This is a genomic window from Streptomyces sp. NPDC102283, assembly GCF_044766265.1.
Lineage (GTDB): Bacteria > Actinomycetota > Actinomycetes > Streptomycetales > Streptomycetaceae > Streptomyces.
Map to the genome: position 1 here is coordinate 172,841 of NZ_JBIWLQ010000013.1, position 56,422 is coordinate 229,262.

Below are 56,422 nucleotides of genomic sequence, written 5' to 3' on the forward strand. Positions count from 1 at the left end.
GTCGCCGAGGGCGAAGCCCTCGACTCCGTCACCGAGGGCGGCGACCGTGCCGACGCCCTCGTGCCCCAGGGTGAGGGGCAGCGGGAAGGGGATCTGGTCGGCGGGCCAGCTCATCACGGCGATGTCGGAGTGGCAGACGCCGGCGGCGGTGACCTTCAGCAGGACCTGGCCGGGGCCGGGCTCGGGGTCCGGGACGGTGACCACCTCGGGGGCGGCGCCGACGGCTCGGTACTGAACGGCTTTCATGGGGTCTCCTCGCTTCTTCCTTGTTTCGCTCTGTCGCCCCGTGCTTCTTTTGTCGCCCCCGTGTCCCCCGCGCGCCACTCGGGCTCCGTCACGGGGCGGAGTAGCCGCCGTCCACCAGGTGGTAGCTGCCGTGGATGAAGGAGGCCTTGTCGGAGAGCAGGAAGGCGGCGAGTTCGGCGACCTCCTCGGCGGTGCCGAGCCGTCCGGCCGGGTGCAGGGAGATCAGGTGCTCGCGGGCCGCCGGGTCGGTGTTCCGCAGGAGCGGGGTGTCGATGAAACCGGGGCCGACCGCGTTGATCCGGACGTTCTGCCCGGCGTATTCGAGCGCGGCGGTCTTGGTGAGGCCGACGACGCCGTGCTTGGCCGCGACGTAGGCGGGCGACCCCGCGAAGCCGTTGGTGCCGAGGATGGAGGACATGTTGACGATCGCGCCGCCGCCGGCCGCCACGATGGCGGGCAGTTCGTAGCGCATCGAGTGGAAGACGCCGCTGAGGTTGGTGGCGACGACGCGGTTCCAGTCCTCGACCGGGTACTCGCCGGTCGGGCTGCTGGCGCCCGCGATGCCGGCGTTGTTGACGGCAAGGTGGAGTGCGCCGAAGGTGTCCACCGCGAACCGCACCCCCGCTTCGACGGAGGCGGGGTCGGTGACGTCCACCGCGACGGCGGCGGCCCTGGCTCCGGCGCTCTCCAGCTCGGCCGCGGCCTCGCGTGCGCTCTCCTCGTCGTAGTCGGCGACGACGACCGCCGCACCGGCGGCGGCGAGCCGCCGGGCCAGGGCGAGGCCGATGCCGGAGGCGCCGCCGGTGACGAGGGCGGTGCGGCCGGAGAACTCCGTCCGGGCTTCGGCCTTCGCCTCGGCCGCGGGGGTGGAACCGTGTTCGGTGCTCATGAGATTGCCTCGGATTCTTCTGCTTCTTCTGCGGTGCTGTCGGTGCTGTGGGTGTTGTCAGTGCTGTCGGTGTTGTCGGTGCCGAAAGCGCCGGTACCAGCAGCGCCGGTGGAGACGCGGCGCTGTCGCGGAGCGCCACCGTGCTGTGCCGGAGCGGAACGCGGCTCTCCGAGCAGGTCGGCGGAGAGCGCGTCGAACGCCTCGGCGACGAGTGCGGGCAGGGCGTCCGGCCGGCCCCCGCGCACCCAGGCGGCCTGGGCGGCGAGCAGCGCGCCCGCTCCCGCGGCGACGGTCACGGCGGGCCGGATGTCCTGCCGCGGATCGACGCCGAGCCGGTCCGCGACGATGGCGACCGAGTCCTCCTGGGCGTCCACCCGGATGTGATGGAAGACGGCGTAGAGGGTCGGCTCCTCCTCGGCGACGACCAGCAGGTCGAAGATCCGGGGGCGGCGGTGCCAGGGCTCCGCCGCGGGATCGGCGAGCCAGTCGAGGACTGCACGCCGGTAGGCGAGGAGCGGGGGTTCCGGGGCCGGGCGGGCGCGCAGGGCCGCGTTGATGCGGTCGCCGTCGCCCCGCAGGGAGTCGAGGGCGGCGGCTTCCTTGCTCGTGAAGTACCGGCTGAACGTACGGCGGTCGACGTCCGCGGCTTCCGCGATCTCCTCGACCGTCACGTTCCGCAGCCCGCGGTCGAGCACCAGCTCGAACGCGGCCTGCGCCAGGGTGTCACGGGTGCGGCGCGCCTTGCGGCCGCGCCGTTCCGGGGTCTTCCGTTCCGGAGTCATACATGCACCGTACACCTGCAAATGTCCCCACGCGACATTTGTCTCGTGGGGACACTCGTGGGGACACTGGTGAGGACGTCAGAGGACATCAGGGGTGCTTTGCGCGGGCTCGCGGCGCGTGCTCAGACCGCCGCGATGCGCCACTCGCTCTCGCCCGCGTCGGCGGCAGCGGGAACACCGGGAGCGGGAACACCGGGAAGCACAGCGCCGGAAGCCGTAGCGCCGGAAGCGGCATCGCCGGGGGCCGCGACACCTGCGACCGCGGGCCGCCGCGTGACGTCGGCGGTGGTGCGCAGCAGTGCGAGCGCGGCGATGTCGTCGCGCCGGACGCCTCCGGAGAAGTCCTCCAGATCGACGTGGAGCGCGTCGAGCAGTTCGCGCGGCCCGTGCCCGGCCCAGGCTCCGATCCGCTCGTCCAGCGGGTAGAAGCCGCCGGCGGCGTCGCGGGCCTCGGTCACCCCGTCGGTGACGACGAGGAGCGTCGCGCCCGGCGGGAGGTCGAAGGACTCGGCCGTACGGGTCTCCCGGCTGAGGCCGGCGAGGCCGAGGGGGACGTAGGTCCGGTGGAGTGTGACGGCCGAGGACCGACCGTCGTGCAGCAGGCGCGGCAGCAGGTGCCCGCAGTTCACGGCCTCCACCCGGCCGCCCTCGTCGAACCCGAGGACGAGCGCGGTCACGAAGCGTTCGGCCTCACCGGTCTGGGCGGAGAACACGTTGTGCCGGACGACGGCGGCCTCCAGCGCGTCCACCACTCCCGTGAGCGTGGATTCGCGGATGGCCGCCTCACGGAACGCGGCGATGGCCGCGAATCCGGCGCCGATGGCCGCGAGCCCCTTGCCCTGGACATCCCCGATGATCACCCGGGTCCCGTAGGGCGACTCGACGACCTCGTAGATGTCTCCGCCGACGAAGCGGTCCTCCTCGATCGGCTCGTAGAGCCCGTGCGCGACGACGTGGTCGGTACCGACCGGCAGCGGCCGCAGGATCTGGCGCTGCAGGGTGACGGCGGCGGACCGCAGCCGCGCCATCTCGGTGGCGTGCCGGATACGTGCCGCGCAGGCGGCGACCCCGAGCGCACAGGCCAGTACGGCGAATCCGATGCCGAAGACGAAGTCCCAGAAGGTGCCGTCCGCCCCGACCCGGAACCCGACGACGACGGTGGTGATCCACACCGCGATCCAGATGGTCTGGCGAAGGCTGCAATAAACGGAGGCCAGTGCGGGAACGACCACGAGCAGCGGCACGACCCGCAGGTCGTTGCCCGTGCTGACGTCGAGGATCACGACGAGCACGGTCAGCAGCGCGAGGCCGCCGACCAGTGCCCAGTTGCCGATCCGGCTCTGGGACACCGCCGCGACAGCGCCGTCCGCACCGGGGGCGGCGCCATCCCGGTCCCGTACCCCGTTCTGCTTCTGTGCCATGTCCAGCAACCTCATGGGCACGGCCTGTCCTCCCGCTGATCTCTCGGCGCCGCCCGCAGTTTCGGCCGGTCCCTTCCAGTGGACCGGGTGGCGGGCGTCCGCGCAGGAGGGCTTAGGGCCCCGAGCGACTGCCGAAGGTCCCGCCCGGGACTTCCGGCCCGGGGCCCTGGTCCCGTACCGGGAGTGCCGCTGGTCCCGGGCCGACGCGGGTACCGGCGGCGGGTACCGGTGGCGGGTACCGGGTCCGCGTACGGGTCCGGCCGCCGAACCGGATGCCCGGCGGCGCCTCGTTCCGGCGGCCCGGTCAGCGGAGCGAGGGCCTTCGGGTCCCGTCCGACGCCGCGAGCGTGGCGGGGACGAGGGCGGAGAGGAATTCCGTACGCCGGCGAAGCCGGAAGCCGAGGGACTCGTAGAGCCGGACGGCCCCGGTGTTCGAGGCGGACGCGTGCAGGAACGGCGTCTCGCCGCGCTCTCGGATCCCGTGCGCGACCGCCAGGACCAGTCGGCTCGCCAGCCCCTGCCCCCGTACGGACTCATCCGTGCAGACGCCGCTGATCTCGGTCCAGCCGGGCGGGTGCAACCGCTCCCCCGCCATCGCCACCAGTGCGCCGCCCCGACGGATGCCCAGATACGTGCCCAGCTCGACCGTGCGCGGCAGGAAGGGGCCGGGGCGGGTGCGCGCCACCAGGTCCAGCATCTCCGGCACGTCCCGGGGGCCGAGCAGGACCGCCTCCGGATCGGGCGCGGCGTCCACCGACGCGTCGACCAGCTGGACGCCCTCGGCCCGGAAGACGATCTCCCAGTCCCGCGGCGGCGGCTCCTGGAACGCGGCCAGGGTGACGGAGCCGCCCGGTCCGGCGAGCGCCGCGACATCGGCCCAGTCCTGGACGTCCGGGGTGTCGGGGAGCGCGATCCACGGAGTGACGTCGGCGGGATAGCGCAGGATGCGCCCGCGGCTCTCGGCGAAGTGGGCGTGCGGACCGGTGAGCGAGGCCCTGGCGGGGTTGTCCAGCGGGTGGAGCCGGGAGGGGACACCGGTCAGGGAGCGGGTGTGGTTCTGGGTCATGGTCTTCCTCGTTCTCGTTCCGTCCATCGCACGGTTCTCGGCAGCGGGTGCTCCGGGCGGGGAGCGGCGCACCTGCCTGGCAGGAGAAGCCGGTGGCTACGGCAGGTATTCCGTGAGGCGCAGCTGTTCATGGTGTTGCAATCATCGGGCCGCCGGCCGTCCGGCCCCGCATCCCCTGGGACGCCCCCCGTGGCGGCCCGGCGCACCGGCGTACGCCCGGATCGGCGAGCGGCGAAATCGACTCATCCGTAGGCCAATACGCGCCGGTCCGGTCCCAACGACCGCCCGGCTGTGGCACTCTGGTGACGACCGCCCCACCGGGCTCCCCCGTACCGGTGGGGCGGTTGTTTGCGCATTCATTGCTCGCGCCCTCCACGCGCCTCCTCCACACGCGCCCTTCCTTTCGCGCCTCCCGCCTCGCGCCCCGAACCTCTTGAATCGCGCCTCTCGGATGACGGCGCCTCAGGGCCGAACTGGGCCCATTTCCGGCCAACTCACTCCAACTGGCCGGATCAACTCCCCCTTTTCACGCATGAGAGCCGTACCCCTGGGAAGGCGAACAGACCTCAGGGCCTACGAAACCAGGGAGCGTGAAGCGACATGACCGCGCAGACCGTACGGACCGCACGGACCGCGCAGACAGCCGGTACGGAGCAGGCGGGCACCAGCGAGGAACTTCCGTGGATCGAGGATGCCGGGAAGATCGCCCCGATGGACGCGCGCCGGCTTTCACGCCTCTTCTTCGACCGCCTCCAGGTCCTGGAGGAGGGCACGCCCGAGTATCAGTACGCCCGCAACACCCTCATCGAGATGAACCTGTCCCTCGTGCGCTTCGCCGCCAACCGCTTCCGCAACCGGGGCAGCGGCGACATGGAGGACATCATCCAGGTCGGCACCATTGGGCTGATCAAGGCGATCGACCGCTTCGACCTCTCGCGGGAGGTCGAGTTCACCTCGTTCGCGGTGCCGTACATCGTCGGGGAGATCAAGCGGTTCTTCCGTGACACGAGCTGGGCGGTGCATGTGCCGCGGCGCCTCCAGGAGCTGCGGGTCGACCTCGCCAAGGCGAAGGAGTCCCTGGCGGGCGACCTCGACCGGGACCCCACGGTGCAGGAGTTGGCAAAGGACCTGGGAATCGAGGAGTCCGAGGTCACGGAGGGCATCGTCGCCTCCAACGGCTACACGGCGGGTTCCCTGGACATGCCGACCGACACCGCGGAGTCCGGGCCGCGCCAGTCCGCCGGGCGGACCTTCGCCGATGTGCTGGGCGAGCCGGACCCCGCCATGGAGACCGTGGAGAATCTCCACGCCCTCGCGCCCCTGCTCGGCGAACTGGACGAGCGGGAGCGTCGGATCATCGACATGCGCTTCGGCCAGGAGATGACCCAGGCGCAGATCGGCACGGAGCTCGGGATATCGCAGATGCACGTGTCCCGGCTGCTGAGCCGGATGCTGGGCAAGCTGCGGAGCGGGATGCTTGTCCAGGAGTGAACAGTCCGAGCCCGCCCGTCGGGCGGGTGGACAGCGGGTGGGAAGGCGTTGCGGTTCTGACTGATGCATCAGTCAGAACCGCAACGCCTTTTTCTTTCGGGGGTTGAGCCTGCTGATGTTGAGGTTTTCTCAACACATGACTACGGTGGCTGACCATGCAGCAGGACGAGGTGGCCGTACGGGTCCGGCAGGTGATCGATGCCACGGGTGTCAGCGCGCGCGAGTTCGCGCGGCGGATCGTGATCGATCCGTCGAAGCTGTCCCGTTCCCTGAACGGCACACGGCGCTTCACCGCCGCCGAACTGGCCCGGATCGCGGACATCGGCGGCGTGGACGTCGGCCGGCTGATCGGGACGACGGCCGGTACCGCCGATGACGCGACGCCCGGTGCGGCGGGTGGCCCGGCGGGCGGCGCGGCGTCGATGCCGCCGACCGTGCGCGCCCCGTCGCCCCCTCGCCCGCCGTCGCCCCCGCCGGAGGGCGGCAGGCCCTTGCAGATCGTGCGGGAGACGGTACGGCTCATCGCCGAACGCGGATTCCACGCCGTCCGGGTCGCGGACATCGCCGCGGCCTGCCACACCAGCACGGCGGCGATCCACTACCACTTCCCCGGCCGCGACGAACTGCTCGAAGCGGCGGTCCGCTGGTGCATGGATGAGGACACCCGTCGCCGTGCCGAGGCCACGGCCGGCACCCGTCACGCCGGGGAAGAACTACGCCTGCTGATCGAACTCCAGACGCCCCGCACCGAACAGCAACGGCGGCAGTGGTGCGTCTGGCTCGACCTGTGGGCCGAGGCCGCCCGGTCCACCACGGTCGGACGGCTCCACGTGGAGTACTACCGCCAGTGGCGGGGAACGGTCGCCGACGTGATCCGTCGCGGCGTCGAACAAGGCGTGTTCCGTCCGGTCGACGCGGACGGCACCGCGCTCGCCCTCACCGCGCTGATCGACGGACTGGCCTCCCAGGTCCTGGCCACCGAGCCCGGCCTCCCGGGCACCGGAGCACAGGCCATGCACGACGCGCTCGTCTCCCACGTGGACGCCTGCCTGACAGCGCCCGTGGCCGACTGACGCCCGCCCCGTACAACCCCCGTACCCCCAACTCCCGAACCTGAACTCCCCGAACTCCCCGAACTCCCCGAGAGGAGACGTTCCCGCATGCCCGTGAACCAGGACGTCATCATCACCTGCGCCCTCACCGGGGCCGGCGACACCGTCGGCCGCAGCCCTCACGTCCCGGTGACGCCCGAGCAGATCGCGGCCTCCGCCGTCGAGGCCGCAGGTGCCGGTGCCGCCGTCGTCCACATCCATGTCCGCGAACCGGAGACCGGCGCGCCCTCCCGCGATCCGCGGCTCTACCGGGAGGTCGTCGAGCGGATCCGGGAGACCGGCGCCGATGTGGTCATCAACCTGACCGCCGGAATGGGCGGGGACCTCGTCATCGACCCTGAGGCGCCGCTCCGACCGTTGCCGGGCACCGATCTGGTCAGCGGTCTCGAACGGCTGCCGCACGTGGAGGAACTGCTGCCGGACATCTGCACCCTCGACTGCGGTTCGCTCAACTTCGGCGACGGCAGCAACCTCTACGTCTCGACCCCCGACATGCTGCGCACCGGCGCGAAGCGTATCCAGGAGCTCGGGGTCCGGCCCGAGCTGGAGATCTTCGACACCGGGCAGCTGTGGTTCGCCAAACAACTCCTCGCCGAGGGGTTGCTCGACGACCCCACGGTCTTCCAGCTCTGCATGGGCATTCCGTGGGGCGCGCCCGCCGACCCGGGCGTCCTCCAGGCGATGGTCAACATGCTTCCGCAGGGCGCCCAGTGGGCGAGCTTCGCACTCGGCCGGATGCAGATGCCCTGGGCCGCCCAGTCGATCCTGCTCGGCGGACACGTCCGGGTCGGCCTGGAGGACAACCTCTATCTGGGCAAGGGAGTCAAGGCCACCAACGGCCAGTTGGTGGAGCGCGCCGTGCGGATCACCGAGTCCCTGGGCTCCCGGGTCGCCACGCCCGACGAGGCGCGCGCGAAGCTCGGCCTGCGCCCGCGCGCCTGACCACGCACGCCTCCCTCTCCCCTCCCCCACCGTCTTTCTGGAGTGTCGCCCGTGACTGTCACCCCTTCCGCCGCCGCCACCGAAGGCCCCGCCGCCCCCTGCGCCCCGGAGGACGTACGCCGTGTCGCGTGCGTCGGGGCCGGAGTGATCGGCGGTGGCTGGGCGGCCCACTTCCTCGCCCGCGGGTACGACGTCACCGCCTGGGACCCGGCCCCCGACGCGGCCGTCCGGCTGCGCCGGCTCATCGCCGCCGCCTGGCCCGCGCTCGAGCAGCTCGGCCTGGCTCCCGGAGCGTCGCAGGACCGGCTCACCGTCACCGCGACCCTCGAAGAGGCGGTGGCCGACGCCCAGTTCGTCCAGGAGAGCGCCCCCGAGAAGCTGGAGCTGAAGCGCGATCTGCTGGCCCGGCTGGACGCCGCCACGCCCGCCGGCACGGTGATCGCCTCGTCGACCTCCGGCTATCCGATGACGGACATGCAGACGGAGGCCGCCGACCCCGGGCGGCTCGTCGTCGGGCACCCCTTCAACCCGCCCTACCTCATTCCCCTGGTCGAGGTCGTCGGCGGTGAACGGACCGAGCCCGCCGCGGTCGACTGGGCCTCGCGCTTCTACGGTGTCGCGGGCAAGTCCGTGATCACCATGGAGCGCGAGGTGCCCGGCTTCATAGCCAACAGGCTCCAGGAGGCCCTGTGGCGCGAAGCCCTGCACATGGTCGCCAACGGCGAGGCCACGGTGGCGGAGATCGACGCGTCGATCACCGAGGGCCCGGGGCTGCGCTGGGCCGTCATGGGCCCGATGCTGACCTTCGCGCTCGCGGGCGGTGAGGGCGGTATGGCCCATATGCTCGACCACTTCGGCCCGTCGCTCAAGTCGCCCTGGACCCGGCTCGAAGCACCGGAACTGGACCGGACGCTGTACGAGGCGGTGGTGGCCGGCTGCGAGGAAGCGGCGGACGGCCGGAGCATCGCCGATCTGGTCGCCGAACGGGACCGGGGCGTCATCGACGTCCTGCGGGCGACGGGCCGCCTGCCCCGGACCGCAGAGGATGTCGCCCGATGAGCGAGCACCCGGCCCCCGAGGAGACGACCGTGACCGACGATGGCACGGAACTCCCCCTGTTCCACCGGACGGTACGGCCCGAGTGGATCGACTACAACGGCCATATGAGCGAGGCGTTCTACGTCCTGGTCTTCGGCTACGCCACCGACGCGATGATGATCGAGACCGGTCTGCACGCCGGGTACCGGGAGAGCACCGGCTGCTCGCTCTACACCGTCGAGTCGCATCTGCGCTATCTCCGCGACGTGGCCGAGGGCGCCCATCTCGCGGTCCGCACGGGCCTGTTGGGAGTGGACGCGAAGAAGGCGCGCTTCAGCCACGAGCTGTACGTGGTCGGCGCGCCGGGCGGCGTACCGGAGCCGGAGGCCGCCCCGGTGGCGACGAGCGAGCTGCTGGCGCTCCATGTCGACCAACGGGCGGGCCGCACCGTCCCGTTCCCGGATCCCGTACGGGAGCGGCTGGCCGCGCTCGTCGAGCCGGCGCCCGCCTGGGCGGGTCGCTCGATCGCCGAGGTCCCGGCCATCCGCTGAGCCCTCTCCGCCCTCCACCCGCCGTCGCCGCCCACCGTCACCTCCAGGGCCGGGGCGGTGACGGCGGGCGGCGGCTCCGGAGCGGCCGGGTATGGCTTCTCCGTTGCCGCAGTGTTGCCGGGCATGACGCGCCGTTACGGGTTCGTGGCCGGGCGGGCGACACGCTTCCGGGGGTGCGCGGTGCGGCCTACGGTCCGTATTCAGCCGTCACCGCCCCGTGCGAGGAACCACATGAGCCAGCCCCTCGACTCCGTCACCGCAGGCCACACCCCCGAGGACCAGCACCGTCAGGAGCCGGGCGCCGCCTGGTCGTTCGAGACCAAGCAGATCCACTCCGGCGCCGCCCCCGACCCGACGACCGGCGCCCGCGCGGTGCCGATCTACCAGTCGACGTCCTTCGTCTTCCGCGACACGCAGCACGCGGCCGACGTGTTCTCACTGGCCGAGCCGGGCAACATCTACACCCGCATCCACAACCCCACCCAGGACGTCCTGGAGCAGCGCATCGCCGCTCTGGAGGGCGGGGTAGCCGCCGTCGCGCTGGCTTCGGGGCAGGCCGCCGAGACGCTGGCGATCCTGACGCTGGCCGGGGCCGGGAGCCACATCGTCTCCTCCCCGTCGCTGTACGGCGGCACCTACAACCTCTTCCGTCACACGCTTCCCCGGTTCGGCATCGAGGTGACGTTCGTCGAGGACCCGGAGGACCTGGAGGCCTGGCGGGCCGCGGTCCGGCCCAACACGAAGGCGTTCTTCGCCGAGACCCTCGGCAATCCGCGCGGCGACGTGCTGGACGTCCGGGGCGTCGCGGACACCGCGCACGCGGCCGGGGTGCCGCTCATCGTCGACAACACCGTTCCCACCCCCTTCCTGCTGCGGCCGATCGAGCACGGCGCGGACATCGTGGTCCACTCGGCGACCAAGTTCCTCGGCGGGCACGGCACGACGATCGGCGGCGTGGTCGTGGACGCCGGCACGTTCGACTTCGGGGCCCACGCGACACGCTTCCCCGACTTCCACGATCCCGACCCGAGCTATCACGGGCTGCGCTACTGGCCCGACCTGGGCCCGAGCGCGTTCGCGGTCAAGCTCCGGGTGCAGTTGCTGCGCGACCTGGGTCCCGCTCTCTCGCCGCACTCGGCGTTCCTGCTGCTCCAGGGCGTCGAGACGCTCAGCCTGCGACTGGAGCGGCACACCTCCAACGCGCTGGAGCTGGCCCGCTGGCTGGAGCGGCGCGACGAGGTGGAGACCGTGCACTACGCGGGCCTGGAGTCGAACCGCTGGTACGAGGCCGGGCAGCGCTACCTTCCGCGCGGGGCCGGGGCCGTGCTGGCGTTCGAACTCAAGGATGGAGCCGAGGCGGGCCGCCGGTTCGTGGACGCCGTCGAGCTGTTCAGCCACCTCGCCAACATCGGTGACGTACGGAGCCTGATCATCCATCCGGCCTCCACCACGCACAGTCAGCTCACCGAGGAGCAACTGCTCGCCACCGGTGCCACTCCCGGCCTGGTGCGGCTGTCGGTGGGGCTGGAGAACGTGGACGACCTCAAGGCCGACCTGGAGGCGGGTTTCCGGGCGGCGAAGGCGGCATCCTGAACGACAAGGACCCGCACCGCGCGCTTCCCCTCCCGCCCGCGTCCGGCGGTCGGCGGGAGGGGGATCCGCCCGGTCGTCGCCGCTGGGCGGCGATCGAGGACCCGCTGCCCCTGGAGTCCGGCGTCCGGCTGCCGGGGGTGCGCCTGGCGTACGAGACCTGGGGGCAGCGGGCGGCGGACGGGTCCAACGCCGTGCTGGTGCTGCACGCGCTGACGGGCGACAGCCATGTGGCCGGGCCCGCCGGCCCGGGGCATCCGACGCCCGGCTGGTGGGACGCGCTGGTCGGTCCGGGCCGCGCGGTCGACACCGACCGCTGGTTCGTCGTCGCCCCCAACGTCCTGGGCGGCTGCCAGGGCAGCACCGGACCGTCCTCCCCCGGGCCCGACGGCACACCGTGGGGGCCACTGTTCCCGTATCTGAGCGTCCGGGACCAGGTGGCGGCCGAGGCGGCGCTCTCCGATGTGCTGGGCATCGACCGGTGGGCGGCCGTCGTCGGCGGGTCGATGGGCGGCATGCGGGCCCTGGAGTGGGCGGTGAGCAGGCCGGGCCGCACCGGTTCGCTGCTCGTGCTCGCCGCCCCGGCGGCCGCGTCCGCCGAGCAGATCGCCTGGGGCTCGGTGCAGATCGGCGCGATCCGCTCCGACCCGGGGTGGCGGGGCGGCGACTACCACCGGGCACCCCCGGGCGGCGGCCCCCACCGGGGCCTCGGGCAGGCGCGCCGCATCGCCCACATCACGTACCGCGGCGAACCCGAGCTGAACTCCCGCTTCGGCGGGGAGGCGCAGCCCGGGGAGCAGCCGGGGCACGGGGGCCGCTACCGGGTGGAGTCCTACCTGGACCACCACGCGGACAAGCTGGTGCGCCGGTTCGACGCGGGCAGCTATGTGACGCTCACCGAGGCGATGAACGGCCACGACGTCGGCCGGGGCCGGGGAGGGCTCGCCCGCGCGTTGCGCCGGGCGGACATGCCCGCCCTGGTCGCGGGGGTCGACTCGGACCGGCTGTACCCCTTGGCGCAGCAGGAGCGCCTGGCCGCACTGCTGCCGGGGGCGGACGCCCCGCGCACCATCTCCTCGCCCTGCGGGCACGACGGTTTCCTCATCGAGACGGAGCAGGTGGGCCTGCTCGTACGGGAGTTGCTCGCGGGCCTGCCGCAACCGCACGCACGCCCCGCCCCCGCGCCTTCCCTCTCCCCTTCGGCCTCCACCTCGACTCACCTTCCCACCTGACCTGCGAGGAGCTTCCATGAGCCGGGTTCTGACCGAGGACGTCTACGACCGGATACGGATGCGGCAGTGGGCCGGGGGCCGGGCACGCTCCGCCGGCATCGACCGCCGCGACCTCCTGAAGCTGGTCGCGGCGGCCTCGGCCGCCGTGCCGCTCGCCTCGGTCCCCGTGCCCGCGCGGGCGGCCGGCGGGCTGCCCGGGGTGGTCAAGCCGCTGCCTCCGGAGCTGTTCACGCTGCGCGGCACCAACGCGGAGACGAATTTCGCCGCGCTGCGGGACACCGGGCTGCTCACGCCCTCCGACCGCTTCTTCGTCCGCAATCACACCGCCACCCCGCGCATCGACCGGACCGACTGGAAACTGACGGTCCGGGGCGACGGGCTGAGGGGCGGCCCGGTGGACTTCGCCTTCGCGGATCTGCTGGACCTGCCGTCGGTGACGCGCACCGCGTTCGTGGAGTGCGCGGGCAACGGCCGCAGCTTCTTCACCTCGCAGCAGGGCCAGACGGTCAGCGGCACCGCGTGGACGCTCGGGGCGATCGGGACGGCACGCTGGCGCGGGGTGCGGCTGGCGGACGTGCTGCGCCGGGCGGGAATCGGGCGGCACGCGGTCGACGTCCTGCCGCGCGGCCTGGACGCGGAGGTCGTCACCGACGGGGTGAACCTGGGGCGGGTACGCCGTCCGCTGCCGGTGGCGAAGGCCCTGGACGACGTCCTGCTCGCGTACGAGATGAACGGCGAGCCGCTGCCGCCCGACCACGGCTTCCCGGTCCGGCTGGTCGTGCCGTCGTGGGTGGGCATCGCCAACATCAAGTGGGTCGGTGACATCGAGGTGAGCGCCGAGCCGCTGCTCACCCCGTGGAACACCGGCCTCTACCGGCTGTTCGGTCCCGGGCATCCGCCCGGGGGAAGCGCGCCGCTGACCCGGCAGACGCTGAAGAGCGCCTTCGAGCTGGCCCCGGGCGTGTCGTTCCCCGCCCATCGGCGCACGCTGCTGACCGGGCGCTCCTGGTCGGGCGGGGCCCCCGTGCGGGCCGTGGAGGTCAGCACCGACGGCGGGGCGCACTGGCGGACGGCCCGGCTGCGGGACGAGCCGCGGGCCGGAAGCTGGGTGCGCTGGACGGCCGACTGGGTGCCGGAGGAGCCGGGGCCGGCCGTGCTGCTGGCGCGGGCGACGGACCGTTCGGGGCGTACGCAACCGGCGGCCACCGCGCACAACACGCAGGGCTACCTGTTCGACGCGGTGGTGCGGCACCCGGTGACCGTGGTCTGAGCCGGACCGGGCCCCGTCACGGCGCCGTGCGGGCTCCCGCGAGTACGGCGGTGTGCACGGCGCGGGCGATCCGGGCGCCCCAGGTGGAACGGGGTCCGGCAAAGGGTTCGCCGCCGTCGGGCCCCGGTTCGGGGGCGGCGACGCACACGGCGTCCGTGGGGGTGCCCGAGCAGTCGAGTCCGGCGTCCAGGAGAGCCTGGACCTTGGCCTCGGTGGCGGTGGCTACGGCGTTGACGAGGGCGGCGTCGGAGAGCGCGACGGGCAGCGTGACGACGATGTTGACCGTGCCCGGCCGGAAGGGGGCCGCCGGGACTTCCTCGGACCCCGGCGGGAACAGGGGCTCCGGGGCCGCGGCCCAGCCCCGTACGCCGAGGCCGGCGGTGGCGGTCGCGGTGACTCCGCCGTCCTGGCCGGTCGTGTACGCGGCGACGTCGGCGGCGGTCATCAGCCCTGCGCCCGGTCCGGTGAGACCCTCCGCGGCGGCGATCTCGGCGAGGTGCCGGTCCGGGTCGATGCGCGGGTAGCCACCGGGGACCTGGGCGTTGAGGATCCAGGCCCGGGTGCCGATGCCGCCGCCGAGAACCGCGCTGCTGCAGACCCGGACACCGGGCCCCAGCCGCCAGAGGAGGTGGTGGAGCCGGTGCCCGTCCTCGTGCCGGTCGCGCAGTTCGCCGCGCCGCGCGGGCGGCCGGAGGCGTACGGAAGAGATGGCGCACCCCTGGTGGCTCGGCGGTTCGGCGGTGGTCCGTCCTGCGGCCGCCACGGTCCGCCGATCATATGCGGGCGGCGAGGTCTCACCCGATTGGCCTAACGGGTTCGGGTGCGGCCCGGCGCCGCCGCACGGGCCCGGGGCTACGCACCGGGCTTCCGGGAGCCCTGATCCGGACGGGCGGGCGGTTGCAGCGTCCATGCGGGTGAGGCGCGATGGAATCCGGACGCGCCACCTCTGGTGGAGCCACCCACAGGGCGTGCCCGAGAGGAGGAATCGGTTATGGGAGCCGCTGACGGTTTCACGGATTCCGGAGAACTCGACGGTCTGACCGTGTACGACAACGACGGCGAGAAGGTCGGCAGTGTGGGCCGGGTGTACGTCGACGACGACACCGGCAAGCCCGACTGGGTCACGGTCAAGACCGGCCTGTTCGGCATGAAGGAGAGCTTCGTCCCGCTCGCCGGAGCCCGTCGGGTGGGCTCCGACCTGCACGTCGCGCATCCGAAGGACAGCGTCAAGGACGCGCCGCGCGTGGACGCGGACGCGCACCTCTCCGTGGCCGAGGAGGAGGAGCTGTACCGGCACTACGGCCTGACCAGGAAGTCCGGCAATCTCGGTGAGAACCGCTCGGCGGGCATGGACGCGCCGACCGTCGCCGGGACCGGTGCGATGGGGGCGGCGGGCGCCGCCGGCGCGGCGGGCGCGGCCCGTGGGACCGGAACGGCCCCCGGCGCCAAGGCGACCGGGAAGGCCACCACCGCGGGCACGAGTGCCGGGATGACCGGCGCGGGAACGACGGGAGCGGGCATGGCAGGAGCAGGCAGCGGCGCGGGCAGGCACCGCGACACGGACGCCTCCACCACGGCACGCCCGATGGCGGGCGCCGGCGCGGGCACGTCCCGGTCGGCCGACATGAGCGGCCGCGAGGAGATGGTCCGCTCCGAGGAGCAGCTGCACGTCGGCAAGGAGGAGTACGAGAGCGGCAGGGCACGGCTGCACAAGTACGTGGTGACCGAGGAGGTCACCCGGACCGTGCCGGTCTCCCACGAAGAGGTCCGTGTGGTCCGCGAACCGATGCAGCCCGGTGAGAAGACCACCGGGACCACGGACTTCGGCGAGCAGGATGTCGAGGTGACGCTGCACGCGGAGCGCGCCACCGTGCGCAAGGAGGCCGTGCCGGTGGAGCGGGTCCGGCTGGAGACCAACCGGGTCACCGAGCAGAAGGAGGTCTCCGCCGAGATCCGCAAGGAGAAGATCGACTACGCGGACGGCACGGAGATGGGCAAGGGCAAGGACGCCGGTGGCGAGTTCGGTCAGGGGCGACGCCGCTGACCGGCACGTCCTCAGGTGGCCGCACGGCCGCTCCCACGTCCTCGGCCGCCGGGCGGACCCGTTCCACGGGTCCGCCCGGCGGGCTGTCCGGTGCCGCCCGCGCTCAGCGGCACGGCAGGCGCTCTCGGGCAGGTCGGAGGCGGTGCGGCGGGCCACTGTGCACGGGGCCGGTGCGGCGCGGGATCGGCCGGCCGCACCGGCCCGGCGGCTCGCCGGGGCTTCGTGGCCCGGAGGTCGGGCAGCCCCGGGTTTACGGAGCCCGGGGGGGTACGGGCCCAGGAAGGCCATGGAGCTCGGGGGCGGGCCCGGGTGCCCGGATTACGGAGCCTGGAGCGCGATCACCGCGTTCTGGCCGCCGAAGCCGAAGGAGTGGCTGACGGCCCGTCGTACGGGCGCCTCGCGCGGGACCTTGGTGACGCAGTCGATGTCGAACCCGGGCTCGGGGGCGTCCAGGTTCGCGATCGGGGGGACCACTCCGTGCTGGAGCGTGAGGATCGTCAGGCCCGCCTCGATGGCGCCGGCCGCCCCCATGCAGTGCCCCAGCACACCCTTGGGTGCGGTGACGGGCGGCCGGTGCGGATAGGACCGGGCGATGAGGGCGGCTTCGGTGGCGTCGTTGAGGGGGGTCGACGTCCCGTGCGCGTTGACGTGGTCGACGTCCTCGGCGCGCCAGCCCGCGTCGCGCAGCGCGGCGGCGACAGCCGCCCGTGCGACGTCCCCGGACGGGTGGGGGCTGGTCGGGTGGTGGGCGTCGGTGGTGGCGCCCGCGCCCGCGATCAGCGCCCGGGGGACGGCTCCTCTCGCGCGGGCGTCCTCCGCCCGCTCCAGGACCATGATGGCCGCGCCCTCGCCCATGACGATCCCGGCCCGGTCCGCCGAGAAGGGCCGGCAGAGGCGGGCGGGGTCGCCGTCCCGCAACGCCGCCGCGCCCGAGCGGGCGAAGCCGGTCATGGCGACCGGGAACACGATCGACTCGGTGGCCCCGGCGATGGCGATGTCGCACTGGCCCAGCGTCAGCATGTCCCGGGCCACCGACAGCGCGGTCACCCCGGACGAACAGGCCGTGCACGGCGCCAGGCTGGGGCCGGTGGCCCTCATCCGGATGGCGATCTCGGCCGCGGGCATGTTCGGGATGGTCAGCAGGATGCCCGAGGGCGAGGTGGCCCCGGGGCCCCGCCGCTCCAGGACGACGGCCTGTTCGGTGAGTCCGGCGGATCCTCCGCTGCTGGTGCCGACGACGACGGCGACCCGGGCCCCGTCCCAGTGCGCCGGGTCGAGCCCGGCGTCGGCGACCGCCTCCCGGGCGGCCAGGAGGGCGAACTTCACGTACCGGCCCATCCGGAACGCGGTCCGGCCGCCGACCGCGTCGTCGAGGTCGATGCCGGAGACCGTGCAGGCGAAGTCGACTTCGCAGCCCAGCAGTTCGGGCACGGTACGGGCGGACGACCTACCCGCGCAGACTCCGTCCCAGGTGGTGTCGGTGGTGTGGCCGGCCGGGGTGATCATTCCCAGCCCGGTGACGGCGATGGCGGGTCGCTTCATCGGGTGTTGCTCACCGGCACCGTGGCCTCTGCCGCCGCGCTGCCGACGGCCACGTCGATGTAGGCGGAGATGTCGGCCAGCGTGGCGTCCTTGTACAACTTCTGCGAGTCCGCGTCGACACCCAGGGTCTCCTTGATGACGACGGCGAACTCGGCGACCGCGAGGGAGTCCATCTCCAGGCTGTCCATGGTGGACTCCGGCAGGATCTCGGCGGCGGGCACCTTGAACGTCCCGGTCAGCACCTCGGTGATCTTGGGGTGGATGGTCTTCATGGTGATTCCTCTCAACGGCGTTTCATCGGCTTGGCTTCGTGCTGCGCGGCGGGGTGTGTGAACGCGACGGCCCACCGCCCGATGTAACTGGATGGCGATCTTCCGGTTACGCCTTCGGGCGAACCGATTCATCTACGCTCACCTGCGGCTTCTCGAACCATCGGGAGAGCATGGAGCTGGTTCCCCAGTACGCCAGCAGGACCCCTCGGGTACCGAGCGCCGCCACCTTCTCGCGCAGCGGGCGTCTCCTGCTGCCGCAGACGGGCCGCCTGAACTCCACCGCGCGGCCCCGGATTCCCGTCCTGCGGCCCCGGTGCCAGGGCCCCTCGGGGTCGTCGTAGACGTCCGCGTAACCGGGCCCCGCGATCGGCCAGTCCGACATCAGGCGCTCGGGGAGGGCGAAGGACTCCACCAGGGCGGGGGTGTGTTCCGCCACGACGGTGACCGCCTCCTCCACCGCGTCGGGCAGAAACGCGACCTGATCGGCCGTCAGCCGTCCGGAGGCGAGGAGGTCGCCGCTGTTGCGGGCGATCCACCGGAGCGCGAAGAGCCGGCGCAGCTCGGTCAGCCGTTCGCGCGCCGCTCCCTCGGGCAGGGAGGCGACGGCCTCGGCGTACGCCTCGTCCGCCTGCCGGTAGGCGTGTGCCTCGACGCCGCGCAGCGCGGCCGAGGAGGCGGCGTTCCACCGGCCGAGCGGGTCGCCGGGCGGGGCGGCGGCCATCCGCTCGCGGGCGCGGGCGAACCAGAGGTCCTCCACGGCCGCGAAGAGCCGGCCGAGGAAGGCGGGGTCGCCCGTGTCGCCGGGGCCGTCCGGGGACGGTTCCGGGGCGTTGGCGCTGAACAGCATCTCGGCGGCGGCCTTGGCGTGCACGGCGAGGTTGTCGCCCTCGGCGGTGATCGCGCCCTCGATGCCGGTGAACAGCTCGGTCATGCCGTTGTTCTCCAGGAGGCCCTGGGCACCGCACCGTTCGCGGCATTCGACGATGACGGCGCGCGCCTGCCAGGTGATCCACCCCTTGGCGACCGCCACCAGGCGCTCCGCCTCGTCCCGGCCGGTCTCCGTGGCCGACTCCCAGCGGTCCAGGGCTCTGCGGTGCAGCAGGCTCATCGCGTAGACGGTGGCCATCGCTCCGGCAAGCGGCCCGTGATGGGTGCGGTGCGCGTACACCGGGACCCGTTGCGCGGGGCGCGATCCGGAGATCATCCGGTGGCCGGCGTAGCGGACGGCGATGGCCAGGGTGACCCGGGCGGAGCCGACCGCGCAGGCGCTCATGGAGAGCTTGCCGGGGGTGACCCGGCCGATGGAGACGAGGAACCGCCTTCTGCGGTTGGTGACTTCACTGCGGAAGCGCCCGTCGTCGCCGATCCGCCCCTGCTGCCCGGCGAGCAGCGCGTCGCGCGGGACGAAGCGGCGGTCGAAGGAGGTCAGGCAGTGGTCGACCGGGGAACCCATCCGGGCGGGCAGCCGCCGCACCCGGACGCCGGGCAGGGCGCGATGGGCGTCGGTGAGCGGGACGAGGAAGAGGAAGACCCCGTGGTCGGCGCCGTCGACGAGCAGCCGGGCCGTCACGACGCCGGACTTGGGGCCCCCGGCGGGGCTGGTGTTGGGCATGAACTTCTGTGCCCCGGCGTGCGGGGTGTGCAGCAGGAAGCCGTCGCGTTCGCGGTCGTACGTCGCGGTCGTCTCGATGGCCGCCGCGTCGTTGCCGTGCGCCACCTCCGTACAGAGGAAGGTGCCCACCCGCCGCAGGGCGAGGAAGTCCGACAAGTCGCGGAGTGTGCCCGCGTCGTGGTCGAGGAGGCTGCCGAGGAAGAGGTTGTAGTGGATGCCCGCCACCGTGGTCAGTGCCGGGTCGACGGGGCCGAGCCACTCGTGCAGGGCGGCCAGCGCCCGGGGGTCGGCCGCCAGCCTCGCGCCGCTGTCGAGCGCGTTGTTGAGGATCCGCAGCCGGTGGTAGGAGAGGGCGAGTCGTTCGTCGGGGGTGCCGCCACCGGGACGGCGAAATGGTTCTGTCGTGAGCAGCCGACGCCAGAACCCGTGCTCCCGGCGGAAGTTCGGCCCGAAGAGCACCGCGGTGAGCAGGTCGTTCGTGGACGGCGAGGCCGCGTCGTTCATGATTACGGTCACGACAGAATAACGATCAAGGAACGGCGAGGACACCCTCGCCGTCCCGAAATGCCCCTGTGGATCAGGCGCGTTGGAAGGCGAGCGCGACGTTGTGGCCACCGAAGCCGAAGGAGTGACTCAGGGCCGTCTCGACCCGCTGGTGACGGGGCTCCTTGGTCACGCAGTCGAGCGGGAAGGCGTCGGGGAATGCGTCCAGGTTGGCGACCGGCGGGATGACGGAACGTTCCAGCGTCAGGACGGTGGCCACCGCCTCGATCGCGCCCGCCGCAGCCAGGGTATGCCCGACGACGCCCTTGGGCGCGGTCACCGGTGGCCGGTGCGGGAAGAGCCGGGAGATGAGGGTGGTCTCCATGGCGTCGTTGAGGGGCGTGGAGGTGCCGTGGGCGTTGATGTGGTCGACGTCGCCAGGCGTCCAGCCCGCCTGGTCCAGCGCCGCCTGGACCGCCCGCTGGGCGCCGTACCCGTCGGGGGCCGGGGCGGTGGGGTGGTGGGCGTCCGTGCTGGAGCCGGCGCCGGTGAGCAGGGCGCGCGGACGGCCGCCGCGGGCACGGGCCCCCGCCTCGCGCTCCAGGACGAGCATCGCGGCGCCCTCACCGATGACGAAGCCGTCCCGGTCGGCGGCGAACGGGCGGGACGCGCCCGCCGGGTCGCCGGTGCGGGTGGAGAGCGCGCCCATCCGGGCGAACGCGGTGACCACCAGCGGGGTCAGCACCGACTCCGCGCCGCCCGCGACCACCACGTCGCAACTGCCGCCGAGCAGCAGATCGCGGGCGACGGCGAGGGCGGTGGCCCCGGAGGCGCAGGCGGTGGCGGGGGCGAGGCTGGGGCCGCCCGCCTTCAGCGCGATGGCGACCTCGCCCGCCGCCGCGTTGGGGATCATCATCGGGACGAGCAGCGGGGAGACCGCCTCGGGGCCCGAGGCCGCCAGCTTGGCCGCGTTGTCCACCAGGACGGAGACGCCGCCGACGCCCACGCCGAGGACCACCCCGACGCGGCTGCCGTCCCACCGTGCCGGGTCGAGACCGGCGTCGGCGACGGCCTGCCGGGCGGCCACCAGTGCCAGCTTCACGAACCGGGCCATCCGCCACACCGACCGGCCGCCCACCGCCTCGTCCAGGTCGACGCCGTCCACCGGACAGGCGAAGTCGACCGGGAGACCGGCCAGTTCTTCGCACCGCCGGGCAGTGGAGTGCCCGGAGCACAGCCTCTCCCAGAAGCTGTGCTCGTCCGCCCCTGCGGGTGTCACCAGGCCGACCCCCGTCACCGCGATGGCGGTGCCGGCTCCGGCCTCGGTGCCCTGATCAGCGGGGAGCGACATGCTGTGTTCCTTCCGTAGAATCCGTGCAAATGGTCCCCGGGGCCCCCGGCCAGCGAAGTGCCGCCGAACCCCAGGTCAGTCCGCCCCCGAAGGCGGTGAGCAGCACCCGGTCGCCGGAGCGGAGGCGGCCTCGGCCCGCCGCGTCGGCCAGGGCCAGCGGGATGGAGGCGGCGCCGGTGTTGCCGACCCGCTCCACATGGGTCACGCAGCGCTGCGGCGCGATGCCGACCCGCTCCGCGACGGCGTGCAGGATCCGGGCGTTGGCCTGGTGCGGCACGAAGCGGTCGACCTCGGCCGGGTCCCAGCCGACCCGGTCCAGGAGCGTCCGGCAGGAGCCGGTCATCCGCTCGACTGCGTGCTGGTAGACGGTGCCGCCCTGCATCCGGAAGAACCCGTCGTCCGGGGACGGCGGCTTTCCGCTCGCCCTCGCGCGGGCGCCGCCGCCGGGGACGGTGATCAGGTCGTAGCCGGTGCCGTCGCTGCCCAGGTCGAACGCGAGCAGTTCTCCGGGATCGCCCGGGCGCCCGGCCGCCACCAGGGCGGCGCCCGCCCCGTCGCCGAAGACGACGCCCGCCGAACGGTCTGCCGGGTCGAGCCAGGTCGAGTAGACGTCGGCGCCGACCAGCAGGATGCGCCCGTACAGGCCCGAGGCGACCAGCCCGTGGCAGACGGCGAGCCCGTAGACGAAGCCGCTGCACACGGCGGCGATGTCCAGGGCCGGTACGGTGCCGAGCCCGAGCCGGGCCGCCAGCGCGGGGGCGGTGCCCGGACAGAGGTGGTCGGGAGTGGCGGTGGCGAGGACCACCGCGTCCACCTCGACCGCCTCCGGGGCGCGGGCCAGCAGCCGGGAGGCCGCCTGGTAGGCGAGGTCCCCGGTGGCGACGCCCGGTCCGGCGCGATGCCGGCTGCCGATGCCGGTGCGGCGGCGGACCCAGGCGTCGTCGACGTCCCAGTCCGCGGGGAGCCGGTCGTTGGCGACCGGCTCCCCCGGCACCCATCCCGCCACGCTCTCCAGCACCGCCGTACGCACCCCGGCCCCTAAGACGCCCGCCCGCGTCCCCGGCTCCGTACCGCTGTCGGCCGTCCGTCTCCTCGCCACCCGTTGCCCCGATCCCGTTGTCGTACTGCATCCGGTTGACGAACGGCGGGACGTCTCACGAGGATGCGTTCGACTGCGCCGAACGGGTCATGACGTGGTGTCAGTTGTGTGCGAGCGCCGCGCGGAGCTCGTCCGCGCCGGGCGGATTGGCCCCGGCCCGGGAGACGGTCACGCCGGCGGAGGCGACCGCGTGGCGCAGGACGTCGGTGACGGTGTCCCGGTCCACGGCGTGCAGCCGGTCACGGGCGCCGGGACCGAGGAGGCCGTGCGCGGCGAGGGCGTGGAGCGTCCCCGACATGAACGCGTCGCCCGCGCCGACGGTGTCGACGACGTCGACCGGTGGGGCCTTGACCGTGATCCGGCCGCCGGGCAGAACGGCGAGGGCCCCGGCACCGCCCCGGGTCACGAGCACGACGGCGGGCCCGCGCTCCAGCCAGCGTGCCGCGACCCGCTCCGGCTCCTCTCCCGGGTACAGCCACTCCAGGTCCTCGTCGCTCGCCTTGACCAGGTCGCTCAGCCCGACGCACTCCTCGACCCGGCGCACGGCCGCCGCGTGGTCGCCCATGAGGGCGGGCCGCACATTGGGGTCGTAGCTGACGGTCGCGGTGGCCCGGGCGGCGCGCACGAGGTCCAGGACCGTGGCGGACCCGGGCTCCGCCACCGCACCGATCGACCCGGTGTGCACATGCGCCGGAGCGGGTTCGACGGCGACCGGGGCGAGGGTCCAGGAGATGTCGAAGGCGTACGTGGCCTGCCCGGCCCCGTCCAGGGTGACGGCGGCCGACGGAGTGGGGGCGGTGGAGCCGTCGGTGCGGACGTCGACTCCACCGGAGGCGAGGTGCGCCCGGATGAGCCGCCCGTTCCCGTCGGGGCCGAGTTGGGTGAGCAGGACGGCGCGGTGGCCGAGGCGGGCCAGGCCGTACGCGACGTTGGCGGGGCTGCCGCCCGGGTGGACCCGGGGGGCCTCGTCCGGCAGCCGGACGATGTCGGCGACGCATTCGCCGACGACCAGCAGTTCGCTGTGGTCGAGCATGGGGGTGGGGTCTCCTAGAGTGCCGTGACGTGGATGTCCTGGTAGGCGGCGCGGCCTCCGAACACGTTCGGACCGATCCTGCCCCGCCGATGGGTCCCATCGGTGGCGTCGATGACCGTTCGGTCGCCGATCAGCACCTCGATGCGGGTGGACCGGGCGCGGATGCGCAGCGGCAGCGGCCGGGAGGGCGGTGAGCCCCGGGGCCGGTGGTGCCGGGCGGTCCGGGGCGCGGTCGGTGACGCGGGGGACGTCCGCCAGCCGGTGCACAGCGATGGATCAACGGGGTCAGGAGGTTGGCCGGACAGGGATTCCTACGGGTGCGCCGATACCGGTGCGGTGCCGTCCGTCTCCGTACGCGGCGCGGCGCCCGGGAGCGGCTTCGCGGGGGCGGCCCGGCGCACCCAGAGGAGGGCTCCGGCCAGCACGACCGCTGCGGCCAGCAGCCAGGGCAACGGGCCCGGCCGCAGCGTGCCCGCGGTCAGTCCGGCGCCGGCGGCGACCAGTTGCAGGGAGAGTGACTGGACGGAGAGGGCGGTGGCGCGGCCCGAGGCGTCGACCCGGCGGTGCAGCAGGTCGTTCTCGTTGGGGCCCGCGGCTCCGAGGCCCAGGTACACCAGCCCGTAGCCGGTGACGGCGGCCGTCGTGGCGAGGGGGCTCATCGCGAGCGCGGTGAGGCCGAGGAACGTCAGCCCCAGCGTCACCAGCCCGAGGCTCACGAGCACAGCGCGCTCACTGCCGCCGGCGAAACGGGCGACGAGCGGGGCGAGTTGACTGCCCAGGGCGTGACAGAGGAATCCGGCGCAGGCGAGCCCCGCGAAGACCAGGGCCCCGGACTCCGCCGTTCCCATAAGAGCGGCGGCCCGGCCCGGGGTGAGCAGTTCGAGGGCCGCGAGCGCGGCGCCCGCGGCGCTCGCGGTCAGCAGGATGCGCCGGATCAGGGCGTCCCGGGCGCCGAGCCGGAGCCCGGCGGCGATGGCCGCGGGCACGCCGCCCACGACCCCGCGCATACCTGTCCGGGCCCGGGGCGGTTCGGTCAGGGCGTTCAGCACGTAGAGCACGAAGACGACCTCGACCAGCGCACCGAGCAGGGCGGGCACGGAGAGCAGGATGACGAGTCCGCCGGTCGTATCGGTGAGCCACTCCCCCGGGCCGGGGGTGAGCCCGAGCAGCCAGGGGAGGCCGCCGCCGAGCAGGGTGCCGAGCGCGAGGGCGGCGGAGGTGGCGGAGCCGCCGCGCGCCAGCCCCGTACGCAGATCGGCGTCGGGTCCCGCGTGGGCGTGGACGGTGTCGACGTACCAGGCCTCGGCGGGCCCACTGGACAGGGCGCGGGCCAGGCCCATCAGCCCCATGCCGAGGGCGATGGCCCACCCCGCCGCACCGAGGCCGATGAGGGTGAAGGCGGCCAGGTTGAGCAGCCCGGCGATGGCCAGGACGGGGCGCCGCCCGATGACGTCGGAGAGGCCGCCGGTGGGCAGTTCCATCGCGGCGGCCGTGAGGGAGTGCACGGCGTAGAAGCCGGCGACGGCGGCGAGGCCCATGCCCCGTTCGGTGAAGAGGAGCACTCCCGTCGCGATGGACATGCCGATGGGGAGCCAGAAGAGGAAGGAGACCGTGACGAACCGGCGGCGCGCGGTCGCCTCGTCGAGGCCGCCGCCCGGGGCGGGGGCGGCGAGGGCCTCAGCGCCGGCCATGGGGCGCCCCCTCGTCGGCAGCGCCCTTGCCGGTGGCGCCCGACGCTCCGGCGTCGGTCGCGGCGGACCCGGTGGGGGCGTCCGCGTGGTCCGGACCGGGCACCGGGTCCGGGGCCAGCGGCAGTCCGGCGGCGAAGAGGACGACCTGCTCGGCGCGGGGGTTCCCGGCGTCACGGGCGGTCAGCTCGTCTGTCTTCGCCTGGATCGCCTCCCACAACTCCGCGAGCGACTCAGGGGTCAGCCGGGGCATCGAGTCGCTGACGCCCGACGGCTCCTGCCACTCCTGACCCAGGCGGCCGCTCTCCAGATCCATCTCGTGGCGGTCCAGCGACTGCTGGAGGTGCTCGACCTGGCGGCGGTGCAGGGCGCTGAGGATCGTGCTGCCGCCGGGGCTGCGGCGCATCGCCTCATTGCTCCAGGAGGTCATGCCGTGCACGGACTTCCAGCGCCGCTCCCGGCTGTCGCGGTGTTCGGCCTCGGTGACGAACGCGTATTTGGCGAGCACCCTCAGGTGGTAGCTGGTGGAGGCCGAGGACTCCCCCGTCCTGGCCGCGAGCTCGCTGGCGGTGGCCGGGCCATGCTGGCGCAGCAGCCCGAGCAGGGTGAGGCGCAGAGGGTGGGTGAGGGCCTTCAGGGCGGCCCCGTCCTGCGCCGGATCGAGTACGCGACGGCCGTCTTCGCTGTCCATGGCCCCAGCGTAGAACGGGAGGAGCACTTTCCCAAAGTATTTTTGCAGAATATTTTTTGGAGAGTTGCTGCCGAGGTCATCGACCGGAGAAGGGAAGGCGGACCGGCGCCGGGGCGGGGCCCGGCGGGGCGGACCGTGAGGCGGCCGCGGAGAGCGGGTCGGCCGCGCAGGTGACGTCCCGGGCCGGGAGCCGGCCGGTGGTCAGGTACGTCGTGGCGGCCCTGTCCGCGCAGGCACTGACGCCGAGCGCGTACACGCCGTGGCCCTGCCCCTCCTCCACGGTGACGAGCCGGGAGCCCTTCAGCGCCCGGCGCAGGCCGTGAGCGGCGGCCAGCGGAGTCTGCGGGTCCCACTCGTTCTGGACGATGAGCGCGGGGACCCTGTTGTCGACCTTGGTGGCCCCTTCCACCGGGCGGCCCCAGTAGGCGCACGGGAAGATGTTCGAGACGGAGTCGCCGTACAGGGGGTAGCGGACGCTGTCGCGCCGGGAGTCGGCCCGGTAGACGGCCGGGTCGGTGGGCCAGCGGGCGTCACCGCACACGATCGCGAGGAAGCTCGCCAGCTCGTTGTCGGTCGGCACGAAGGTCGGGAAGGTCGGAACGGGCTTGCCCGCGGCGGCGTCCCGGAGCAGCCCCAGGGTGCCGGCGGCGACGGAGGGGTGGGGGATCTCCCAGCGCATGTACTCCCGGACCTCGGCGCCGTCGAACCTGGTACCACCGAGGTCGAGCGGCTCCCGGTCGGCGCGCGCGACGATGTCCCAGAACAGCGTCTCGACCTCGGCGGGCGTGTCACCGAGTCCGTACCGCGCCGCATGACGAGCGGTCCAGTGCGTCCACCGGTCGAAGGTGGCCTCGGCCCGCTCCGCCCAGGACTGCCCCATGCTCCGCCAGACCCGCTCGGGGTCCACGGCGCTGTCCAGGACGAACCTGTCGACCCTCCGCGGGAACAGCTGCGCGTACACGGAACCGAGATAGGTCCCGTACGACAGTCCGAAGTACGAGATCCTCCGCTCCCCGAGGGCCACGCGGATGGCGTCCAGGTCACGCGCCGTGTTGCGGGTGTTGATGTGCCGGAGCGTTTCCCTGTTGCGGTCGCGGCACCGGTCGGCGATGTCACGCGCCCAGGCGACGTCCTTGGCGAACGTCGCCTCCCTGTAGGGCCGGTACGTCAGCCGTTCGTCGGCGGTGGTCGTACCGCAGGCGAGCGGACTGCTGGCCCCGACCCCGCGCGGGTCGAAACCGATCAGGTCGTACCGGTCCTTCACGGACTGCGGCAGAAGACCGCTGAGCGCCAGGGGATAGAAGAGCCCGGAACCGCTGGGGCCGCCCGGGTTGAAGAGCAGGACGCCGCGGCGCACGGCCGGGTCGGCGGCCTTGATCCGCGACAGCGACAGCTCGATCTTCCTGCCGCCCGGCCTGCGGTGGTCCAGGGGCACCTTGAGGGTCGCGCACTCGACGCTCGCGTCGATGTCTCCGCCGCAGCCCCGCCATGCCAGTGAGGAGGCGGCGGCCGGGGCGGCCACCGACGAGCCCGGGCCGGCCTGGGGCGCGGCCGCGGCGGTGGTGCCGAGGAGGGTGGGGATGAGTGTCGCGGCGACGCCCCAGGCAATTCTGGAGGTCATTCGTCGTCTCAGGAGCAAGGGAGTGCCTTCGTTCGCTGGGATAGTGAATGGCGCTCGGCAGTGGTCCGGAGGGACGGACGTCAGACAGGCTAACGGGCCTACAGGGTAGGCGAGTTCGGATTCAAGAATTGATCCGGGGCCGACCGCCGGAGCGACGGCCCCGCGGCCTCCCGCCGCGCCCGGAGCACCTCCATCACGTCCCGGCACCAGTCACGGTTGGCCCGCTCGAAGTCCCGCCCCCGTCGGCAGGTGAGGTACGGGCCGATCCGTGCGCCGCTGAGCAGGAACTCCGCCTCGTCGCGCTCGCCGCGCATCCTGCGCAACTGCTCCTCGAACAGCGCGGCCTTGGCCTCGGCGAACGCGAACCGTTCGATGAGCCGCTCGATCAGCACGTCGGTGTCGAGGTGGTCGGCGGCCTGGATCTGGACCAGCAGGTCCTCCCGCAGGAACGAGGGTTTGGCGGCGGCTGACGCGAAGCCCTCCAGCTCGGCCAGTCCCTCGCCGGTGACACGGAACAGCCGCTTGTTGGGACGCGCCTCCTGCACGACCTCGCGCCCCGCGACCAGGCCCTCCTTCTCCAGCCTGGCCAGTTCCGCGTAGACCTGCTGCGGCAGGGCGTGCCAGAAGTTCGCGACGCCCGCCGCGAACGCCTTCGTCACCTGATAGCCGCTCAGCTCCTCGTCGAGCAGCGCCGCCAGCACCGCGTGGCGCAACGCCATCAGACCGTCTCCTTCTCTGCCGCGGCCGGGCACGTCCCCGCCCACCCCTGTCCGGAACACCGACCCTCATGATAGTCATGAAAGTGACTAGTCACTTTCATGACTAAGCCGACTCGCCCTGCCCCTCGGCGAGGACGCACCTCATCAAGGAGGACACACATGACCACCGCAGTGGACCGTTTCCGCGCCGCCGTCGACCGTCGCGACCTGGACGCACTGGGCGATCTGTTCACCGAGGACATCCGGCTCTACAGCCCGGTGAAGTTCACCCCGTTCGAGGGCAGGCCGATGGTGCTGGGCCTCTTCGGGGTCCTGCTGCGCATCTTCGAGGACTTCCGTTACGTCGGGGAGTTCGCGGGCGCCTCGCGGACGAGCGCCGACGGGACCGAGGCCCCGTCGGCGGTCCTGCTCTTCCGGGCGACGGTCGGCGGCCGGGAGATCCACGGCATCGACCTGCTGCACCTGGACGACGACGGGCTCATCAAGGAGTTCACCGTGATGGTCCGCCCGCAGTCCGCCGTCCAGGCGCTGGGCGAGGCCGTGCTCACCGGCCTCGTCGCCGACGGCCTCGTCCCCACCCCGTAACCGCGCGCCGTTGCCGTACCCCGCATCCGCCGCCCGGTGACAGCGCTCCCGCTCAGCTCGCCCGCGCCGCCTCCAGGGCGTCCGCGACCAGGCCGAGGAACCGGGCGTGGTCGCGGGGCCCGTAAAGGGGCTCGGGATTCCACGGGACGACGGGCTTCGGCACGCCCTCGCTCCCCCGCAGCTCCTCCAGCGGGGCCGCGTGGGCGCGGATGTCCGTCAGGATCACCTCGGGGCGCAGCGCGAAGGTGTCGGAGCCATCGAGCGTGGACCAGTTGGCCCCCGGGCCCTCGGCCGGCTCCACGACCTGGACGCCGAGTTCGGTGAGGACGCGCAGCTCGGGCCACATCCTGGGACGCGCCACATGCGCCTGGTCCGGGCCGGCCGGGGAGAGGGCGAGCACCCGGGGCGCGTCGGCGGACGTGGCGGCGACCACGGAGCGCAGCCGCTCCCGGGCGGCGTCCAGGTCACGGTCGGCGCCCGGGCGGGCCGTGGCGCCCAGCGAGCGGGCCAGCTCGGCGAACCGGTCGCCGATCTCACCGAACGTACGGGCCTGGCTGACGTCGAGGACGACCACCGGGACCCTCTCCTCCAGGGGCTTGGCCGTCTCGGGAGTCAGCCCGTAGACATGACCGCCGCCGTAGCTGACGGCCACCACGAGCTCCGGTCCACAGCTCAGCAGCCGCTCGACGTCCAGGGCCGCTCCCGCACCGACGTACGCGATCTCGCCCAGCGGAAGGGTCCCGGTCTTCGCCGTGTCGGGGTCCGGTCCGTCGTGGTCGGAGCCGAAGATACCCGCCGGCCGGATTCCGAGGTCCCACAAGGTGGCGCCGGCCTGGACATAGGCCAGCACCCGCCGCGGCGGCCGGGGCGCCGTCGACTGCTGACCCCGGTCGTCGGAGAACCGCCATTCGCTCTGCTCCGTCACGTCACACACGCCCCTCTGCCGCCGACTGCCGTTCCATTCGTGCGAGTTCGTACACGTGTACCTGCCCACCTCCTCACCGCCACACCCCTCCGGCCAGGGAACAAACGGCCGTCAACCGGCTTCGGGCACGATGGGCGGTCCGCATCACGGAGTGTTAGAAATGAGGGACCCTCAGTCACCGGGCGGCCCTCCCCTCGGCCGGCCCCTTTCCGGACGGAGCCAACTCCCCATGCGCGCGACCCTTTTGAAGGCAGCCCTGGCCGTCGGCGTCGGCGCATCGCTCTGTGCCGCCTCGGCGGACGCCCCGGCCACGGCCGGGGCCGCGGCACGTCCGGCGGCGGAGAAGGCGAGGGCGGCGGAATGCCCCGTGGTCGACGTGCTGGCCGTCTACACGCCCAAGGCGGCGAAACGGGCCGGCGGCGAGCATCGGGTTCCCTCCTCGGCCCAGGAGATCGCGACGCGGATGAACCGGTCCCTGGCGGCGGGCGAGCTCTGCGGGGTCATCCGCGTCATCCATCCGTACACGGCGACCGACTACGAGGGCTCGGAGGAATTCCGCGCCGCGCACTCCACCCTCAAGGACCACTCGGCGGGGCTCGGGCGCCAGGTGCACGAACAGCGGGCGCGGTACGGCGCCGATCTGGTCACGCTCGTCGTGGACCGGGACGAGCGGGGTGGCGGCACCGCGGACTACACGCCCGTACTCGACGGCTCCACGGACGAGCACGCCTACGCGGTCGTCGAGGTCGACGGCATCCGCCTGGATTCGGCGAGTCACGAGATCGGCCACAATCTGGGCCTCGCCCACGACCGCACGACGCTGGCGGGCAACACGGACGGTTCGATGAGCGTGAGCCGCAACCGCCCGTACAACACCGGCTGGATCACCGAGGACGGCAATCACTACACGATCATGGCGTACCGCTCCGCCTGCGGGGACCACTGCCGGCGGATCAGCCGGTTCTCCAGCGCGACGGAGACATGGAAGGGCCACCGATTGGGCGACGCGGACAACGACGGCGTACGGGTGCTGCGCGAGACGATGCCGGTCGTCGCCGGATACCGCGTCAGGCGCTGACCGGGCCGCCCTTCGAGGCGTCCCGTCGCACCCGGCCGCTCCCGGGTGCGTGACGCCGTCCTGGGTGCGTCACCTGTTGGCGGCGCACCCGCCGCGGGGGCGTGCGCCGTCGAGCGTCAGGTCCACGATCCGGCGCGCGAGCCCCCTGTCCAGCGGCGCCCCGGTCAGCAGGACCCGGGCGAACAACGGCCCCGCCAGGGTCTCGGCCACCAGCCGGGCGTCGGTGTCCGGGGCCAGTTCGCCGCGCAGGACACCGCGCCGCACGATGTCCTCGCCCCGTTCCAGCCGGGCGTCCCAGTACGGCAGGCGCTCCGCGTCGACGGACCCCGCGTCGGCGGAGGCGCCGAGGTGGAGCAGGGCCGCGCCGCGCGGTGAGGCGAGATAGTCCGAGACCGCCGACATCAGCCGAGCCAGGTCCTCGCGCACGTCTCCCGTGTCGGGATCGGGCAGCGCCTCGTCGGCATGCGAGCCGAGGGCGTCCAGCAGCAGGCTCTCGCGGGTCCTCCACCGCCGGTACACGGAGGTCTCGTGCACCCCGGCCGCCCTGGCCACCGCGGCGACCGTGGTACCGGTGAGCCCTTCCGACGTGAGCAGGTCGACGGTGGCCGCCAGGACGGCCTGCCGCATGCGTTCGCCCCGGCGGCGCAGCGGCGCGGGGCCCTTCTCGGTGGTCATCCCCGAACCGTATCGCAAGGCCACTTGCTTTACCGGACGGGCCGGGCTTACGTTTCAAAGCAAGGCGACTTGCGACAGGCCGCCGACCCGAACACCGTAAGGACCCGTCATGGAACGCATGCGCGCAGCGCGTCTGCACCTGCCCAGCCGCGCACTCGTCGTCGAGGAGGTGGACAGGCCCGTGCCCGGTCCCGGCGAGGTGCTGGTGAAGGTCGCGGCGGCGGGGGTCTGCCTCTCCGACGTGCACCTCGTCGCCGGGACGCTGAGCCCGATGTATCTGGAGGGGGGCACGGTCACCCTGGGCCACGAGGTGGCCGGGACCGTGGCCGGGACGGGTGCGGACGTCACCGGCTGGACGGCCGGCGCGCGGGTGGTGCTCCAGGCGGGCGAGCAGCGCCGGGGCCGGACGCACACCCGCGGCGTCGACTACGACGGCGGCTGGGCGGAGTACGCCCTCGCCACCGCGTCGACCCTCGTCGCCCTGCCCGACTCGCTCCCCTTCGAGCAGGCCGCGATCATCCCGGACGCGGTCTCCACGCCCTGGGCGGCGGTGACCGCCACCGGCGACGTGCGGGCGGCGGAGGCCGTGGGCGTCTGGGGCGCGGGCGGGCTCGGCGCGCACGCCGTGCAGTTGCTGCGGGCCGTGGGCGCGCATCCGGTCGTCGCGGTGGATCCCGCTCCGGCGGCCCGGCGCCGGGCCCTGGAGTTCGGGGCCGACCTGGCGCTGGACCCCGCCGATCCGCTGTTCCGCGAGAAGGTGCTCGGGGCGACGGGCGGCGTGGGCCTGGAGGCGGCGTTCGACTTCGCCGGGGTCCCGGCGGTCCGCGAGCAGGCGCTGGCCACGCTGGCCCCGAAGGGGCGGCTGGTGCTGGTGGGGCTGACCGACCAGCCGCTGACCGTCGCCCGCGGCACCCTGTTCAGCTACCTCCAGCACCGGATCCTGGGCCACTACGGCTCGGAGGGACACCATGTGGCGGAGCTCGTCCGGCTCGCCGAGGGCGGCCGGCTGGACTTCTCCCGTTCGATCACCGACGTCCTGCCCCTGGAGGACGCGGCGGCGGCCGTGCGGCGGGTGGAGACCAAGGAGGGCGACCCGGTCAGGATCGTTCTGCGGCCGTGACGGGCTCCCCGCCGTCGGCGCCGGGCTCCCGCTCGGGCCGCCGCAGCTCCACGTTGAACTGGGCTCCGGCCAGCAGCGAGAGGTTGGCGAACCAGACCCAGATGAGGAAGACGACGAGCCCGGCGAGCGATCCGTACAGCCTGCTGTAGCTGCCGACCTGGGTCGCGTAGAGAGCGAAGAGCGCCGACGCGGTGAGCCAGCAGAACGCGGCGAGTATCCCGCCGGGCAGGCCCCGACGGACACCGCGCGCGGAGTGGGGGCCGGTGCTGAAGAGGACCATGATCAGACAGGCCACGAGGAGGACCAGCAGCGGCCACTTCAGCGCCGCCCACAGGGTCTCCCCCTCGTGCGGCAGGCCGATGAGGCGGCCCAGCCAGCGGGCCAGCGGGCCGGTCATGACGATGGCGAAGGCGCTGGTCATCAGCAGGAGGAGCAGGCCGATCGCGGAGACGACGATGATGTGCGCCTGCCGCAGCGGCGGGCGCGTGTCCCGGACGCCGTGCATGGCGTGCATCGCCCGGCGGAAGACCGCGAGGTAGCTGCACGCGGACCACACGGCACTCACGGACCCGGTGGCGACCAGCAGCCAGACGGCGGAGCGCTGTTCGGTCGCCGCCTCCAACGGCCTGCGCAGCGCGTCGCCGGACTCGGCCGGGGCGAACGCGGTGATGTCGGCGATCAGGGCGCCGGTCGCGTCGGGGTTGGCCAGTCCGATCACGGAGACGGTCACCAGGAGCGCCGGGAGCAGGGCGAGGATCGCGTAGTACGTCAGGGCGGCGGCCCAGTCGGTGACGTCGTCGTTCCACAGCGAGACCGGTGTACGCCGCAGGGCGGTGCCCCAGCGGCGGGGCAGGGCGGCGGGGGCGGTGCTTTCCGCGGCGGACGCGGTCTGGGTGGGCAAGCTGGTACTCCGGGGACGTGGGCGGACGCGGTGGGCGGCGTGACCTGTCCGTTTCCGGACGTGGTGACTCCACTCGATCCTCTCCTGCCACGTCGCGGCCGAAGCACACCCCTCCCCGGCCGGCGCCGCGCGCCCCGGCCGGCAGTCCCCGGGTGTTCCGGACGATCAGTCGTTGACGGCCGTGAGCAGGACCACGGCGTCCTGGAGCGCCAGCAACCCGTGCCGTTCCTGCGGGATCGGGTGCAGGGTCCCGGACGGTAGCTCCGCGTCCCCGGAGGCGGCGGTGAGCCGGACGCTGCCGCGCAGGACGAGGAGCGAGGCGGCGGGCGGCGCGTTGTGTTCGTCGAGCGCCGTCCCCTCGGTGAGGGCGATCACCGTCTGCCGCAAGGGGGGCTGCTGGAGCAGGAGGTGGGCGCTGCGGCCGTGCGCGGAGGCGCGGGCCGCGCTCAGGTGTTCCTCGGCGAGTGCGTTGAGGTCGTCCATGTGCCCACTGTGCCGCAGCCGCGACAGCGCCGCGATCCGCGGGATCAGCGGGGCGCCTTCGCGGTGGAGCCCCGTACCACCAGCTCCGGCTCGAACAGCAGCTCGTCCGGGGGGACCGAGCCGCCCTGGATGCCCGCGCAGAGCAGCTCGACGGCGGCCCGGCCCATGGCCTCGATGGGCTGGCGGATCGTGGTGAGCGGGGGTTCGGTGCAGTTCATGAACGCCGAGTCGTCGTAGCCGACGACCGAGATGTCGGACGGCACCCCGAGGCCGCGCCTGCGGGCCGCCCGCACCGCACCGAGCGCCAGGGGGTCGCTGGCGCAGATGACGCCGGTGACTCCGCGCTCCAGCAGCCGGGAGGCCGCGGCCTGCCCGCCCTCCAGCGAGAACATCGCACGCTCGACGTACTCCTCGGCCAGCTCCCCGCCGGTGGCCGCCGCGACGGACCGGGCGGCCGCGAGCTTGCGGCGGGAGGGCACGTGGTCGGAGGGGCCCATCACCACACCGATGCGCTCGTGGCCGAGGGAGGCAAGGTGGCGCCAGGCGCGCTCGATCGCGACGGCGTCGTCGCAGGAGACGCAGGGGAAGTCCAGTCCCTCTATGGGTGCGTTGATCAGCACGACGGGGATGCGGCGCTCGGCGAGCCGGTGATAGTGCTCGTGGGCCTCGTCGGCCTGGGCGAACAGACCGCCGGCGAAGACCACACCGGAGACCTGTTGCTGGAGCAGGAGGTCCACGTAGTCCGCCTCCGACACTCCGCCCTTGGTCTGGGTGCACAGCACAGGGGTGAGTCCCTGCTGGGCGAGGGCGCCGCCGATCACCTCGGCGAAGGCGGGGAAGATCGGGTTCTGCAGTTCGGGCAGGACGAGGCCGACGAGCCGGGCGCGCTCGCCCCGCAGTTGGGTGGGCCGCTCGTAGCCGAGGACGTCCAGGGCGGTCAGTACGGACTGCCGGGTGGTCCGGGACACCCCGGGCTTGCCGTTGAGCACCCGGCTCACCGTGGCCTCGCTGACCCCAACCTTCTTGGCAACCTGAGCAAGTCGTCGCGTCATGCCGCAAGACTAGCGTAAGCAGCGCAAACAATTGACTTATCAACGCAAGGATTGCACGCAAAAGGGACGCTTCCCTGCCATCGGGAAGCGCCCCCTTGCCGGTGACTACGACCTCTCCCCCGGGCTACGGGTTAGTGATGATCTTGAAGGTGGAGGTGGTGTTCTTGACGTCCTGGGCGTTGTCGCTGAGCTTCAGGCCGTTGAAGGTGACCTCGCCGACGGCCGGCCCCTGCCCGGCCTCCGGCATCTCGTTGGCCCACAGCCCGAACCCGGACTTGGCGTCGAAGGCGTCACCGCTCTTGCGCGCACCCGAGATGGACACGTCGGTGAGCACGGTGTCCTTGATCGGGAACTGGGGCTGTCCGCCGACGTAGTTCGTCTGGAACATGATCCCGCTGTAGGTGGGATCGACGATGTCCACGTTGTTGATGCGGATGCCCTGGAACACCTTGGACGCCGAGAACAGCCAGATGCCGGGGAAGGTCTGCGATCCCCAGAAATGACCGCCCGCGCGCACGATCGAGACGTTCTCGATCGTCGTGGGTACGCTCCCGAACCCGTTCATCGGGTAGCCGAAGTCCAGCGAACTGACCGTGATTCCGGAGTAGACCAGGGTGTCGGCGATGTGGATGTTGCGGAAGGTGTTGTCGTACCCGCCGTAGACGGCGACGCCCGCCGCGCGCCAGGTGAGGATCGAGGTGAGGTTCTCGTAGACGTTGTTCTTCATGTCCGCTCCCCCGGCGTCGATCGCCGAGAAGAGCGCGAAGCTGTCGTCGCCGGTGGCCCGCGCCTCGTTGTTGGTCACCAGGTTGTCGGTGGACCCGTTGGTCATGTTGACGCCGTCGGCGAACATATCGCGGATCCGGGAGTTCTTGATGGTCACGCTGTCGGTGTTGGCGCCCCAGTAGAGGCAGACCATGTGCTCGTTCCAGATGTTGTCGATGACGATGTCCGACACATTGGAGAAGTCGAACACCTTGCCCGGCCCGTCGATCCGGGACGTGTAGTTGCCGAAGTACGCGAAGTTCGCGAACGAGGACCCCTTGGCACTGGCCTCGGCCCGGAAGCCGATATCGGTGTTGTCCTGGGTGGAAGGGGCGTTGAAGCGGGTGTACCAGGGCCCGGCGCCGACCACCTTGACGGCCTTGCCGTAGACCTGGAACTTGCCGGCCGTGCTGTACTGCCCCGCCGGGAGGTAGACGCCCACAAGGGTGCCGGTGGTGTCCATGCGGACCTTGTCCAGGGCGTTCTGGACGTCCTGGTGGGTGAATCCGGCCGGCACGGTGTACGTGGCGGGGTTCGGGTTGGCGACCGGGGCGACCTGCTCCAGGTTGACGAAGTCGATCGCGTACGTGGTGGTGTTGGCGCTGTCCTTCTGGAGCCGGATCTTGGACCCCGCCGGGACGGTCCTGCCCAGCATCATGTTCGCCTCGTCGTAGATGTGACGGGGCGCTCCGGAGCCCGGGGAGTTGCCGGGAGCGGCCTCGTTCCCGTACAGCCAGGCGTACTGCGAGGTGAGGTCGATCGCCTTGAGGAAGACGCCGTCCACGTAGACGTTCAGGGTGGAGTCGATGCCGCCGCCGCCCGGGGCGTCGGGGATGGAGAACCGGGTGACCAGGGTGTTGGTGGCGGCCCGGGTGGTGAACTCGACGTGGTCGCCGGTCTGGTCGAGGGTGACGGCCTTGCGTCCCGAGGCCTCACCCGCGATGTCGCCGACGGTCCGGTTCGGGCCGACGACCTTCGCGCCGCCGCCGGCCGTACCGTCCTCCGCCTCGTACATGTCGTACGGCATGTTGGCGCCGCGTCCGACGAAGAGCGCCTGGGTGGAGGTGTTGTTCTCGCGCTTGACCGGGAGTTCGTTGGCGTCGGCCGCGATCACGGTCCGCACGGTGTACGAGCCGTTGGCGGCGGTCCAGGAGCCGAGGGCGACCGGCGCGGTGGTGGCTCCCGGTGCGATGGCTCCGGTGTGGCTGCCGGTGAGCGTCTTCACCGTGGCGCCCTTGCTGTCGACGAGCGTCAGGGTGATGCCGTGGGCGCCGGCGGCCGAGGCCACCGTGCCCTGGTTCTTCAGCGCGACGGAGAAGGCGACCGTCTCGCCGGCGGACGCGGCCGAGGGTGAGGTGGTGACCGCCGAGGCCACCAGGTCGGAGCTGGAGACCGGCTTCACGACCAGCGGGGAGGCGCTGGTGTAGCCGTTGTTGGTCTCGTTCTGCTCGATGACCTCGCCTGCCGGGTCGGCGACGGCGCTCAGGACGTAGCTGCCCGCGTTCCGGGCACCGATGGAGGCGTCCACCTGAGCGGAGGCGCCCGCCGCCAGCGCGCCGACGGAGGCGGTGGCGACCTTGGTGCCGCCGAGGCGCAGCTCGACCTTGCTCGCCGGGGCCGCGAGCGCGCCGGCGTTGCGGACGGTCGCGGTCAGGGTGACGTCGTCCGTCTCGACCGGTGCGGCGGGTGCGGCGGTGATGCCGGTGACCTGGAGGTCGGGGTTGGCCGCCGGAGCGCCCAGGACCTGGAACTCCGCGACCTGCCCGGCTCCGGAGCCGCTGTTGGCGGTGAACTTCAGCTGGACGTCGGCGACGCGGGCGGAGACCGGGATGGTCACCGTGTTGCCGGACGCCGGACCGAAGGCGTAGTCCTTCGCGGCGGACAGCGAGTGGAAGGACGAGGAGCTCTGCTCCCGGCCGAGGACCTCGATGCGCTGGGTGCGCGCCCCCCAGCTGCTGTCGGGGTCGAGCTTGACGACGACGTTCTCGGTGTCGGCGTTGGAGCCGAGCTTCACGGTGAGGGTGTTCGGGTAACTGCCGCCCGCGCCCTCCCAGTAGGTGGAGGTGCTGTTGTCGTTGGCGTTCTCCGCGACGAAGGTGTGGACCACGGAGGAGGCGGTGATCGGCTTGTTCACGGCGAGGTTCGAGGCGGAGCCGATCCGCCCGTTGCGGGTGACGGTGTTGCTGTCGACGGAGGCGTTGCCCGCCGCGTCCTTGGCCCGTACGACGTAGCTGACCGTGGAGGACGTCGGCTGGGTGTCGGTGTACGTCAGCACGTTGCCCGCGACGCTGCCACGCAGCACGTTGTTGGCGTAGACGTCGTAGCCGCTCACGCCCTTGTTGTCGGTGGACGCTCCCCAGGTCAGTTTGATCGAGCCGCCGGAGGGCTCGGTGTACGCCAGCGCGGAGGGGGCGGTGGGGGCCTGGGTGTCACCGGTGTCGCCGCGCCGGGTGACGGTGTTGCTGTTGGCGGAGACGTTGCCCGCCGCGTCCTTGGCGCGGACGTAGTAGCTGACGTCCTGCCCGGTCGGCCGGGTGTCGGTGTACGTGGTGACGTCGCCCGCGACGCCGGCCAGCAGGGTGTTGTTCGCGTAGACGTCGTAGCCGGTGACGCTCTTGTCGTCCGTGGAGGCCTTCCACGTCAGCCGGATCTGCCCGGTGGCGGGCTCGGTGAACGCCAGGCCGGCCGGTGCGGTCGGGGCCTGTGTGTCGCCGGTGGTGGGGCCGTAGATCTCCAGTTCGGCCAACTGTGCTGCCTGCGCACCGCTGTTGGCGGTGACCAGGACACGGACGTACCGGGTGGTCGTGGCGTCGAAGGTGATCGTCGCCGACTGTCCGCCCGCCGCGTCGAAGCGGTACGCCTCGGACGCGGTGAGGTCGGTGAAGTCCGTGCCGTTCGCGCTGCCCTGGAGCTTCAGCGTCTGGCTGCGTGCGGCCCAGCCGTCGGGCAGTCGCAGGACCACCCGGTCCACGCGGAGCGACCCGCCCAGGTCCGCCTGGATCCACTGCGGGAACTGGTCGTCGCGGCTCGCCCAGTAGCTGTCCCGGTTGCCGTCGTTGGCGTTGGCCGGAGCCCGGGAGCCGCTGCCGCTGCTGGCGGTGAGGGTCTTGCCCGCCGCGAGGTCGGCCGACGACCCACCGGCGCCCCGGACCTCCAGCTCGGAGAGCTGCGCGGCCGACCAGCCGGTGTTGGCGGTGATGTTGACGCGCACGAAGCGGGTCAGCGTGGCCGGGAACGCGATGGTCACCTCGTTCGCCGCCCCCGGGGCGAAGGTGTACGTCGCGGAGTTCTTCAGGGTCGCGAAGCTGGTGCCGTCCGCGCTGCCCTGGAGGGACAGCGTCTGGGTGCGGGTCTCCCAGCCCGCCGGCAGGGTCAGCTTCACCTCGTCGACGCGGGTTCCCGCGCCCAGGTCCGTCTGGACCCACTGGGGCAGCCCGCCTCCCGCGCTCTCCCAGTACGTGGACCGGTTGCCGTCGGTGATGTGGGACGCGCCGTACTCGGCATGGGCGCTGCTCGCGGCCGCGGCCCGGCCCGCGGCGAGGTTGGGACCGCTCGCCGCCGCGGCGGCGAGCGACGGTACACCGATCATCAGAAGACTGGTCGCGACCAAGGCGGATATCGCCCGCCATCTCCAGCGTTGGACTCTCATAGCTCCCCGATCTTCGGCCTCGACGCAGGGCGCGTCGAGGGCGCGGCTCTGTGACCGCAGCCAGGGAACACACGTTTCTTCATACGCTGCGGCCTGTTTTGCGTTGTGCCGTCAGAGAGTTGCAGAGAAATGAGAGACCGTCCACCGTTCCGACAACAGCCGGGCGGCCGGGCCGGGGAGCGGATTCCGTCGCGCGGTCACCGCTCCCCGCCCCTGCGGACGAGCCGCCGGTCCGGCCGTCCGGCGGATCGTCAGAGGCCGCCGGTGTACAGCAGCAGGTCGGGCGAGCCCTGACCCAGACCGGAGAGCACGTCCCCGGTGGCCGTGTCCGTCAGCCACCGCGAGACGGCGGCGGGAGAGGCCGAGGGGTTCTCCTGCTTGTAGAGCGCGGCGACGCCCGCGACGTGCGGGCTGGCCATGGAGGTGCCGTTCAGCGAAACGGTGCCGCCGCCGAGGCGGGCGGAGACGATGTCGGCACCGGGGGCGTAGACCGAGAGGCAGGAGCCCCAGTTGCTGAAGGAGGTCTCCCGGTCCTGCCGGTCGCTCGCCCCGACGGTGAACACACCGTCCGCGCCTGCCGGGGAGACGTCACAGGCGTCCCGGTTGTCGTTGCCCGCGGCCACGACGGGCAGCACGCCCGCGTCGGCGACGGCCTCGACCGCCGCGTCGACCGCCGTGGAGCGGTCGCCACCGAGCGAGGCGTTCAGCACGGCGGGGACACCGCTGCGCTCGGCGTCCTTGGCGATCCAGTCGAACCCGGCGAGGATGCCGGCCCAGGTGCCCCGGCCCTCGCAGTCGAGGACGCGGACGTTGACCAGCGAGGCGTCCTTCGCCACGCCGTACACCGCACCGCCGACCGTGCCCGCCACATGCGTGCCGTGCCCGTTGCAGTCCATGCCCGCGCGGCCGTCCCCGACGGCGTCGTACCCGCTCGCGACCCGGCCGCCGAATTCGCTGTGCGCGGCGTCGATCCCGGTGTCGACGACGTACGCCTTCACTCCCTTGCCGGTGGCCGCGGTGGTGAAGGTGTCGTCCAACGGCAGGGCCCGCTGGTCGATGCGGTCGGCGCCCCAGCCGGCCGCGGGGGCCCGCAGCAGATTCGCTGCGGTCGGCGCGGGGACGGTCACCTCGGCGTTCTCCTCGACGGCGAGGACGCCGGGTACGGCCCGTACCGCTTGGAGTTCGGTGGTGGTGAGCTTGGCGGCGAAGCCGTGCAGAGCGTTTCCGTAACGGAACAACGGGCTGAGCCCGAGCTCCCGCAGGACGGTGTCCGGCGAGAGTTCGGGCTCCAGGGTGACGATGTACTGCCCGGGTACGGCCCGGGTGGAATGCTCCACCAGGACCCCTTCCGGTCCGCTGTCGGCCGAGGCCGTGGCGGGTGCGCCGATCAGCGGTGCGATCAGCAGCAGGGCGGCTGTGGCCCATCGGGCGGGCAGGCGCATGCATTCTCCTCGGGGTGGGGATCCGGTCACGGAGCGAGTACGTCCGCGAAGCGCGAACACCCGTTCCTTCGTCCCCGTCCGTCGGTCGCCTTAGCGGGTTCAGCCGGACAGCGCAACGCCGGCGGTCAGCTCCAGCTCGTCGAGGTCGTGTCCGACGTCCGCCCGGAGGTCGTCCTTCGCCCAACTGCCCACGGCGACCTCGGCGGTGATGCCGGGCCCGAAGCCGGCGATGAGCCCCTGCGCGGACTCGGCGGCCCCGCCGTCCTCGAAGAGCCGAGCCAGTGCGTCGAAGACGACGGAGCTGGCGATGTTGCCGCGTTCGGTGAGGGTGGCCCTGCTGTAGCGGAACATCTCGGGCGGCAGGTTCAGGAAGTGGCAGAGGTCGTCCAGGATGCGCGGTCCGCCCGCGTGGACGATGAAGAAGTCCATGTTCGGGACGGACCAGCCGTGCAGGTCGACCAGGTCCAGGAGCACCGGGGCGAGCATCTGCATGGTGCCCGGGACCCGCTTGTCCAGCTGGAAGTGGAATCCGGTGTCGCGGACGGCGTAGGAGATCCAGTCCTCGGTGTCGGGCACCAGATGGGAGCCGTTGCGCTCCAGGCGCATGCCGGTGCCGCCCTGTCCCCGCACGACGGCCGCCGAGATGGCGTCGCCGAAGAGCCCGTTGGAGAGCAGCGAGCCGACCCCGATGTCGGTGGGCTGGTAGCAGAGCGAGCAGAACTCGCAGGACACGATGAGGACGTTGGACTCGGGGTAGGCCAGGCAGAAGTCGTGCGCGCGGTTGATCGCCGCGCCGCCCGCCGCGCAGCCGAGCTGGGCGATGGGCAGTTGGCGGGTCTCGGGTCTGAAGCCCATGCTGTTGATGATCCACGCGGTCAGCGAGGGCATCATGAAGCCCGTGCAGGAGACGTAGACGATCAGATCGATCTCGGACGGGTCGGTCTCGGCGTTGGCGAGCGCCTGCCGGACGACTTCGGGGACCCGGGTCTTGGCCTCGGCCTCGTACACCCGGTTACGCACCTCGAATCCGGGGTGCGCCAGGGTCTTCTCGATGGGCTGCACGAGGTACCGGGTCTGGACGCCGGTGTTCTGGATGAGCCTCAGGACGAGGTCGCGCTGCGGGTGCCCGGCGTGGGTCTCCCGGGCGAGGTCCAGGGTCTGCTGCATCGTGATGACGTGCTCGGGCACAGCGATGGCCGGTCGGCACAGGGTCGCCATGGGTTCTCCTCGTTCTCTGGAGCGAAGGCTCTCGTCACCATGTGACGGGCAGGGCGAGCGGGTAACGCCAGATGGACGTCGTGTTCCACGAGACGTCCGCGGGCGGCACATCCAGACGCAGGGCCGGGAAGCGGGTCAGCAGCGTGGAGAAGGCCACTTCCAGTTCCATGGTGGCCAGCGGTGCGCCCAGGCAGTGGTGGGCACCCCAGCCGAACGTCATGTGGGGGATGGTCGGCCGGTCGGGATCCAGCTCGTCGGGACGGTCGAACTTGGCGGAGTCCCGATTGGCCGTCAGGTAGGACACGTGCACCACGTCACCGGCCTTGATGAGGACTCCGGAGAGCTCCACGTCCTCCAGGGCGATGCGCGGGATGCCGACGCCCTTGCGGAAGGGGATGTGGCGCAGCAGCTCCTCCAGGGTGCGGGGCAGCCGCTGCGGTTCGGCCCGGAGGGACCGCATGAGGTCCGGGCTGGTGAGCAGGGTGTAGGCGATGTTGCCGAGTTGGTAGGTCGTGGTGTCCTGGCCGGTGATGAGCAGGACCATCGCCATGACGGCCAGCTCGTCGTCGTCCAGCAGTTCGTCGCCGTCCCGGGCGGTGGCCAGGGTGCTGATGAGGTCCTCGCCCGGGGAGCGGCGCCGCTCCGCGGTCAGCTCCTGGAAATAGCCGCGCAGCTCCGCCTTGGCGCGTACCGCGTCCTCCTTGCCCGCGGCCCCGACGTTCATCATGGTCATGGCGTGGGCCCGGAGCCAGGGGCGGTCGGCCTCCGGGATGTCGAGTGCCTCGCAGATGGTGATCAGCGGCAGCGGCGCGGAGACCCGGGCGACGAAGTCGGCCGGTGAGCCCTCCTCCTCCATCTCGTCCAGCAGCCGGTCCACCACACCCTGGGTCCCGCCGCGCATCTGCTCGACGCGACGTGGGGTGAAGCTCTTGGCGACCAGGCCCCGCAGTCGGCTGCTGGCGGGCGGGTCCATGAGGTTGATGGACTCCGCCTGCACGATCGGCTCGGGCGTCATCCGGGGGAAGTCGCGGCCGAGGACGGCGCTGCGGCTGAACCGCCGGTCGGTGGTGACCGTCCGGACGTCCTCGTAGCGGGTGACCAGCCAGGCCTCGCCCTCTCCGTACGCCATACGGATGCGGGACACCGGCTCCTCGGTCAGCAATTGCCTGAGCTGGGGGTCGAACTCCAGCTGCTGCGCGTAGTCGAAAGGACAGTTCCGGACGGTTTCCTTGTTCTGCACCGAGGTGTTCTCCACCGAGGTTCTCCCAATGACCGCTTCGAGGAAAAGGGCGTGTGCCGGACCGGAGCCCGGCGCCCGACCTACCCTCTGTGCCCCGTCACTCTTCGAAACATGTCAGTGACACGCCGCAGTCAGCCGATCAGGGGGCGTACGCCCCGGCGTTCACGCGGTCGGCTCCCCGACGGGCAGCGTCCCGGCCCGGTCCAGGACGTGGTGGCGGCCGATCGGGAGCATCAGGGGCCGGCCCGACACAGGGTCCTCGATGATGCGGCTGTCGAGGTCGAACACGGCCCTTACGGTCTCCTCCGTCAGCACCTCGGCGGGGGTGCCGGAGGCGTGGAGCCCGCCGTCGGCGAGGGCGATCAGGTGGTCCGCGTACCGGGCGGCGAGGTTGAGGTCGTGCAGGACCATCACGATGGTGGTGCCGCGCGTGCGGTTCAGGTCCGTCAGGAGGTCCAGCACCTCGATCTGGTGGCTGGCGTCGAGGAAGGTGGTCGGCTCGTCGAGCAGCAGCAGATCGGTCTGCTGGGCGAGGGCCATGGCGATCCAGACGCGCTGGCGCTGGCCGCCGGAGAGCTCGTCCACCGCGCGCTCGGCGAGCGGTTCGGTGTGGGTGGCCTCCAGGGCGGCGGCCACGGCGGCGTCGTCCTTCTCGTTCCAGCGGGAGAAGACGGACTGGTGGGGGTGGCGGCCCCGGCCGACGAGGTCGGAGACGGTGATGCCCTCGGGCGCGACGGGCGACTGCGGCAGCAGGCCGAGGGTGCGGGCCAGCTCCTTGGCGGGCAGCCGGTGCACCTCCTTGCCGTCCAGGACGACGCGGCCGGCCCGGGGGACGAGCAGTCGGGACATGGAGCGCAGCAGCGTCGACTTGCCACAGGCGTTGGCGCCGACGATCACGGTGATCCGGCCGGGCGGTACGGCCAGGTCGAGGGAGTCGACGACGGTGCGGTCGCCGTAGCCGAGGGTGAGTCCTTCGGCGGTCAGTCGGTGGTGCGTGGTCATAGCGAGCCTCCCGCCCGGTTGGTGCGGATGATCAGGTAGACGAGGTAGGGGGCTCCGAGGACGCCGGTGACGACGCCGACCGGGTAGCGCTCGCCGAAGGCGAACTGGCCGGTGAAGTCGGCGACCAGGACGAGCAGCGAGCCGACGAGCCCGGCGGGCACCAGCAGGGAGCCGCCCGCTCCGGTGATCCGGGCCGCGATGGGGCCGGAGAGGAACGCCACGAACGCGATGGGTCCGGCCGCCGCCGTGGCGAAGGCGATGAGCCCGACGGCGGCGACGATCACCGTGATCCGGGTGCGCTCCACGCGTACGCCGAGGGCGGCGGCGGTGTCGTCGCCGAGCTGGAGCGCGGAGAGGTTGCGGGCCTGGCCCAGCAGCAGCGGGGTGAGGACGGCCGCCGCGACGAGCGCGGGGACGACCTGGTCCCAGGTGGCTCCGTTGAGGCTGCCGGTCAGCCAGCGCATCGCTTCCTGGAGGTCCCATTCGGCGGCCCGGGACAGGACGTAGGAGGTGATGCTGTCGAGCATCGCGGAGATCCCGATGCCGATCAGGATGAGCCGGGTGCCGACGACGCCGCCCTTGAACGCCAGGGAGTACACCAGCAGGGCCACCCCGAGGCCTGCGGCGATGGCGAGAACCGAGACCTGGACCTCGCCGAGCGACAGGGTGACGATGGCGATGGCCGCGGCGGCGCTCGCCCCGGAGCTGATGCCGATGATGTCGGGGCTGGCGAGCGGGTTGCGGAGCATCGTCTGGAAGGTGACCCCGGCCAGGCCGAAGCTGAATCCGGCCACCAGGGCGAGGACCGCGCGGGGCAGCCGCAGCCGGCCCACCGTGAACGACGCGCCCGGCACCTGCTCCCCGAGGATCACCCGGAACACGTCGCCGGGCGGGTAGAAGGTCCGGCCCGCCATGAGCGTCACGGCGAACGCGGCGAGGACGAGGAGCAGCAGCGCCAGGACGACCCGGCGGCGGCGCGAGGCGCCGCGCACACGACGGCGGGTGGCGGCCTCGACGGACGACCGCCGGGTGAGGACGGGGGCGCTCATAGGGCACGTACCTTCTGTCGGCGGACGATGTAGATGAAGAAGGGGGCCCCGATCAGTGCGGTCACGATGCCGACGTCGATCTCCGAGGGGCGTGCCACGATCCGGCCGACGACGTCGGCGGCGGTGAGCAGGACCGCGCCGAGCACCGTGGAGAGCGGCAGGAGCCAGCGGTGGTCGACGCCGACGAGCAGCCGACAGGTGTGCGGGACGACGAGGCCGACGAAGCCGATCGGTCCGGCGACGGCGGTGGCCGCTCCGCAGAGCAGTACGGCACCGAGGGCGGCCACGGCCCGCACCACGGCGACGCGTTCGCCGAGTCCGGCCGCCAACTCATCACCCAGTGCGAGTGAGTTGAGCGCGCGGGCCGAAAGCAGACAGACGGCGAAGCCGACGGCGAGGAACGGCGCGACCTGGCCGATGCGTTCGAAGGACGCGCCGCCCACGCCGCCGATCTGCCAGAGCTTGAAGCTTCCGGCGATGTCGTTGCGCGGCAGGATGATCGCGCTGACGAGCGAGGCGAAGGCCGCGGAGGTGGCGGCTCCGGCGAGTGCCAGCTTGAGCGGGGTCGCCCCTCCTCTGCCCAGGGTTCCGACCGTGTAGACGAACAGGGCGGCAAGGGCCGCGCCCAGGACGGCGATCCAGATGTATCCGGTGGGCGAGGTGAGCCCGAAGAACGCGACCGCCGTGACGACGGCGAGGGACGCCCCCATGTTGACGCCGAGGATGCCCGGGTCGGCCAGCGGGTTACGGGTCACGCCCTGCATGACGCCGCCCGCGAGGCCGAGTGCGGCGCCGATGACGACGGCGAGCACGGTGCGGGGGATGCGCTTCGTCGCCGCCGCCCGGCCCAGGGTGTCGTCCGCGCCGCCGAGCGCCGCGACGACGTCGGCCCAGGGGACGTCGCGGGAGCCGATGGCGACGGACGCGACCATGACCGCCGCCAGGGCGAGTACGCAGAGCAGGACCCACAGCAGGCGCACGCCCGCCGGACGTCTGGTGACGACGTCCGGCGGGGTACGGGTGTCGGGCTCGGTCACTTGACCTTGTCCGCGGCCTCGGCGAGCGCGGCGGCGTAGTCGTCCAGCACGTAACCGATCGACAGCGGCGTCGGGTTGGCGGCCGTGGCCAGCGGGCTGGTACCGGGCAGGAGGTAGACGGAGCCGCGCTCGACGGCGGGGATCTTGGAGAGCAGCGGGTCCTTGGTGACCGTCTTGAGCAGCTCGCCGGTGTCGTCGCCGTAGCCGGTGATGATGTCGACGTCGTCGAACGCGTCGATCTGTTCGGCGCTCTTGGTGAGGGCGAACTTGTCCGTGCCCTCGGACGCCTTCGCGATGCTTCCGGGGATCTTCATCCCGAGGTCCTGGAAGAACTGGGTGCGGGTGTCGTGGGCGGTGTAGAAGCCGACCTGGCTGACGTCGTTGGGGTCGACGTGCGTCATGAACATCGCCGACTTGCCCTTGAGCTGCGGGTACTTCGCGGCGGTCTTCGCTATGTCCCCGTCGAGCTTCTCGATCAGCTTCTCGCCCTCGTCGGCCAGCCCGATCGCCGTGCTGTTCGTCCGGACGATCTCGCGCCACGGAGTCGCCCAGGCGGCGTCCGGGTAGGCGACGACGGGGGCGATCTCGCTGAGGGTCTCGTAGTCCTTCTTGGTCAGACCCGAGTACGCGGCCAGGATGACGTCCGGTTTCGTGTCCGCCACGGCCTCGAAGTCGATGCCGTCGGTCTCGTCGAAGAGCACCGGCGTCTTCGCCTTCAGCTCGTCGAGCTTCTCCTCGACCCAGGGCAGCACACCGTCGTCGTTGTCGTCGCCGAAGTTGGCCGCGGCCATGCCGACGGGAACGACGCCGAGCGCGAGCGGCACTTCGTGGTTGGCCCAGTTGACGGTCGCGACGCGCTTCGGCTTCGCCGGGATGGTGGTCGTGCCCAGGGCGTGCTCGACGGTCAGGGGGAACCCGCCGGAACGGCTCTCGTCGTCCTTGTTCCCGGCGTCGGTGGTCCCGCCGCAGGCGGAGACGCCGACGAGGGCGGCCGCCACGACGAGCAGGCGGAGGCGGTGTGAAGACATGGGTGTGTACCCGGCTTTCCGGATGTCGGGGTACCGCTTCGCGCACGTCCGGGCGTGCGCAGTCGTCATGGATCGGTGCGCGGCACGTGCGTCATCGGCTTAGGTAAGGCTTGCCTTCGAACCCTATGAGAAACGACCCGACTGTCGCAATCAACCGTTTGGGACATGCCCTGTAGCGATACGGACACGCCATCGGTGGTCATTCCGGCCGGAAGGTCCCCGGGGTGAGTCCCGTCGTACGCCGGAAGGCGGCGCCGAACGCACTCGCCGAGCGGTAGCCGACCTGTTCGGCCACGGCCTCCACGTCCCATCCCCGGGTCAGCAGGCCGATGGCGTGCTGGGCGCGGACCGCCGCCACCCAGCGCACGAAGCTCGTGCCCGTCTCGGCGGTGAACGCCCGGGTGACCGTACGGGCGTTGACGCCGAGGGCGCACGCCCAGTCCGCCAGCGTCCGCCGGTCGGCCGGATCCTCGCGCACCGCTTCGGCGATCGGGCGAAGCAGCTCGGAGGCCGGGACCCGCACGAGCAGTTCGCGGGGCGACGGTACGAGGACGTCGAGCACCAGCGCCTCGGTCGCGGCGCGCGAGGCGGCCGTGAGTCCGGGTTCGCCGAGCCGTTCCAGCAGCAGACGCAACAGCGGGGTGATCTCGACGGCGACCGGCGTGGCGGAGATCGACGCGGTGGTGCGGAAGCCGAAGAAGCTCGCCCGGAACCAGGTCCCGGCGGTCGCCGATCCGGCGTGCAGGGTCCCCGCGGGCATCCACAGGCCCAGGGCCGGGGTGATCGTCCAGATCCGGCTCCCGACCACTGCCGTGGAGGCGCCGCGCTCGTTCCAGAGCAGTTCGTGGAAGGGGTGGGAGTGCGCGTCCCAGAGCGTGTCGTGGGTGACGACCTCGTCGTAGCCGGCGATGACGAAGGGGGTGTCCACCGAACCGGGAGCGAACGCGGGCAGCGTCCGGGTCTCGCTGGTCATGGCAGATGGACCTCGGTCGTACGGGAGCCGCTCGCGGCGGACGGGGCACGCATCGGCTCAGCCTAAGGGTACGGGGGTGGCCCTTGGAGGCCCGGGGGCGCGCGGATCCAGCGAGCCCCTCCCCCTGCCTCAACTTGACGTTTACGCAGGTCAATTACGTCCTTCAGGTGAAAGAACCCCGGCTTTCGCCGTGGACGCCGCTCCTCGGCGGACAGTGGGTGGGCCGACCGGGCACCGGGCCGCGGTCGGAGGGAACGTGACATGCGGAGAAAGGTGACGGATTCATGGGCATTGAGGCCACCAGGCGGGTCACGCTCGTCTTCTCCCTGTTCGACGCCAACGCCAACGGCGTCCTGGAGGCGGACGACTTCGATCTCATGGCCGACCGTGTCGTCCGCGAGGCGCACGCGTCGGACCGGGCGGCGAAGGACGCGATGCGCGCGGCGTTCAGGCGGTACTGGACGACTCTGCTCACCGAGCTGGACACCAATGGCGACGGTGAGGTGAGCTTCGAGGAGTTCGCCGCCTGCGTGCTGTCGCCGGAGCGGTTCGACGCGACCGTCGGGGTGTTCGCCGAGGCGCTGGCCGCGCTCGGCGACCCGGACGGCGACGGTCTGATCGAGCGCCCGCTGTTCATGGCGCTGATGACGGCCATCGGGTTCGAGCCCGCGAACATCGACGCGCTCTTCGACGCCTTCGAGCCGAACGACGGGGACCGGATCCGGGTGGAGACGTGGGTCGCGGGGATCAAGGACTACTACGCGCCGGGCAAGGCCGGCATCCCGGGCGACCATCTGGTCGTCGGCACCGCCGCCTGACCGGGCGCGCACGGATACGGCCGACGACGGTGGACGTCCGGGAGGGCGTCCACCGTCCCGCCGTCGCCGGTTCCGATCCGCCCGGTCACACCCGCCCGGCCCGGCAGCCCCCGGCGGCCGTGGCCGGGCGGCCGGGCGCGCCGCGGCTCCGAGGCGGTGGACGCCGGTCTCAGCGCTTGCCGAGGGGCGGGCGCTTTGTCCTGGGTGTGCGCGGGCCGCGGCTCCCCGGAGGGTCGACGGGCTTGTTGTGGCCGGTGAGGAGAACGGCCAGGCCCGCGAGTGCCATCAGCGCGGACAGGACGGTGAAGCCGCCGGAGAAGGTGGCCACGTGTGCCGCCACGCCCAGCATGAGGGCTCCGAGGCCGGTGCCCGCGTCGTAGCCGATGTTCCACGCGACCGAGGCGGCATGCCGGTTCTCCACGCCCGCGCGGTCGAACGCCTGGACAAGGGTGAGGCTCTGGAGCCCCCCGTACGCCGCCCCCAGGAGAAGCAGTCCGGCCAGCAGGGCTGGGGCACGGCCCGATCCGATGCCCGACGCGATCAGCGCCAGGCCCGCGCACGCGGTGAGGGTGAGGATTCCGGTGATGGGCCGCAGGGCGATCCGGTCGGCGAGTTCTCCGCACCCCCAACGGGCCAGTGCGGCGGTGGCGGTGAGGGCGAGCAGCCCCGTGGCGGCGAGCGCGGGGGTGGCGGTGAACTGCGGGGCGAAGGTGAGTACGGCTCCGCCTGCCGCCGTGACCAGGAGCAGCACGGCAAGGGGGCGCCGGATGCGTCGGAGCACCGCGACGGCGGGGACGGGGTTCCGGGCGGGGCCGCCCGGGGACGCAGGACCGTCGGCGCGGCCCTCGACGGCGCGGCCGAGGGAGCGCGCCCAGGGCAGTGCGAGGACGGGGATCACGCCGCAGGCGATGACCGCGGGCAGGGCGAACGTGTCGGTCAGCCAGGGGGCCGCCGGGGTCAGGACGACCTGGGGCAGGGCGACGGCGAGACCGTAGAGGCCGATGACCGCCCCCTGGCGTCCACGCGGGGCCAGTACGGCCGCGGCGGTGGCGCCGCAGACGGTGACGATGCCGAAGCCCGCGCCCCGCAGGGCGGTCGTCAGCAGGACGGGCAGCAGCTGGTCGCTGAGGGCCTGGAGGAGCGAGGGCAGGCCGAGCAGCAGTGCGCCGAGGACGAGAGTGCGGGTCCATCCGAGCCTGCGCAGCACGGTTCTGACGAACAGCTGGGTCAGGACCGTGGCGGCCATCAGGACGGCGGTGACGAGTCCGGCGCCGAACGCGTCGGCCCCTCCCTCCACGGCCCACGCCGGTGAGACCGGGAGCAGGAGGGCGAATCCGGAGAAGCAGAACAGCACCGTCACCAACAGGTGCCAAATCCCCGGGGCCCGGACGACCGATTCCTTCGCGGGTACGGACATGGGCGTCGGCTTGTCCTTTTCCTGTGCGGGGGTGGGGAGCGGGAACGGGGCGGTGAGGGGAGGCCACGGACATCAGTCCGCGGCGAAGGCTCGCAGGAACCGATCCACCTGCTTCTTGGTGTCGACGTCCTCGGGAACCCGCCCGGCCAGGACGTGGAAGAACACGGGGCCGACCAGCAGGGCGGTCGCCTGCTCCAGCGACAGGTCGTCGCCGCAGGCCTCCAGCAGCGGGGCCACCACCGCGGCCGCGCTCTCGCCGAGGACGTCGCCGGACGCCAGGAGGGCAGCCACGTCCGCGTCGTGCTGGGCCTCCCCCAAAAGGGCGCGGTAGGCCGCTCCCGCGTGCGAGTGCGCGAGGAAGCCGGTGAGGGCGTCGAGATAGGCCGTGAGGTCGTCGCGAGAAACTCCGGTGAGGGGGACCGCGAGCTCCTGCCGGGCGTCGATGACGCTGGCCTCGTAGAGGACCTCGGCCTTGTTCGACCACCAGCGATACACGGTCTGCCGACCCACTCCGGCGCGTTCCGCGATGCCTTTCATGGTCAGTGCCGCATAACCGACTTCGACCAGGAGGTCGTCGACGGCGTGCAGTACGGCCGCCCGTGCGCTCTCGCTGCGGGGCCTGCCCCGGCCGCTTTCCTGAACCATGCCCCCACTATAAACGAGACACCATGCATCGAATAGTGCTACTTTTACGGTGCACGGTGCCTCGAAAACGCGATCGGCTCGCACTTCCCCTCTCCCACCGTCACCGCTCTCAGCGCCCGGACCTCCAGGAGCCCGCACCATGACCGCAGCCACCCACACCCTCGCGGAGCCGCGCCTCCGCTCCACCCTGACCCGCATGTTCGAAGCCGCCGCCCGTGACGACGAGGCCGCGGCACGCGTGCGGAGCCTCCGGCCCGACGACCGAGGAGCACTGACGGCACAGGAACTCGCCGACGCGTACCGGGAGATCTACATGCCGATCTCGGCCGACGGCGGCAGACTCCTCTACAACCTCGTCCGCGCCACCAGGCCGAACAACGTCGTCGAGTTCGGCACCTCCTACGGCATCTCCACCCTCCACCTGGCGGCCGCCGTTCGCGACAACGGCTCGGGGCACGTCATCACCACCGAGATGAACGCGGCGAAGGCCGCCACCGCCCGCGACACCTTCACGGCCACCGGCCTCGACGACGTGATCACCCTCCTGGAGGGAAACGCCCTGCAGACGCTCGCCGCACTGCGGCAACCCGTCGACTTCCTGTTCCTGGACGGCTGGAAGGACCTCTGCCTGCCCGTCCTGCGGCTCCTGGAGCCCCACCTCGCCCCCGGCACCCTCGTCGTGGCCGACGACGTGGACCTTCCCGCCCTGACCCCGTACCTCGACCACGTCCGTGACACCGGCAACGGCTTCCACAGCGTCACCTTCCCCGTGGAGGACGGCCTCGAAATCAGCTGCCGCCTCTGACCCGCTCCGAGATTCCCGCCGGTCAGCCGGTCAGCAGGTCGGGGTTGCCGGCCAGGGCGGCCAGGCGGCCCTGCGGGTCCGGGACGAGCCTGCGTCCGGTCAGATCGAGGACGCCGGCCACTCCGGTGATCTCGGCGGCCACCGTGCCGTCCTCCTTGATGATGTGCTGCTCCATCGTGAACGTCTTGCCCGTGCCGTAGTCGAACCGGCAGGTCACGCGCACCCGCTCGCCGCCGCGCAGCTCGCGGCGGTACTTGACCGTCACTTCCAGCTGCACCGGACCGATTCCGTCGGCCAGCAGCTTCTCCTGGGGCAGCCCGGCGGCCCGCAGCAGCTCCCAGCGCGCGTGCTCCGCGTACTGGAGGTAGACGGCCTGGTTCAGGTGGCCCTGGGTGTCGAGCTCGTAGCCGCGCACGGTCACGTCAACGGAGAAGGTCATGACCGTGCGAACGCCCGCGCCGGCCCGTCCATTCCGGCGAGGAGGTGCTGCCGGATCTCTTTACGCACCTGTCATGCACCGGTAACTTCCTCCCCGCAAGGAATTGCAGCAAGATTCCGGCGGAATTTGCCATCGGGTCGTGCTCGCCCGCCGAACCCCGAGGCGCGTCAGGGTTCTCCCCTCCCCTGGAGACACGCATGAGACGCACCCCTCACCGGCTACTGAGACGCCCGCTCGCGGCGGCCGTGGCAGCGGCCGGGCTGCTGGGACTCCTCACCGCCGCACCACAGGCCGTTCCCGACCCGGCCACCGCACCCGTCGCGGCCTCGGCCTCCGCCGCGACCACGGCGACCGTCTTCTACTCCACGAAGACCCGGAACTGGCCTTCGTACCACCTGCATTACTCCCCCGACGGCGGCTCCTGGACCACCGCGCCCGGCACCCGGATGGAGGCCGCCTGCACCGACTGGGTCAAGCTGACGGTCCCTCTCGGGGGCGCGGGCGGACTGAAGGCGACCTTCACCGACGGCTCGGGCACCTGGGACAACAACGCGGGCAGGAACTACGACCTGGGCACCGGGAACATCACCGTCCAGGACGGCGCCGTGGCGCACAGCGACCCGTGCGCGGGCACGGGGCCCGAGGAGCCGGAGGAACCCGGAGGGCCGAACTCGGCGTCGGTCTACTACGCGACCTCCACCGTCGGCTGGCCCACCGTCAACCTGCACTACCGACCGCACGGCGGAGCCTGGACGACCGTCCCCGGCATCGGCATGGAAGCAGCCTGCACCGGCTGGGTGAAGCGCACGGTGGACCTGGGCAGCGCCACCGGTCTCCAGGCGACGTTCAACAACGGCAACGGGGTGTGGGACAACAACAACGGCAACGACTACACCCTGGCGACCGGGCTCACCACGGTGAAGAACCGCAAGGTGACCGCCTCGGCGAAGGACCCGTGCGCCGCCGAGGAACCGGACACCGAGCCGCCCACCGCGCCCACCGCGGTGAAGGCCGCCTCCGACGGGGTCGCCGTGGTGGTCACCTGGGAACCCGCCACGGACGACCGAGGCGTGACGAAGTATCAGATTGTTCGGACCGGCGGCACGAAGGGCACGGTGGTCACCAACACCACCTCGACCGTGTTCTCCGACACCGGACTCGAGGCGCGGACCGCCTACCGCTACACCGTCCGGGCCGTCGACGCCGCCGGGAACGTCTCGCCCGCATCCGCCCCCGCCGCCGCGACCACCGGCGACAAGCCCACCGCACCGCCGGCCGGCACGCCGCTGGGCACCGACCCCCGCAAGGACCCCATCTACTTCGTGCTCACCGCCCGCTTCAACGACGGCGACAGCACGAACAACCGGGGCGGCAGCCAGCACCGGAAGTCCGGCAACGCCGCCAACGACGACCCCATGTTCCGGGGCGACTTCAAGGGGCTCGTGCAGAAGCTCGACTACGTCAAGGGGCTCGGATTCTCCGCGATCTGGATCACCCCGGTCGTGCTCAACCGCTCGGACTACGACTACCACGGCTACCACGGCTACGACTTCTACAAGGTCGACCCGAGGCTGGAGTCCGCCGGGGCCTCGTACCAGGACCTCATCAACGCGGCGCACGCCAAGGGCATGAAGATCTACCAGGACGTGGTCCACAACCACTCCTCGCGCTGGGGCGCCAAGGGACTGTTCACCCCGAAGGCCTACGGGGTGCGCGACGCCCAGTGGAGCTGGTACTACGACGAGAAGGACGACGCCTTCACGTACGACGGCCTCACCGTCGAGCCGAAGTCGGGGAAGTCGTACTACAACGGCGACCTGTGGTCCACGGCCGAACCGTCCGGCAACACCTGCCTCAACTGGGGCACGCCCACCGGACACACCTCGCCGGAGGGCTACCGGATCTACAACTGCCAGTGGCCGAGTCCCACTTCGGGCATGTTCCCGAAGGCGCTCTACCACAACTGCTGGATCGGCAACTGGGAGGGCGAGGACTCCCGCTCCTGCTGGCTGCACGACGACCTCGCCGACTTCAACACCGAGAACGCCCAGGTCCAGAACTACCTGATCGGCGCGTACAACAAGTACATCGACATGGGCGTCGACGGCTTCCGGCTCGACACGGCGGTGCACATTCCCCGCACCACCTGGAACCGCCGTTTCCTGCCCGCCATCCAGGAGCGGGTCACCCAGCGGTTCGGGGCCGGTGCGGCGGAGAACTTCTTCGTCTTCGGTGAGGTCGCCGCGTTCGTCAACGACAAGTGGAACCGCGGTTCGGTGAACCACTCGGCGCAGTTCTTCACCTGGAAGGAGCGCGAGGAGTACAGCGCAGACGACGAGAAGGCCGCCCTGGAGATGTACGACCACGAGCAGCAGCAGGGCACGGCGGCGCAGCCCGTCTCCGACAACGCCTTCCTCAAGGGCAACGCCTACCACGCCCCCGACCGCAGCCGGTCCTCCGGGATGAACATCATCGACATGCGGATGCACATGAACTTCGGGGACGCCAACAACGCCTACCACAACGGCAAGGACTCCGACGACGCGACCAACGACGCCACGTACAACGTCGTCTACGTCGACAGCCACGACTACGGGCCCAACAAGAGCAGCGAGCGGTACACGGGCGGCACGGACGCCTGGGCCGAGAACATGTCGCTGATGTGGACCTTCCGAGGCATCCCGACGCTCTACTACGGCTCCGAGATCGAGTTCCAGAAGGGGAGGAAGATCGACTGCGGGCCGACGTGCCCCCTGGCGACGACCGGGCGGGCCTACTTCGGGGACCACCTGGCCGGTGGGGTGACGGCCTCGGACTTCGGCAAGGTGTCCTCGGCCACCGGGAGGGTCGCGGACACGCTGGCCGCACCGCTGGCACGGCACCTCCAGCGGCTCAACGAGATCCGGCGGGCGGTGCCCGCACTCCAGATGGGCCAGTACTCCACGGAGGGCATCAGCGGCTCCATGGCGTACAAGCGGCGCTACACCGACGCGGCGAGCGGCACCGACAGCTTCGCCCTGGTGACGGTCTCCGGGAGCGCCACGTACACCGGCATTCCCGACGGCACGTACAAGGACGCCGTGACGGGTGACACGAAGACCGTCACCGGAGGCACCCTCGCGGTCCCGGCCCCCGGGAAGGGCAACCTGCGCGTGTACGTCCTGGACCTCGGCGGGAAGAACGCCGCGCCGGGAATGATCGGCGCGGCGGGCCCGTACCTCAAGTAGCGAGGGGCTCAGTCGGCGACCCGCCGCACCGTGCGGAGCAGGTACTCCTCGCGGTGCAGCGGGTCGTGGTCGGTGCGCGGGCGGTCCGGAGCCGGGCCGGTCACCGGGCGGTGGCCGGCGAAGGCGGTCTCCAGCACTCCCTCGCCCCGGGTCGCCCCCGGAAGCAGCCGCTGGAGTTCGTGGACCCGGGCCGCCGGGATCTCGCCCTCCACGGTGCAGAGGGCGCCGTGCGTCTCGGGTTGTCCCGGCTCCGCGCGGAGCCGGGCGAGGACCGGGACCAGTGCGCCGAAGGCATCCGCGGGCGTCTCCAGGCGGAAGCGGTGCATCGGCTCGTGGACCCGCGTTCCGGCCCGGCGCAGCGCGTCCATCAGGACCAGGGGCGTCAGACCGCGGAAGTCGCCCGCCGTGCTCGACACGCTGTCGTAGCCGGAACGCGTCTGGGTGACCACGCAGTCGGTGACCTGCCAGCCGTGCAGGCCCTGGCCCAGAGTGGCGCGCACGGTCTCCTCGACCGCCCGCATCAAGGAAGGCGGCATGGAGCCGAGTTCCACTGCGCGGCGGAACTCCAGCCCGCTGCCGTACGGGGCCGGGTCGACGCGCAGTCCGACGGTGGCGAGGAAGGGGTTGCCGTCCGTGTCGATGAACTCGGCGGCCGCCCCCGTGCCGACGGGCCGTTCCCGGCAGATGGTCGTGGTCCCCCGGAAGACCACGTCCACGCCGAACTCCTCGGCCAGGGTCGCCTGGACGACCTCCTTCTGCACCTCCCCGTAGAGCGAGAGGGACATCTCCCCGCGAAGGTCGTCGCGACGGACGGCGATCAGCGGATCCTGTTCGGCGAGGCGGCCGAGCGCGAGGTGCAGGGCGCCCCGGTCCTCGGGGCGTCGCGGCACGACGACCGTCTCCAGGGTCGGCGGGGCGAAGTGCCGGCGCCCGGCCTCGGCCCGGTCCGCGCCGACGCTGTCGCCGATCCGGATGCCGGCCAGCCCTTTCAGCCTGCCGATCCGTCCGGCGCGGACCGCGGACGCCGGCACCTCACGGCCGTTCTCGAAGACGCCGACCGCGGA

49 protein-coding genes (2 of these 49 cut by a window edge) are annotated in these 56,422 nt (G+C 72.2%); 15 read left to right on the top strand and 34 right to left on the bottom strand.

What is annotated here, in order from left to right:
* From ACIRJT_RS25345 to ACIRJT_RS25365, 5 genes are all read right to left on the bottom strand, one after another.
* Window positions 1-246 carry the 5' portion of an NAD(P)-dependent alcohol dehydrogenase gene (locus ACIRJT_RS25345; RefSeq protein ID WP_403913017.1) on the bottom strand. 795 nt of this gene lie to the left of the window's left edge, so the window shows 246 of its 1,041 coding nt (coding positions 1-246); it begins with the start codon at window positions 244-246; its stop codon lies off the left edge, out of view.
* Window positions 247-334: 88 nt separating this feature from the next.
* Window positions 335-1,135 (bottom strand): SDR family NAD(P)-dependent oxidoreductase, encoded by an 801-nt coding sequence (locus tag ACIRJT_RS25350; RefSeq protein WP_403913019.1) that lies wholly within the window; start codon window positions 1,133-1,135, stop codon window positions 335-337.
* Window positions 1,132-1,917, bottom strand: coding sequence for a TetR family transcriptional regulator (locus ACIRJT_RS25355; protein ID WP_403913022.1), 786 nt, complete (start codon window positions 1,915-1,917; stop codon window positions 1,132-1,134). Before ACIRJT_RS25355 ends, ACIRJT_RS25350 begins: the two co-directional genes overlap by 4 nt.
* A 122-nt stretch (window positions 1,918-2,039) precedes the next feature.
* Complete coding sequence (locus tag ACIRJT_RS25360) at window positions 2,040-3,338, bottom strand: PP2C family protein-serine/threonine phosphatase (protein WP_403913025.1); 1,299 nt, start codon at window positions 3,336-3,338, stop codon at window positions 2,040-2,042.
* 304 nt (window positions 3,339-3,642) lie between these two features.
* A complete protein-coding gene (locus ACIRJT_RS25365) occupies window positions 3,643-4,404 on the bottom strand; it encodes a GNAT family N-acetyltransferase (RefSeq protein WP_403913027.1) in 762 nt (253 codons plus the stop codon).
* Between the two features lie 600 nt (window positions 4,405-5,004).
* On the opposite strand from ACIRJT_RS25365, the gene ACIRJT_RS25370 reads away from it, so the two are divergent.
* The 8 genes from ACIRJT_RS25370 to ACIRJT_RS25405 all read left to right on the top strand — a co-directional run bounded on the left by ACIRJT_RS25370 (window position 5,005) and on the right by ACIRJT_RS25405 (window position 13,630).
* Window positions 5,005-5,895, top strand: a complete 891-nt coding sequence (locus tag ACIRJT_RS25370; RefSeq protein ID WP_403913030.1) for a SigB/SigF/SigG family RNA polymerase sigma factor — start codon at window positions 5,005-5,007, stop codon at window positions 5,893-5,895.
* Between the two features lie 155 nt (window positions 5,896-6,050).
* On the top strand, window positions 6,051-6,968 hold the full coding sequence (locus tag ACIRJT_RS25375) for a TetR family transcriptional regulator C-terminal domain-containing protein (protein WP_403913033.1): 918 nt from the start codon (window positions 6,051-6,053) through the stop codon (window positions 6,966-6,968).
* An 87-nt stretch (window positions 6,969-7,055) separates the two neighbouring features.
* Window positions 7,056-7,949 carry a 3-keto-5-aminohexanoate cleavage protein gene (locus ACIRJT_RS25380; RefSeq protein ID WP_403913036.1) on the top strand — a complete coding sequence of 298 codons (894 nt, stop codon included), beginning with the start codon at window positions 7,056-7,058 and terminating at the stop codon, window positions 7,947-7,949.
* A 51-nt stretch (window positions 7,950-8,000) separates the two neighbouring features.
* A complete protein-coding gene (locus ACIRJT_RS25385; protein ID WP_403913039.1) occupies window positions 8,001-9,008 on the top strand; it encodes a 3-hydroxyacyl-CoA dehydrogenase NAD-binding domain-containing protein in 1,008 nt (335 codons plus the stop codon).
* Window positions 9,005-9,538, top strand: a complete 534-nt coding sequence (locus ACIRJT_RS25390; RefSeq protein ID WP_403913042.1) for a thioesterase family protein — start codon at window positions 9,005-9,007, stop codon at window positions 9,536-9,538. Before ACIRJT_RS25385 ends, ACIRJT_RS25390 begins: the two co-directional genes overlap by 4 nt.
* Window positions 9,539-9,769: 231 nt before the next feature.
* Entirely contained in the window at window positions 9,770-11,131 is a 1,362-nt protein-coding gene (locus ACIRJT_RS25395; RefSeq protein WP_403913044.1) for a bifunctional o-acetylhomoserine/o-acetylserine sulfhydrylase, read from the top strand.
* Entirely contained in the window at window positions 11,128-12,360 is a 1,233-nt protein-coding gene (locus tag ACIRJT_RS25400; RefSeq protein ID WP_403913183.1) for a homoserine O-acetyltransferase, read from the top strand. Before ACIRJT_RS25395 ends, ACIRJT_RS25400 begins: the two co-directional genes overlap by 4 nt.
* Before the next feature lie 16 nt (window positions 12,361-12,376).
* A complete protein-coding gene (locus ACIRJT_RS25405) occupies window positions 12,377-13,630 on the top strand; it encodes a sulfite oxidase (protein WP_403913047.1) in 1,254 nt (417 codons plus the stop codon).
* Window positions 13,631-13,646: 16 nt separating this feature from the next.
* Here ACIRJT_RS25405 and ACIRJT_RS25410 read toward each other — a convergent pair whose 3' ends face one another.
* Window positions 13,647-14,393, bottom strand: coding sequence for an adenosylcobinamide amidohydrolase (locus tag ACIRJT_RS25410; RefSeq protein WP_403913050.1), 747 nt, complete (start codon window positions 14,391-14,393; stop codon window positions 13,647-13,649).
* Window positions 14,394-14,621: 228 nt separating this feature from the next.
* Here ACIRJT_RS25410 and ACIRJT_RS25415 point away from each other — a divergent pair, with 228 nt between their 5' ends.
* Window positions 14,622-15,674: a PRC and DUF2382 domain-containing protein gene (locus ACIRJT_RS25415; RefSeq protein ID WP_403913053.1), complete on the top strand. Its 1,053-nt coding sequence runs from the start codon at window positions 14,622-14,624 to the stop codon at window positions 15,672-15,674.
* A gap of 318 nt (window positions 15,675-15,992) precedes the next feature.
* On the opposite strand, the gene ACIRJT_RS25420 is transcribed toward ACIRJT_RS25415, so the two are convergent.
* The 10 genes from ACIRJT_RS25420 to ACIRJT_RS25465 form a co-directional block, all read right to left on the bottom strand.
* Entirely contained in the window at window positions 15,993-17,216 is a 1,224-nt protein-coding gene (locus ACIRJT_RS25420; RefSeq protein WP_403913056.1) for a beta-ketoacyl-[acyl-carrier-protein] synthase family protein, read from the bottom strand.
* A complete protein-coding gene (locus ACIRJT_RS25425; RefSeq protein ID WP_371621895.1) occupies window positions 17,213-17,488 on the bottom strand; it encodes an acyl carrier protein in 276 nt (91 codons plus the stop codon). The genes ACIRJT_RS25420 and ACIRJT_RS25425 overlap by 4 nt, the downstream gene beginning before the upstream one ends.
* A 106-nt stretch (window positions 17,489-17,594) precedes the next feature.
* Window positions 17,595-19,604 (bottom strand): acyl-CoA dehydrogenase, encoded by a 2,010-nt coding sequence (locus ACIRJT_RS25430; RefSeq protein WP_403913186.1) that lies wholly within the window; start codon window positions 19,602-19,604, stop codon window positions 17,595-17,597.
* A 73-nt stretch (window positions 19,605-19,677) separates the two neighbouring features.
* Complete coding sequence (locus ACIRJT_RS25435) at window positions 19,678-20,934, bottom strand: beta-ketoacyl-[acyl-carrier-protein] synthase family protein (protein ID WP_403913058.1); 1,257 nt, start codon at window positions 20,932-20,934, stop codon at window positions 19,678-19,680.
* Complete coding sequence (locus ACIRJT_RS25440) at window positions 20,918-21,964, bottom strand: beta-ketoacyl-ACP synthase III (protein WP_403913061.1); 1,047 nt, start codon at window positions 21,962-21,964, stop codon at window positions 20,918-20,920. Before ACIRJT_RS25440 ends, ACIRJT_RS25435 begins: the two co-directional genes overlap by 17 nt.
* Window positions 21,965-22,133: 169 nt before the next feature.
* Complete coding sequence (locus ACIRJT_RS25445; protein ID WP_403913064.1) at window positions 22,134-23,066, bottom strand: carbohydrate kinase; 933 nt, start codon at window positions 23,064-23,066, stop codon at window positions 22,134-22,136.
* Window positions 23,067-23,377: 311 nt separating this feature from the next.
* On the bottom strand, window positions 23,378-24,757 hold the full coding sequence (locus tag ACIRJT_RS25450) for an MFS transporter (RefSeq protein ID WP_403913066.1): 1,380 nt from the start codon (window positions 24,755-24,757) through the stop codon (window positions 23,378-23,380).
* Window positions 24,744-25,445, bottom strand: a complete 702-nt coding sequence (locus ACIRJT_RS25455) for a helix-turn-helix domain-containing protein (RefSeq protein WP_403913069.1) — start codon at window positions 25,443-25,445, stop codon at window positions 24,744-24,746. Before ACIRJT_RS25455 ends, ACIRJT_RS25450 begins: the two co-directional genes overlap by 14 nt.
* 76 nt (window positions 25,446-25,521) lie before the next feature.
* The gene (locus tag ACIRJT_RS25460; protein WP_403913071.1) at window positions 25,522-27,066 is read right to left on the bottom strand and encodes an alpha/beta hydrolase; all 1,545 of its coding nucleotides are present in this window, start codon (window positions 27,064-27,066) and stop codon (window positions 25,522-25,524) included.
* 98 nt (window positions 27,067-27,164) lie between these two features.
* Window positions 27,165-27,785 (bottom strand): PadR family transcriptional regulator, encoded by a 621-nt coding sequence (locus tag ACIRJT_RS25465; protein ID WP_403913074.1) that lies wholly within the window; start codon window positions 27,783-27,785, stop codon window positions 27,165-27,167.
* 159 nt (window positions 27,786-27,944) lie between these two features.
* On the opposite strand from ACIRJT_RS25465, the gene ACIRJT_RS25470 reads away from it, so the two are divergent.
* Window positions 27,945-28,370, top strand: coding sequence for a nuclear transport factor 2 family protein (locus ACIRJT_RS25470; protein ID WP_403913076.1), 426 nt, complete (start codon window positions 27,945-27,947; stop codon window positions 28,368-28,370).
* Window positions 28,371-28,422: 52 nt separating this feature from the next.
* Here the strand turns inward: ACIRJT_RS25470 and ACIRJT_RS25475 are convergent, their stop codons facing one another.
* Window positions 28,423-29,295 carry an ABC transporter substrate-binding protein gene (locus ACIRJT_RS25475; RefSeq protein WP_403913079.1) on the bottom strand — a complete coding sequence of 291 codons (873 nt, stop codon included), beginning with the start codon at window positions 29,293-29,295 and terminating at the stop codon, window positions 28,423-28,425.
* A 229-nt stretch (window positions 29,296-29,524) separates the two neighbouring features.
* Here ACIRJT_RS25475 and ACIRJT_RS25480 point away from each other — a divergent pair, with 229 nt between their 5' ends.
* Window positions 29,525-30,373 carry a M12 family metallo-peptidase gene (locus ACIRJT_RS25480; protein WP_403913083.1) on the top strand — a complete coding sequence of 283 codons (849 nt, stop codon included), beginning with the start codon at window positions 29,525-29,527 and terminating at the stop codon, window positions 30,371-30,373.
* 69 nt (window positions 30,374-30,442) lie between these two features.
* On the opposite strand, the gene ACIRJT_RS25485 is transcribed toward ACIRJT_RS25480, so the two are convergent.
* A complete protein-coding gene (locus ACIRJT_RS25485) occupies window positions 30,443-31,048 on the bottom strand; it encodes a TetR-like C-terminal domain-containing protein (RefSeq protein ID WP_403913084.1) in 606 nt (201 codons plus the stop codon).
* 109 nt (window positions 31,049-31,157) lie between these two features.
* Here ACIRJT_RS25485 and ACIRJT_RS25490 point away from each other — a divergent pair, with 109 nt between their 5' ends.
* Window positions 31,158-32,168 carry a zinc-binding dehydrogenase gene (locus ACIRJT_RS25490; protein ID WP_403913087.1) on the top strand — a complete coding sequence of 337 codons (1,011 nt, stop codon included), beginning with the start codon at window positions 31,158-31,160 and terminating at the stop codon, window positions 32,166-32,168.
* On the opposite strand, the gene ACIRJT_RS25495 is transcribed toward ACIRJT_RS25490, so the two are convergent.
* The 12 genes from ACIRJT_RS25495 to ACIRJT_RS25550 all read right to left on the bottom strand — a co-directional run bounded on the left by ACIRJT_RS25495 (window position 32,146) and on the right by ACIRJT_RS25550 (window position 48,007).
* Window positions 32,146-33,069 carry a YihY/virulence factor BrkB family protein gene (locus ACIRJT_RS25495; RefSeq protein ID WP_403913090.1) on the bottom strand — a complete coding sequence of 308 codons (924 nt, stop codon included), beginning with the start codon at window positions 33,067-33,069 and terminating at the stop codon, window positions 32,146-32,148. The two genes, ACIRJT_RS25490 and ACIRJT_RS25495, sit on opposite strands and share 23 nt — an antisense overlap.
* Window positions 33,070-33,234: 165 nt before the next feature.
* Window positions 33,235-33,552, bottom strand: a complete 318-nt coding sequence (locus ACIRJT_RS25500; RefSeq protein ID WP_403913092.1) for a cupin — start codon at window positions 33,550-33,552, stop codon at window positions 33,235-33,237.
* Window positions 33,553-33,596: 44 nt separating this feature from the next.
* Window positions 33,597-34,604 (bottom strand): LacI family DNA-binding transcriptional regulator, encoded by a 1,008-nt coding sequence (locus tag ACIRJT_RS25505; RefSeq protein ID WP_403913094.1) that lies wholly within the window; start codon window positions 34,602-34,604, stop codon window positions 33,597-33,599.
* A gap of 124 nt (window positions 34,605-34,728) precedes the next feature.
* The gene (locus tag ACIRJT_RS25510) at window positions 34,729-39,018 is read right to left on the bottom strand and encodes a discoidin domain-containing protein (protein ID WP_403913097.1); all 4,290 of its coding nucleotides are present in this window, start codon (window positions 39,016-39,018) and stop codon (window positions 34,729-34,731) included.
* Between the two features lie 251 nt (window positions 39,019-39,269).
* On the bottom strand, window positions 39,270-40,460 hold the full coding sequence (locus tag ACIRJT_RS25515) for a S8 family peptidase (protein ID WP_403913100.1): 1,191 nt from the start codon (window positions 40,458-40,460) through the stop codon (window positions 39,270-39,272).
* 99 nt (window positions 40,461-40,559) lie between these two features.
* Complete coding sequence (locus ACIRJT_RS25520; RefSeq protein WP_403913103.1) at window positions 40,560-41,789, bottom strand: type III polyketide synthase; 1,230 nt, start codon at window positions 41,787-41,789, stop codon at window positions 40,560-40,562.
* Window positions 41,713-42,933, bottom strand: coding sequence for a cytochrome P450 (locus ACIRJT_RS25525; protein WP_403913106.1), 1,221 nt, complete (start codon window positions 42,931-42,933; stop codon window positions 41,713-41,715). Before ACIRJT_RS25525 ends, ACIRJT_RS25520 begins: the two co-directional genes overlap by 77 nt.
* 147 nt (window positions 42,934-43,080) lie before the next feature.
* A complete protein-coding gene (locus ACIRJT_RS25530) occupies window positions 43,081-43,920 on the bottom strand; it encodes an ABC transporter ATP-binding protein (protein ID WP_403913109.1) in 840 nt (279 codons plus the stop codon).
* On the bottom strand, window positions 43,917-44,969 hold the full coding sequence (locus tag ACIRJT_RS25535) for a FecCD family ABC transporter permease (RefSeq protein WP_403913112.1): 1,053 nt from the start codon (window positions 44,967-44,969) through the stop codon (window positions 43,917-43,919). The genes ACIRJT_RS25530 and ACIRJT_RS25535 overlap by 4 nt, the downstream gene beginning before the upstream one ends.
* A complete protein-coding gene (locus tag ACIRJT_RS25540) occupies window positions 44,966-46,006 on the bottom strand; it encodes a FecCD family ABC transporter permease (RefSeq protein ID WP_403913115.1) in 1,041 nt (346 codons plus the stop codon). Before ACIRJT_RS25540 ends, ACIRJT_RS25535 begins: the two co-directional genes overlap by 4 nt.
* A complete protein-coding gene (locus ACIRJT_RS25545) occupies window positions 46,003-47,034 on the bottom strand; it encodes an iron-siderophore ABC transporter substrate-binding protein (RefSeq protein ID WP_403913118.1) in 1,032 nt (343 codons plus the stop codon). The genes ACIRJT_RS25540 and ACIRJT_RS25545 overlap by 4 nt, the downstream gene beginning before the upstream one ends.
* 199 nt (window positions 47,035-47,233) lie before the next feature.
* Complete coding sequence (locus tag ACIRJT_RS25550) at window positions 47,234-48,007, bottom strand: helix-turn-helix domain-containing protein (protein ID WP_403913121.1); 774 nt, start codon at window positions 48,005-48,007, stop codon at window positions 47,234-47,236.
* A 284-nt stretch (window positions 48,008-48,291) separates the two neighbouring features.
* On the opposite strand from ACIRJT_RS25550, the gene ACIRJT_RS25555 reads away from it, so the two are divergent.
* A complete protein-coding gene (locus tag ACIRJT_RS25555; RefSeq protein ID WP_403913123.1) occupies window positions 48,292-48,825 on the top strand; it encodes an EF-hand domain-containing protein in 534 nt (177 codons plus the stop codon).
* A 169-nt stretch (window positions 48,826-48,994) separates the two neighbouring features.
* Here the strand turns inward: ACIRJT_RS25555 and ACIRJT_RS25560 are convergent, their stop codons facing one another.
* Complete coding sequence (locus tag ACIRJT_RS25560) at window positions 48,995-50,242, bottom strand: MFS transporter (protein ID WP_403913125.1); 1,248 nt, start codon at window positions 50,240-50,242, stop codon at window positions 48,995-48,997.
* A 72-nt stretch (window positions 50,243-50,314) separates the two neighbouring features.
* Complete coding sequence (locus tag ACIRJT_RS25565; protein WP_403913128.1) at window positions 50,315-50,887, bottom strand: TetR/AcrR family transcriptional regulator; 573 nt, start codon at window positions 50,885-50,887, stop codon at window positions 50,315-50,317.
* 139 nt (window positions 50,888-51,026) lie between these two features.
* On the opposite strand from ACIRJT_RS25565, the gene ACIRJT_RS25570 reads away from it, so the two are divergent.
* Window positions 51,027-51,692, top strand: coding sequence for an O-methyltransferase (locus ACIRJT_RS25570; RefSeq protein ID WP_403913131.1), 666 nt, complete (start codon window positions 51,027-51,029; stop codon window positions 51,690-51,692).
* A 22-nt stretch (window positions 51,693-51,714) separates the two neighbouring features.
* Here the strand turns inward: ACIRJT_RS25570 and ACIRJT_RS25575 are convergent, their stop codons facing one another.
* Window positions 51,715-52,131, bottom strand: a complete 417-nt coding sequence (locus tag ACIRJT_RS25575; protein WP_403913134.1) for an acyl-CoA thioesterase — start codon at window positions 52,129-52,131, stop codon at window positions 51,715-51,717.
* A gap of 197 nt (window positions 52,132-52,328) precedes the next feature.
* Between ACIRJT_RS25575 and ACIRJT_RS25580 the strand changes: the two genes are divergently transcribed.
* Window positions 52,329-55,358: a carbohydrate binding domain-containing protein gene (locus tag ACIRJT_RS25580; protein WP_403913137.1), complete on the top strand. Its 3,030-nt coding sequence runs from the start codon at window positions 52,329-52,331 to the stop codon at window positions 55,356-55,358.
* Between the two features lie 8 nt (window positions 55,359-55,366).
* Here the strand turns inward: ACIRJT_RS25580 and ACIRJT_RS25585 are convergent, their stop codons facing one another.
* On the bottom strand, window positions 55,367-56,422 hold the 3' portion of the coding sequence (locus tag ACIRJT_RS25585; RefSeq protein ID WP_403913139.1) for a GTP-binding protein. 912 nt of this gene lie beyond the right edge of the window; only the last 1,056 of its 1,968 coding nucleotides appear in the window; its start codon lies beyond the right edge, outside the window; the stop codon is at window positions 55,367-55,369.

Bases quoted from the DNA above. Each gene is read 5' to 3' on its own strand.
- ACIRJT_RS25405 (WP_403913047.1), top strand. From the start codon at position 12,377: ATGAGCCGGGTTCTGACCGAGGACGTCTACGACCGGATACGGATGCGG.
- ACIRJT_RS25520 (WP_403913103.1), bottom strand. From the start codon at position 41,789: ATGTGCCGCCCGCGGACGTCTCGTGGAACACGACGTCCATCTGGCGTT.
- ACIRJT_RS25530 (WP_403913109.1), bottom strand. From the start codon at position 43,920: ATGACCACGCACCACCGACTGACCGCCGAAGGACTCACCCTCGGCTAC.
- ACIRJT_RS25365 (WP_403913027.1), bottom strand. From the start codon at position 4,404: ATGACCCAGAACCACACCCGCTCCCTGACCGGTGTCCCCTCCCGGCTC.
- ACIRJT_RS25580 (WP_403913137.1), top strand. From the start codon at position 52,329: ATGAGACGCACCCCTCACCGGCTACTGAGACGCCCGCTCGCGGCGGCC.
- ACIRJT_RS25480 (WP_403913083.1), top strand. From the start codon at position 29,525: ATGCGCGCGACCCTTTTGAAGGCAGCCCTGGCCGTCGGCGTCGGCGCA.
- ACIRJT_RS25455 (WP_403913069.1), bottom strand. From the start codon at position 25,445: ATGGACAGCGAAGACGGCCGTCGCGTACTCGATCCGGCGCAGGACGGG.
- ACIRJT_RS25355 (WP_403913022.1), bottom strand. From the start codon at position 1,917: ATGACTCCGGAACGGAAGACCCCGGAACGGCGCGGCCGCAAGGCGCGC.
- ACIRJT_RS25555 (WP_403913123.1), top strand. From the start codon at position 48,292: ATGGGCATTGAGGCCACCAGGCGGGTCACGCTCGTCTTCTCCCTGTTC.
- ACIRJT_RS25435 (WP_403913058.1), bottom strand. From the start codon at position 20,934: ATGTCGCTCCCCGCTGATCAGGGCACCGAGGCCGGAGCCGGCACCGCC.
- ACIRJT_RS25350 (WP_403913019.1), bottom strand. From the start codon at position 1,135: ATGAGCACCGAACACGGTTCCACCCCCGCGGCCGAGGCGAAGGCCGAA.
- ACIRJT_RS25415 (WP_403913053.1), top strand. From the start codon at position 14,622: ATGGGAGCCGCTGACGGTTTCACGGATTCCGGAGAACTCGACGGTCTG.
- ACIRJT_RS25560 (WP_403913125.1), bottom strand. From the start codon at position 50,242: ATGTCCGTACCCGCGAAGGAATCGGTCGTCCGGGCCCCGGGGATTTGG.
- ACIRJT_RS25505 (WP_403913094.1), bottom strand. From the start codon at position 34,604: ATGACGCGACGACTTGCTCAGGTTGCCAAGAAGGTTGGGGTCAGCGAG.
- ACIRJT_RS25370 (WP_403913030.1), top strand. From the start codon at position 5,005: ATGACCGCGCAGACCGTACGGACCGCACGGACCGCGCAGACAGCCGGT.
- ACIRJT_RS25470 (WP_403913076.1), top strand. From the start codon at position 27,945: ATGACCACCGCAGTGGACCGTTTCCGCGCCGCCGTCGACCGTCGCGAC.
- ACIRJT_RS25375 (WP_403913033.1), top strand. From the start codon at position 6,051: ATGCAGCAGGACGAGGTGGCCGTACGGGTCCGGCAGGTGATCGATGCC.
- ACIRJT_RS25360 (WP_403913025.1), bottom strand. From the start codon at position 3,338: ATGGCACAGAAGCAGAACGGGGTACGGGACCGGGATGGCGCCGCCCCC.
- ACIRJT_RS25420 (WP_403913056.1), bottom strand. From the start codon at position 17,216: ATGAAGCGACCCGCCATCGCCGTCACCGGGCTGGGAATGATCACCCCG.
- ACIRJT_RS25545 (WP_403913118.1), bottom strand. From the start codon at position 47,034: ATGTCTTCACACCGCCTCCGCCTGCTCGTCGTGGCGGCCGCCCTCGTC.
- ACIRJT_RS25380 (WP_403913036.1), top strand. From the start codon at position 7,056: ATGCCCGTGAACCAGGACGTCATCATCACCTGCGCCCTCACCGGGGCC.
- ACIRJT_RS25515 (WP_403913100.1), bottom strand. From the start codon at position 40,460: ATGCGCCTGCCCGCCCGATGGGCCACAGCCGCCCTGCTGCTGATCGCA.
- ACIRJT_RS25550 (WP_403913121.1), bottom strand. From the start codon at position 48,007: ATGACCAGCGAGACCCGGACGCTGCCCGCGTTCGCTCCCGGTTCGGTG.
- ACIRJT_RS25460 (WP_403913071.1), bottom strand. From the start codon at position 27,066: ATGACCTCCAGAATTGCCTGGGGCGTCGCCGCGACACTCATCCCCACC.
- ACIRJT_RS25390 (WP_403913042.1), top strand. From the start codon at position 9,005: ATGAGCGAGCACCCGGCCCCCGAGGAGACGACCGTGACCGACGATGGC.
- ACIRJT_RS25425 (WP_371621895.1), bottom strand. From the start codon at position 17,488: ATGAAGACCATCCACCCCAAGATCACCGAGGTGCTGACCGGGACGTTC.
- ACIRJT_RS25575 (WP_403913134.1), bottom strand. From the start codon at position 52,131: ATGACCTTCTCCGTTGACGTGACCGTGCGCGGCTACGAGCTCGACACC.
- ACIRJT_RS25465 (WP_403913074.1), bottom strand. From the start codon at position 27,785: ATGGCGTTGCGCCACGCGGTGCTGGCGGCGCTGCTCGACGAGGAGCTG.
- ACIRJT_RS25570 (WP_403913131.1), top strand. From the start codon at position 51,027: ATGACCGCAGCCACCCACACCCTCGCGGAGCCGCGCCTCCGCTCCACC.
- ACIRJT_RS25510 (WP_403913097.1), bottom strand. From the start codon at position 39,018: ATGAGAGTCCAACGCTGGAGATGGCGGGCGATATCCGCCTTGGTCGCG.
- ACIRJT_RS25445 (WP_403913064.1), bottom strand. From the start codon at position 23,066: ATGCTCGACCACAGCGAACTGCTGGTCGTCGGCGAATGCGTCGCCGAC.
- ACIRJT_RS25485 (WP_403913084.1), bottom strand. From the start codon at position 31,048: ATGACCACCGAGAAGGGCCCCGCGCCGCTGCGCCGCCGGGGCGAACGC.
- ACIRJT_RS25450 (WP_403913066.1), bottom strand. From the start codon at position 24,757: ATGGCCGGCGCTGAGGCCCTCGCCGCCCCCGCCCCGGGCGGCGGCCTC.
- ACIRJT_RS25535 (WP_403913112.1), bottom strand. From the start codon at position 44,969: ATGAGCGCCCCCGTCCTCACCCGGCGGTCGTCCGTCGAGGCCGCCACC.
- ACIRJT_RS25430 (WP_403913186.1), bottom strand. From the start codon at position 19,604: ATGAACGACGCGGCCTCGCCGTCCACGAACGACCTGCTCACCGCGGTG.
- ACIRJT_RS25500 (WP_403913092.1), bottom strand. From the start codon at position 33,552: ATGGACGACCTCAACGCACTCGCCGAGGAACACCTGAGCGCGGCCCGC.
- ACIRJT_RS25395 (WP_403913044.1), top strand. From the start codon at position 9,770: ATGAGCCAGCCCCTCGACTCCGTCACCGCAGGCCACACCCCCGAGGAC.
- ACIRJT_RS25565 (WP_403913128.1), bottom strand. From the start codon at position 50,887: ATGGTTCAGGAAAGCGGCCGGGGCAGGCCCCGCAGCGAGAGCGCACGG.
- ACIRJT_RS25490 (WP_403913087.1), top strand. From the start codon at position 31,158: ATGGAACGCATGCGCGCAGCGCGTCTGCACCTGCCCAGCCGCGCACTC.